This is a genomic window from Streptomyces sp. NPDC023723 (assembly GCF_040639815.1).
Lineage (GTDB): Bacteria > Actinomycetota > Actinomycetes > Streptomycetales > Streptomycetaceae > Streptomyces.
Window position 1 is genome coordinate 133,938 of record NZ_JBFAAP010000001.1, and the last position, 56,435, is coordinate 190,372.

The following is a 56,435-nucleotide window of genomic DNA, read 5'->3' on the forward strand; positions in this document are numbered from 1 at the left end:
GTCGATCGCCGGCAGTGACCAGGGTGACCATCTCAACTACGAGTTGCATCCGGCGAGTGTGCAGATCGAGCCGGGGCGGGCGGTGTTCGTCAAGGGCACGCTGCGGCCCAAGCAGGTCACCTGGTTCGGTTCGAAGGAGGACCGGCCGTACTCGCTCGCTCTCCAGCGTTCCGGGGTCGAACCGCTCGCCGTGCCGGGTACGTTCGTGCAGCGCGGTTTCCTGCCCCGCTGGCTGGCCACCTTCCTGAGCATCTTCCTGGCGCTGGCGCTCGCGTTCGTGCTGATCTGGATCGCCTACAAGCCCCAGGTGCGCACCGCCGCCACCGAGCAGGTCGACGAGGCCGGCAGCGTACTGGCCCCCAGCCCGAGCGCCACCCAGGAACTGACCGCCCCCAGCGCGGCCGAGACCGAGGCCCAGCAGCCCGCCACCGAGGAGTCGGAGGACTCCGGCGAAGGCGGCGGCGGCGGGGGCGGCGCCTCGCCGACCGCCACCAAGAAGGCGGTGCAGGACGTCGTACCGGCCACGAACGTGATGCTGCACAACACCGCCACCGACCTGTGCGCCGACATCCTCGGCACGGGCAAGGGCCAGAAGGACGGCAGGGTGCAGCAGGAGAACTGCATCCCGGGCGACGCGGACAACCAGATGTGGAACCTGGAGGTGAAGTACCCCAAGGGCGGTCCCGGCGGGGCGAAGCTCTTCCAGATCCGCAACGTCAAGGACCAGTACTGCATGGACATGGGTGACCACGGGGCGCACCCGGTCGGCACCCCGGTCACCGAGGCCCCCTGCGACAGCACCACCGCCACCGACAACCAGATGTGGTGGGTCGACAAGCAGGAGAGCGGCGACTACTGGATCCGCAACTTCGCCAGCAACCAGCTGTGCCTTCAGGTGGACGGGCTGAAGCAGAAGGTGACCGACGTCAAGCTGACCATCCACAACTGCTCGAACGCCGACGACCAGGAGTGGAAGATCGTGCACCCGGATCAGGGCTGAGCCGGCCGAGTCACCAGGAACCCTCGCCGGGCACCAGGCGCCCCGCCTTGCGGTACTCGCGGCGGGCGCCGTCCAGCAGGTCGGCCGCCGTCACCGCGCTGCCGCGCCCGGCGGCCAGGTAGGCGGCGGTCACCACGGCGCTGCGGATCGAACCGCCCGCCAGCTCGAACTCCTTGGCCAGCGGCGCCACGTCGATGTTCTCGACGGTCGGCACGTGCTTCAGCCCGTGCCGCCACAGTGCCAGCCGCTGCTCGGGGTCCGGGAACGGGAAGTCGACCACCAGGTCGAGCCGGCGGGTGAACGCCTCGTCGATGTTGGCCCGCAGGTTGGTGGTGAGCAGCGCGATCCCGTCGAACGCCTCCAGGCGCTGGAGCAGATAGGCGCTCTCCATGTTGGCGTACTTGTCGTGCGCGTCCTTGACCTCGCCGCGCTTGCCGAACACCGCGTCGGCCTCGTCGAACAGCAGCACCGCGTCGGTGCGGTCGGCCTCGGAGAAGATCCGCTCCAGGTTCTTCTCGGTCTCACCGACGTACTTGTCGACGATCGAGGAGAGCTGGACGACGTAGAGGTCCAGGCCCAGATCGGCCGCGACGACCTCGGCGGAGAGCGTCTTGCCGGTGCCGGACTCGCCCGCGAACAGGCCGAGCACGCCGCGGCCGCGGCCGCCGCCGGCGCTCAGCCGCCAGTCGCCCAGCACCTGGTCGCGGTGGCGGGCGCGCAGCGCCAGTTCGCGCAGCTGGGTCAGGGGACCATCGGGCAGCACCAGGTCCCGCCAGTCCACGTCCGGGCGGATGCGCCGGGCGTGCCGTTCCAGGCCGGAGGCGGACTGCTGGCGGGCGGCCAGCCGCAGATGGCCCGCGGTGACCGGGGTGCCGTCGAAGGCGGCGAGGCCGCGCGCGGCCAGCGCGGCGCGCACCACGCGCTCCCCGCCGAGGTGGTACGGGGCGACGGTGGCCGCCAGGTCGAGCCCGGTGTCGGTGTCGCCGCCGAGCGCCGCCGCCCAGGTGTCCACCGCGCCCGAGCGCCGTCCGGGCGCCTCCAGGACCAGCGGGTCGTGCTCGCTCCACTGGGGGTCGTACGGGCCCTGCGAGGTGATCAGGACCGGTACGTCCGCGGCGCCGGTCAGGGCGCGGACGAGCGTCTCCGGCTTGTCCGGGAGCCCGGTCAGGACGACCGCCCGGCCGGTCAGCCGGACCTCGCGCAGCAGGTCGGGGACGCGTTCCTCGGGGCCGGTGAAGTGCAGGGCCGGCAGGCCGGCGGCGTGCAGCGCGGCGGTGACGCAGGCCAGCCCGTCGCCCTCGCGGCGCTCGCGGACGTAGACGGTCAGCGGAGCGGCGGCGAGCAGCGCGGCCAGCCGGCGCACGAACCGGGTGTCCGGGGCCTCCTCGCCGTCGCCGGCGCCATTGTCGTCGTATGCCGTGACCGGCGCCGACAGCGCCCGGATGTGCCCGGCGAGTGCCGCGTCCGGGGTGTCGTCGCCCAGCAGATGGGCCGCCAGCCGGTCGGGGACCCGCAGCGCGCGGCTGAGGAAGGGACGCTCGGGCTCCTCCACGACCAGCAGCCCGAGCGCGGTCAGCGGCGCCGAGGGGTGGAACCGGGCCCGGGCCGCCGCGTCGTGCACCGGCAGCCCGCACAGGTCCAGGGTGAGCGCCACGGTGGCCCGGCGGCGGCTCACGTCGTCGTTGAGGTAGCCGTACAGCGGCTCGAAGCCGCGGTCCAGGTCCGGGGCGAGGGCGACGAGCAGGACGGCGGTGTCCACGTCGGTCAGGCCCAGCCGGGCGGCCAGCGCGTCCAGCGGGTCCGAGGGGTTCGGGGGGCCGAGGGGCTCCAGCGGGTCGCCGGGCTCCAGCGGGTCGCCGGGCGCCGCCGGGGCGTGCGGGGCGGGGCCGTCGGAGCGGTGCAGCAGGTGCCGTACCGCGTCCTCGGAGAGGTACAGGCCGCGCAACGGGTCGTCGGCCGTGGGGTCGGTCGCCGCGCGGTGCTCGACCAGCGCGGCGACCCGCTCCCGCAGCCGGGCGAGCCGGGCCGGCAGGGCGGACGGGCTGGGGGACGTCATGACTGTTCGTCGTCCTGTTCGGCCGGTGGTTCCAGAATGTTCCCGGCCCGCCAAGCGCGTTTGGCCATCGCCACCTGCCGCGGCCGGTGGGCCCGTTCGTCCCGGACCCGTTCGGTACGGTCGGTCCAGTCGGTGTCCGCGCCGTCCGCCGCGCCGTCGTAGGCCCGGACCCGGACCGCCGCGCCCTCGGTGACCGGCGGTCCGGCGGGGAGCTCGCGGAAGGCCGGGAAGGGCGCGGTGATCACGACGTCCAGGGACGGCTTCAGCTCACCGCCGAGCGCGGACCAGATCTCCGCCAGGGAACGCGCCTCGGTGTGGTGCCCGGCCATCACCACGTGCACCGACAGGCCCAGCTCCTTGAGCGAGCCGGGCAAGAGGGCCGGCGGCACCCACTCGTTGGTCAGCAGCGTGGCCATCACCGCGGACAGCAGCCGGTGTTCGTCGCGCGGCTGCTTGGTCCAGGCGGTGACCAGATAGGCGAGCCGGAACCAGCGCACCGGCTGCCGGCGCTTGACGACGATGCCCTCCTCGTCGTGCACGGAGATCTGGCCGCGGGCCCGGCGGGAGAGTTCCTCGCGGATGTCGTACAGGTAGGCGTTGATGCCCGGCCCGTTGCGGCGGGCCGCCCAGTCGCGGGTCGGGGCGTCGAAGGAGACGTCGACACCCGAGCCGGCCAGCGTCCCGTTGTTGAGCAGGTCCTTGAGGACCTCGTCCACCTCGTGGATCACTGCCGTGCTCCCGCCTCACACCCGCTCGCCGTGCTGTTCCGCCCGCCGGTCACCGCGTTCGATGGTGCCCGGTGGGCCGTCCGCCCCGCACGCGCGGCGGGGACGGGGACCGGGCAGCGACGCTGCCCGGGAGTCCGCCTTCGATTGCCCGTTCGGTCAGATGTAGCCTTCCCTGAGGGCATAGGCCACGGCGTGCGCCCGGTTGCGCAGGTGCAGGCGCGTCGTCAGGCCGTGCATCACGTTCTTGACCGTGCGTTCGGAGTAGGACAACTTGCTGGCGATCTCCCCGGTGTCGAGTCCTTCGGCCACCAGCCGCAGGACGTCGACCTCGCGCGCCGCCAGACCCAGCGACGGCGAGCCGGGCCGGCCCGCCGCGCCCCGGTGCAGCGTGCCCACCTGGTTGATGAGCCGGCCGAGCAGATCCGAGGGCAGATCACCGTCGCCCCGGGAGGCGGCCAGCACTGCCTGTACGAGCCGGTGGTCGGTGGCCTCCCGGCGCCAGACGATGGCCCCGACGCCGCACTCGATGACGTCGAGCAGCTCGTTCTCGCGGATCGTGCCCACCACGAGCACGGCGCGGGCGCCCTCGCTGCGCACCAGCCGGCGCAGCCGGGTCAGCCCGGCCTCGTCCAGGGCGTCCTCGATCAGCAGGGCGACCGTGCCGGGGCCGGTGGCCTCGCGCAGCTCGATCTCCGGGTGCCGGCGCAGCTGGCTGATCGCGCCCTCGCGGCTGATCGGGTCCGGGGCGGTGACCGACACGGGTGTCCTGCGCCCGGGGCCGGCCGCGCGGCCGGTGTCTGTGGTCCGGGGTGAGTTGAGCAACCGTTTCCCCCAAGTTCACGTGTCCGCGCGTCCGGTGAGGGGCGGAGGCGGATGAGCTTGTTCCACACTTCTGGGACTGCCGTGACACCCGCAATCGTGGAGCACCACGAGGTACACCACGAGACCAGTGCGAAAACTCCCGGCGAGGCCGCGGAATCCGGCCGTCGCCGCAGGTCAGACGGTGCCTGGAGGCGCTTTCGCGTCCTCCGGGCCGCCGGGTGGGCGCCGTGGTGAGCCTCGCCACAGCCACGCCACCGCCACGCAACCCCGTCCGCCCCACCCCGTCCTACAGGCCGAGGCGCACCGTCCACCCCGGGAGGCAGCCATGACCGGACCGCTGTGCGAACGCGACGACACACACGCGCTGCTCGCGGCCGAGACCGAGCGCGTCCGCGCCGGCACCGGTCGCCTCGTGCTGCTGCGCGGCGCCACCGGCACCGGCCGCACCGCCGTCCTGGAGGCCGCCGCCGAGCACGCCGCGGCCCGTGGACTGAAGGTGCTGCGAGTGCACTGTTCCCCGCAGGACAGCGACGTACCCTTCTCGGCGGTCCGCGAATGCCTGAGCCGGGTACCGCGGTTCGCGCACCAGGGCCCGGACTCCGTTCTCGGTGACGGCGGCGACGACCGGGACACCGCCGTCCGGCTGTGGCGGTGCCTGTGCGCCTACGCCGCCGACTCCCCGGTGATGGTCACCGTCGACGACGTCCACCTGGCCGACTCCGCCTCCCGCCGCTGGCTGGTCGAGGCGGCCCGCCGGGTCGGCCGGTTACCGGTCCTGCTGGTCGCCACCGAGCGCAGCCAGTACGACGTGGCGCCCGGGCCCCCCGGACTCACCCACGCGCTGCCCCCCTCCCTGGTCACCGTCCACACCCTGGCCCCGCTCGGCCACGCCGCCGCGGCGGCGCTGGCGCGTGCCGCGTTCCCGGCGGCCGGCCCCGACTGGACGGCGCAGTGCGTACGCGCCGGCGCGGGCAGCCCGCTGCTGCTGCGCGCCCTGCTGGACGACCTGGGCGCGGCGCTGCCCGGGCCGCCGGCGGCGGCGCCGGGCGACGGGGGCGGCGTCGGCATGGGCGATGCCGGTGGGTGCGGTGCCGGTGGGGGCCGGGGCCCGCGACTCCCGCAACCCGTCCCGGAGACCTGCGCCGCGCTGTACCCGGGCGCCTACCCGGCCGCCGTCTCCTGGTGGCTGGAGAACGCCGGACCGGCCACCGCCGAGGTGGCCCGCGCACTGGCCGCGCTGGAACAGGCGTGGACGGCTCCGACCCGGACCCGGACCACCGCGGGCCCCGCCGCCTCTCCGGGCCTGGGCATCGGTGCGGGCCCGGGCATCGGTGCGGGTCGCACCGCCCCGGACGCCGGCGCGGGCCGCACCGCCCCGACCCAGGCGTTTGACGCGACCGGCGGGCCGTTGGCCGCCGCCCTGCCGGCCGAGGCGACCGGTACCGAGCCGGCCCCGGCGCCGGACGCGGCCGGCGGTCCGCTGGACGCGGCGCTGCTCGCGGAGGCGACCGGCGCGGCTCCGGCCTGGGCGCTGGACGCGGCTGGCGGCCCGTTGGACTCCGCCGGTGGCCCGCTGGACGCCGCGCTGCTAGCGGAGGCGACCGGCGCGGCTCCGGCCTGGGCGCTGGACGCGGCCGGTGGCCCGTTGGACTCCGCCGGCGGTCCGCTGGACGCGGCGCTGCTCGCGGAGGCGACCGGTACCGACCCGGCCCGGGTCGAGGGCTGGCTGACCGCGATGACCCGGCTCGGCCTGCTGCGCCCCGACCCGGCCGGCCGCCCCCGCTACGCCCACCCCCTGCTGCGCGACGCCGTGCTCACCGGCTGGCCCACCGCCCGGCGGGAGCGCGCCCACCGCGTCGCCGCCGAGGCGCTGCTGCGCCGCGGCGGCCGGGTCGAGGCGGTCGCCCGGCACCTGGCGCGCACCCCGGCCGTCGGCCTGCCCTGGGCGCTGCGGGTGCTGCGCGACGCGGTGACCGCCGCCGTCGACGAGGCCCGCCCCGCGGACGCCGTCGCCTATCTGCGCCGTGCCCTGGCCGAACCGGTCCCCGACGACCTCAGACAGCGCATGCTGACCCAGCTCGGCTCCCTGGAGTACGCCGCCGCCGACACCCCCGCCGCCATCGCCCGCCTCGGCGAGGCCCTGCACCTGCCGGCCGCGCCCCGCGACCGGGTCCGTACCGCCATCGCCCTGGGCACCGCCCTGGCCGGCCGCGGCGAGGTCCGTACCGCGATCGGCGTACTGCGCCGCACCGAGGGCCACCTGCGCCAGGAACCCGGCCTGGCCCGCACCGCCCGGACCGCCGCCGCGCTGCTCTCCGACCACGACCAGGGCCAGCGGCAGGAGGCGTACCGGCGGCTGGCCGAGGCCGCCGACCGCGCCCCGGAGACGGTCGGCACCGCCGGGCGGGCCCTGCTGGTCCGGTTCGAGGCGTCGGCCGGGACGCTGTCCGCGCAGGCGGCGATGAAGCGGGTGCGGGCGCTGCTCGCCGAGCCCGGCGACCCGCTGGCCGAGCCGTTCCTGCTGGGCACCGCCGCCGCGCTCGCCCAGTGGGCCGACGAACTCGACGAGGCCGAACGGCTGGTGGAACGCGGCCTGGCCGGCCAGCACCCGACGCTGCTGCACCCGATGCGGCACGCGCTGCTCAACACCCGCGCCGACGTCGCCGCCGCCCGCGGCGACCACCCGGCGCTCCTCGCCCACCTCGACGACGCCACCGTCCGGCGCACGCCGTGGGCCCGCAGCGCCCCCTTCAACACCGACGCCCACGCCCTGCTGGCGCTGGTGCACACCGGCCGGCTGGACGAGGCCCGGCGCTTCGCCGGCGGCTTCGACCTGCGGCAGGCCCCGGACTCCTGGGAACTGAACCGGTTCCTGTACGCGCGCGGCGCGCTGCGGGCCGCCGTCGGCGACCACGCGGGCGCGCTGCACGACTTCCTGGAGTGCGGCCGCCGGCAGGCCGCCCGCGAGGTGCTCAGCCCCGTCGTCACCCCGTGGCGCACGGCGGTCGCCGAATGCCGGCTCGCGCTCGGCGGCCGCACCCGCGAGGCACTCGACCTGGCGGCCGAGGAACTGCGCCTCGCCCGGGTGTGGAACACCCCCCGCACGGTGGGCCGGGCGCTGCGCGTGCTGGGCACCGCGACCGGCGGCCGGCACGGCCTGGACCTGACCGAGCAGGCGGTACGGGTGCTGCGGGACGCGCCGGTCGACACCGACATGGAGCTGATCGAGGCGCTGCTCGCCCGGGGCCGCCAGCTGATCGCGGCCGGCGAACGGGCCCGCGCCCGGGTCTGTCTGCGCGAGGCCGCCGAACGCGCCGAGGACAAGGGCGCGCTGCGGCTGCGCGGGCTGGCCCGGGACGCGCTGCGCGACGGCGGCGCCCGCCGGCCCGGCACCGACCGCACCGGCAGCGACGCGCTGACCGGCAGCGAGCGCCGGATAGCGGAACTGGCGGCGGACGGCCGGACCAACGCCGAGATAGCCGACCTGCTGCACCTGGCCCGGCGCACCGTGGAGACCCACCTCACCAGCACCTACCGCAAGTTGCGGATACGGCGCCGGATGGAACTGCGGGCGGTGCTGGGGCCGGCGGCGCGGGACTGAACCGGCGCCGGGCGCCTCCCCGGTCAGGCCAGGGCCCGGCCCTTGCCCTTGACGCCCTTCCTCCTGACGTCGTTCTCCGCCGGTCCCCGCAGTTCCGAACCGAACCCGTTGTCCGGGCCGATCATCCGCTCGACCTCCGGCGCCGGCATCCGGATCACCACCGGCATGGGCAGCGTCATGTCCCGGGCGGCCTTCTTGACCCGGTGCGTGCCCCGGTCGGTGACCTCGGCCACCACCCGCAGGTCCACCGTGAACTGCACCAGCGTCGAACGCGCCTTGGGCTTGAGCACCGGCAGCGAACCGGAACCGCTCGCCGACATGTCGGCCGACCCGTCGGTGCTGTCGTAGTTGAGCGTGCCCTGGTTGATCCGGGCCTCCGGGCTGACCAGGGTCGGGCCGAGCACCCCCCGCAGCGTCGACGACTGGTCGCCGGCGTGCTGCTCGTCGGACTGGGTGTGCCGCATCTCCCCGGGCCCGCTCGGCGCGATGCTCTCGAAGGTGAACTCCTCCTTGGCGTCACTGGTGCCCAGTACCCGTCCGGCCCGCAGCCGCGCGTGCACCCAGGCCCGCAGATCCTGCCCCTGCGCCCCGCTGGCGTGCACCGGCGGCAGCTCCGCGCCGGAGGCGGCGAGCAGCGGCAGCGCCGAGGCCAGCCACTCGGTGGAGACCGCTTCCTGAAGGGTGTACGCGGCGTTCTGCCCCTTGTCCCGGTACCGGTCGCCGCCGCCGGCCGCCTTGACCGCGTTGAGCACCAGCTGCCGGGCCTGCGGCGCCCCCTTGAACCCGTTGACCTGCGCGGCCAGCGGCAGCCGGACGCCGCGCGCGTGCCAGCTCTCCTGCGCGGTGTCCACCGAGTCGTCCCGCTCCAGCACGAAGCTGACCCGTTCGACCTTGCGCATCGCCTCCAGATCGGCGGCCGGGGCGCGGAACTCCATCTCGTGGTAGCCCAGCGGCGCCGTGGTCAGCGGCGCCGCCGCCCCGGCCGGGAAGATCTCCAGCTTGGCGTCGATCGGCAGCACCATCTTCACCATCCGGCTGGACCCGTGGCCGACCACCTTCATCCCGGCCTGCGAGCGGGACGACGTACCGTCGCGCCGCTGGCCGGCCGAGGCGACGCCGGGGCCGGTGGCCGGACCGACGCTGCGCACCGGCCCGGCGCCGTCCTCGGGCTTGGCCGAACCGGCGAAGACGCCCTCCGCGGCGTACCCCTTGCTCTCCTCGTGCGCGTCCGAGTCCTGGGCGACGGCGGAGCTGATGTGCTCCATGTCCCGTCCGTCCCCGGCCAGTCCGGCGGACCGGCCGTCGCCCTTGCGGTGCACCGAGAACACCGCCCAGTACGGCGTCTTGCGGCCGTTGTACAGCGGCACGGTGACCCCGCCGTCCATGGCGCTGGACATCAGCCCGGCGGCGCCGTCCCGGCCCAGCACCTGGGCCAGCCGCAGCACGTTGTCGAAGGGGTCCTTCAGCAGCTGGGTGGGCAGCAGTTCCTCGGCGAGGTCCTGGTCGATCCGGGACAGTCTGCCGCGCACGTCGTCCAGCAGCGGCAGGAAGTCCGGCACGTTGCCGAACATGCCGAGGCCGAGCGGCAGGTCCCGGGCGAGGGTGTGATCGGTGGGCGGGGTGAAGCCGGACGCCCGCGCCCCGGCGTCCCCGGAGCTCTCCCCGGCCCGCTGCTTGCCGGTCCGCTTCAGCCTGGCCCCCGTGCCGCCGGTGCCGTCCTTGTCGCCCCCGGCGGAGCCGGCCGGCAGCTTCAGTTCCGCCCGGGCGGACGCCGGCAGTTCGATGCCGGCCGTGCGCAACTGCTGGGCCGTCATCCACACCAGCGCCTCACCGGGCAGCGTCCGCCCGGCCGAGGAGACGTAGGGACCGCCGAACGTCACCTTCACCTCGGCCACCATGTTGACCAGCAGGTCGGCCCGGACCAGGTACAGCTGCTGGTCGCGGGAGGTGTGGGAGTTGCGCTCGATGGTGCCGGACACCGTCCGGGCGCCGCTGTCGCCCTGGCTGGTGGTGCGGGAGCCGGAGACGCCCTGCGCCAGCCGCCAGTCGGTGCCCTGCTCCACGCCGGTCACCCCGCCCTGGTACATCGTGGACGTGCCCTTGCCCTGCTGCCCGGTGGCCTGGTGACCGCCCATGACGAACGTCTCGGTGCCCGCGCCCTTGCCCTCGTGCACCACCTTGGCGTTGGCCAGCCCCAGCCGGGTGCCCACCGCGCCCTGGAGGTCGGCCAGCCGCCGGGCGTGATGCAGGTCCTGGACCACCCACCCGGAGGACACGGCCTGGCGCAGCGCCGCGCTGATCGAGTTCGCGCTGAACCGGTCCTCGATGGTGCGCCGGGGCGCCAGGCCCTCCGCCGCCAGGGCGGTGTCCTTGCGGTCCGTCTTCGCCCCGCTCGCGTCCCGGGTCTTCTCGTTGCGGGCGGCGGCCTTGGCCAGCAGGTCGAAGGCGAGGTCGCGGACGGCGGCGCCGTCGCCGACGCTCTCCACCAGCGTCCACTCCTTAACCCCGCCCCCGCCGGCCGGCTCCGGGGCCAGCCGGACCAGGTCGCCGATGCCGCCGGCCGTCAGGTCCCGGTGCACCGGCGCCGGCCGCTCGCCCGCGCCGGCCGCGTCGAACGCCTGCTTCTGCTCGTCGTCCATGGTGAACGCCCGGGGCGTGTACAGCCGTACGTCCTGCTGGTCCAGGGAGAACCCGGGCAGTTCCTCGGTGTCGGGGTCGTCCCGGCCGAAGGAGCCGAATGAGGTGGCCCGGCCGTACTTGTTCTGGAGAGTCGCCGTCCTGATCCGCACCGACAGGGTCAGCGGCGCGGTGAAGGCGCTGGCCGCCTCGGTCTTCTCGTTGCCGTTGGTGAGGACGTCGGTGCGGGTGACGGGGCCGGCCTGGTTGCGCCGGGAGCTGATGTGCTGCTTGTCGCGGCGGGCCCCGAGGGTCAGTACGGCGGGGACCACCCGGAGCTGGCCGACCAGTGAGTAGCCGATCGTCCGGGAACTGCTGCGGCCGCTCAGCCCGCTGCCGCTCACCCCGGAGTGCGAGCGCACCAGCCAGTCGTCGATGTCACCGTCGTAGGAGGTCTTCCCGACCGAGCCGGTGACCTGCACCTCCACGTCGTAGTCGTGCAGGGTGCCCTTGCGGCGCATCGGCACCCGGATGCCGGAGGACAGCAACTGCTCCTTGTTGGCCGACAGGTTCTCCTGGGACAGCTTCTCGACCAGGTCCCGGTAGTTCTGCCGCTGGAGTTCGGCCTCCTCCTTGGTCGCGTACGCCGCCTTCTTGTCGTCGCCGAAGGCCGGCAGATAGCCCTTGAGCCGGCCCTCGGCGAACTCGCTCTGCAGCCTGGTCAGCAGCGGCCCGGTGTCCAGGCCGGTGAGGACCACGTTGGCGCCGGCCGCGCCGTGCACGAGGTGCCGCTCGGCCCGCGCCTCCTCCTCGGTCTGCCCCTCTTCGGGGGCGTAGTCGAGGAGTTCCTCCTCCTCCGGGACGGTCGTCAGGGCGGCCTTGCCCTTCCCCTTGCCCCGCGCCTGCTCGGCGGCCTTCCTCTTCGCGGCCTGCTTCGCGTCCCTCGGGAACGGCTTCTTGACCTCGACGTCGGGCGGCAGTTCCAGCCCGAGGGCGGCGGCCTCGTCGGCCCGCAGGGTCAGCCACATGTACATCTTGTGGGTGGCGACCCGGCTCTTCTTGGCGAGGATCATGTCGGCGGTGCGGGTGCCGGTGCCCTCGGCGGTCAGGTTCACCGCCGCCAGGTAGAGCACCTTCTGGCCCTTGATCTCCGCGCCCCGCCGGGTGGCGGCGGTCTGCTCGTGTCCGCTGAAGTGCTGTTTTCGCAGCCCGGCCAGGAGCATCGCGGTGGTGCGCAGCACAGCCACCTGGCCGGTCGGGCCGAGCCCCAGGGCGGGGCCGACACCGCCGGACAGGTTCCGGCCCTTGCTCTGGTTGGAGGTGGCCGAGTCCTGGGTGTGGTCGAAGGCGCGCAGCGCGGTCTTGCCGCCCGCCCAGGCGGGGGCCAGCTGGGTGATCTCGGCCCGCATCCGGTACGCGCCGGTGGTGTGCGGGTCCTTGGAGGGCATGTCCTCGCTGAACACGCCGTCCCCCAGCATCCGCGGCAGGTCCTCGGCGACGGTGGCCGGGGCGGTCGCGGAGTACAGCGCCGCCCGGCCCGGGCTGCCGGGCGCGGTGATCGCCGGGTGCAGCACCGAGGCGACCTTGTCGAACAGCCCGCCGCCGCCCTCGTGCGACTCGGCGGGGTCCACCGCGGCGACCGCCGCCAGCGAGTCGGCGGCCTTCACCCGCCCGGCGGCCCGGGTGCCGAGCGCCTTCGGCCGCGGGTTCGGCGCGGCGCCCGGCGGCACCAGCTGCTCGGTCGGCACCTTCTGGTCCAGTTCGCCGTCGCAGCGGTCGTACGTCGGCCCGTCGCCGTCGTGCGCCGCGACCCGCACCGCGAACCGCACCAGCCGCGGTACGTGCACGGACCCGCTGTCGCTCCGCAGCACCCGGCCCTTGGTGGTGGTCTTCAGCCGGCGGTACTCCTTGGACGACTGCCACAGCTGGGTGCCGCCGGACACGGCGAACCCGGCCCACAGCGGTCCGGCGGCCGGGAACAGCACGAACACCATGCCGCCGACGCCGGCGCTGCGGGAGTCGCCGGTGCCGCTGCCGGTGGCCCGGTTGGACAGCCGGTGGGCGTCCATCTTGGTGGCCTTGCCGAGATCCGCCCCGTCCGCCGGCAGCTCCGCGTGGATGGCCTGCTCATCGGGGTGCGGGCCGATGGAGACGGTGACGTCGTAGGACTTCTTGCTGCCCTTGACGCCCTCCACGGTGAACGAGCGGCCCGGCCCGAAGAACGAGTCCGGCCGCCCGGTCAGCTCCTTCACGATGGCGGCGACCGTGCCGCCCTCGTGACCGACCCGGTCCTTGATGACCTGGCGGACCGAGTCCTGCCCGGACCGCAGCAGGGTGGTGGACAGCCCCGGCGCCTCCAGGTTCAGCAGATAGGGCGGCAGCGTGACGGGCGTCAGCGCGGTGTCGGTCCCCCCACCGCCCCCACCCGAGACATCGGCCGTGTTCGCCACCGCCGTACTGCTGCTGCTACTGCTGCTCCCCGAGTGCAGGGCCTGCACGACGGCCGCGTTGCCCGCGCTGCGCTGGAGCGCGAGCAGCGAGCCCGGCCCGGGGCCGCCGCCGCCCGCCGGGCGCGGGCGTGGCGCCGGAGCCGCCGAAGGGGTCCGCTGCCGGGTGTCGGCCTGGTGGTCGTCCGCCGTCCGTTGTCCTCGCACGCGCGTCAGCGTATGAACGACGGAAGCGGCGCAGGGGGCCTGAACGGCGCCTGGAAAAGATCGTCGACGGACCCTCAGCCGACGTTCAACTACCGTGCATCCTGCCGCCCTTGACAGCGCCGGTACGCCGCAGCAGCCGGCCGGTCTCCAGCCGGGCACCGTCCGGCGGACGGCCGTCCTGGACGTCCCACAGGGTGCTCTCCAGCACCCGGCCCAGCGTCCAGGCCCGGGCCCGCTCCCGGTCCAGCCCGAGGACGTCGGCCAGCGCGTCGAACCGCCACCGGACCTCGCCGGGAGCGTAGCGGTTGACCAGCGCGGGCAGCAGCTCGAAGCCGGGGTCGCCGGCCAGCGGCTTGGGATCGATGGCCAGCCAGCGGGCCCGCTCGCCGGGTTCGCCGGGCTCGCCGCGTTCGCCGCGTTCGCCGCCGAGGACGTTCCCGAAGTGCAGATCCCAGTGCAGCAGCCGGTCGCCGGGCTCGTCCACGACCTCGCGTACGGCGGCGGCGCAGTCGCCGGCCAGCCGGCGCACCTCGGGATCGGGGATGCGGGCCAGGGCGGCGGGCGTCCGGTCCAGCAGGTCCCGGGCGAGATCGCCGAGCCGCCGCAGCCCGGCCGGCGCGGGTACGGCGGTGAGCCGGGCCAGCAGCCGGGCGACGACGCGGACGGCGGCCCGGGAGTCCGAGACGCCGGCCAGGGTCCGGGCCGCGTCCAGCCGCTCCAGCAACAGCGCGCCGCTGTCCGGATCGTGGTCGAGCAGCCGCACCGCCGCACCGCCGCCTCACACCCGCAGGGCGACCGGCTCCCCAGCGGTCTCCTCGTCCACCGGCTGCACCTTCAGCACGGCCGCCCGCCCGTCCCGCTCCCGCAGCACGGGCACCACGAGCGCGGCCGCGCCGTGCCGCACCGGCCCGTCCACCCGCAGCCCCCACCCCGCCAGCCGCCCGGCCACGATCGAGGGCACCGCGGCGACGAAGTCCCGCCCCGCGGCGCCGCGCCACCGCACCTGCGAGGCGACGAAAGCGGCCGGGACGGAGATCATGGCGGGAACGCTATCGAGACGCCGTCGAACCCGGAACGGAGAAAGTCCCCGACGCGCCGGCGCCAGGTGGACCCCGCTGCCGGACGTCGCCGTCACCCCACCCCCGCCGCCACCCCCCGCTTGGGGGCCCGCGCCGTCACCATCACCCCCGCGATCAGGCCCGCCAGCAGCATCACACCGGCCGCCACCCAGATGGCCACCGTGTAGCCGTGCACGATGCCCTCGCGCAGTACCGGTCCGCGCCGGGCGGGGTCGGTCAGGTGGGCCTTGACGTATGCCGTACTGCTGGTCGTGGCGATGGTGTTGAGCAGTGCCGTGCCGATCGAACCGCCCACCTGCTGCGAGGTGTTGACCGTCGCCGACGTCACCCCGGAGTCCCGCGCGGCGACCCCCGCCGTGGCGGTCGCGAACACCGGCATGAAGGTCAGGCCCATGCCGAGCCCCATCAGCACCAGGGCCGGCAGGATCTCGCTGACGTACTCCGAGTGCACGGTCATCCGGGTCAGGATCACCATGCCGGCCGCCGCCAGGATCATCCCCGGCACCATCAGCGCCCGCGGCGGCACGTGCTGGAGCAGCCGTGCCGAGATCTGCGTCGACCCGATGATGATCGCCACGGTCAGCGGCAGGAACGCCAGCCCGGTCCGCACCGGCGAGTAGCCGAGGATGACCTGGAGGTAGTACGTCATGAAGAGGAACAGGCCGAACATGCCGATGACCGCCAGCATCATCGTCAGGAAGCAGCCCGCGCGGTCCCGGTCCCGGACGATGTGCAGCGGCAGCAGCGGGCTCGGCGCCCGGGTCTGCCACAGCACGAAGGCCACCAGGAGTACGACGGCGGCGGCGAAGAACGCGAGCACCAGTGCGTCGGTCCAGCCCCGTGACTCGGCCTCGCTGAACCCGTAGACCAGGGCCACCAGGCCCCCGCAGCCCAGCACCACCCCGGGCACGTCGAGGCGGGCGCCGGGGTGGCCGGGCCGGTCGTGCAGGAGAACGAGCGCGCCGATCACGGCCACCGCGGCGATGGGGATGTTGACGTACAGGCACCAGCGCCAGTTCAGGTACTCGGTGAGCACCCCGCCGACGATGAAGCCGATCGCCGACCCGCTGCCGGCCAGCGCGCCGTAGATGCCGAACGCCTTGCCGCGCTCCTTGGGATCGGTGAACGTCGTCGTCAGCAGCGACAGGGCGGAGGGGGCCAGGACGGCGGCGAAGACCCCCTGGAGGGCGCGGGCCGCGAACAGCATCCCGGCGCCGCCCGCCGCGCCGCCGAGCGCGGAGGCCACCGCGAAGCCGACCAGGCCGATCAGGAAGCTCCGCTTGCGGCCGATGAGATCGGAGATCCGGCCGCCGAGCAGCAGCAGTCCGCCGAAGGCCAGGGTGTACGCGGTGATCACCCACTGCCGGTTGCCGTCCGAGATGCCCAGGTCGCGCTGGGCGGAGGGCAGCGCGATGTTCACGATGGTCGCGTCCAGGACGACCATCAGCTGGGCCAGCGCGATCACCACCAGGGCCCACCAGCGCCGGGGGTCGGTGTCCGAAGTCACTCGGACAGAACACCACGGATCGTCATGTTCCGCACCCACGGGGGCCGGGAGCGGTTCGGGGTCAGGGTTCCAGTACCACCTTTCCGATCGTCCGCCGGGTCTTCAGTGCCCGGTGCGCGGCGGCGGCCTCGGCCAGCGGGAACCGCTGGACGGCGGGCCGCAGCCGTCCCGCGGCGGCCTCGGCGAGGGCGCGCAGTTCGAGGGTGCGCAGCGGATCGGGGCCGCCGGTCCGGGCCAGCATCGCCGGGCCGAGGACCTGCTCGGACACCCCCTCCACGAGGTAGGGCCGGCCACCGCGGATGCCCGCCCCGGACCAGCCGAAGACCAGGTGCCGGCCGCCCGGCCCGAGCAGTGCGACCGCCGCGCGGGCCACGGCGCCGCCGACCCCGTCGAAGACCACCGTCGCGGCCCGGCCGCCGAGGTGCGAGCGGACCTGGTCCGGCCAGCCCGGCAGCCGGTAGTCCACGGCGAGGTCCGCGCCGTTCGCCGCCACCCGGGCGGTCTTCTCCGGGCCGCCCGCGAGGCCGATCACCGTGGCACCGCGGTGCTGCGCGTACTGCGTCAGCAGCGTGCCGATGCCGCCCGCGGCGGCCGGGATCACGGCCACCGAGTCCGGGCCGAGTACGGCGAACCGCGCGATCCCCAGCGCCGTACGGCCGGTGCCGATCATGGCGACGGCGGCGGCGAAGTCCAGTCCGGCCGGGATCTCGTGCAGGCGGCTCGCGGCCACCACGGTCAGCTCGGCGTAGCCGCCGGGCGCGAACCCGAGATGCGCGACGACCCGCTCGCCGAGCCGGCCGGCCGGCACCCCGTCCCCCACCGCGTCGATCACGCCCGCCACCTCGCGGCCGGGGACGGTGGGCAGTTCGGGCCGGGCGGGCGCCGGGCCCCGCTCGCCCTCGCGCAGGGCGGTGTCCAGCAGGTGGACGCCCGCGGCGCGGACGGCGATCCGGACCTGACCGGGACCGGGCACGGGGTCCGCGGTCTCCTCGTAGCGGAGGTGGTCGGCCGGACCGAAGGCGTGCAGACGGATGGCGTGCATGGCGGGGCCCCCTCGAAGGTGCGCTGGTCTGCCCGCCAGCCAACGGCCTCAAGCGCGCTTGAGGTCAAGCGCGCTCGAGATCGCCCGTGTTCCTGCGGTCAGACCCGCTTGGGCGCGAGCTCCCGTCGGCCCAGCGCCAGCGACACCGCCGTCAGCGCGCTGGTGAAGGACACCTCCGACAGCACTCCCGGCGCCGCGACCTGGTCGCCGGCCAGGTACACGCCGGTGCCCCGGTCGACGGCGGGCCGGTCCCGCCAGGTGCTGCCGGGCGGGTCGACGGCGCCGGTCCGGCCCTGTGCGACGGACTCCCGCCGCCAGGTGACCCGCTGCCGCCAGCCCGGGAACCCGAGGTCGAGCAGTTCCTCGGCGCGCGCCACCCCCGCCGCCCGCGACTCCCGCGGCCCGATCGGGAACTGCCCCTGGATCAGCTGCTCGCCGGCCGGTGCCAGCGTCCGGTCCTGGGCGGTGAACCGCTCGATCCACCCCGGCGCGTCCAGGTCGGACACCGCGAACGCGTCCCCGCGCCGGGTCCGCACCGCCAGGTCGACCAGCGCGGTGCGCCCGCTCGGCCAGGTCAGCGCCGGGTCCTTCAGCAGCCGGCGGGCGGCGTCCAGCGAGGTGGCGACGACGACCGGCTGGTCGACCGGCAGCGCGTCGACCCGGGAGCAGGTCTCCACCCGCACCCCGAGGTCCCAGGCGCGGGCCGCCATCCGGTCGATCAGCGCGGACCAGCCGCCGCGCGGATAGTGCGCCTCGGGCGGCAGCCGGGCGGCCCGCCGCAGCCGTTCGTGCACGAACGCGGCGGACAGCGAGCCCGGATCGTGGTGGAAGAGCGCGACCGCGCAGTAGTGCGCGGCGGCCCGCGCCCCCTCCGCCCCCGCCACCCCGCCGGCCCAGGTCAGGAAGTCCACGTCCACGGGTGCCGGACCCGCGCCCCGGCGCGACAGCCGCAGCAGGGCGAACGGCGGGGTACGGCGCAGCGCGCCCCGGTGCCGGAACCGCAGCCGGGCGCCCGCCGACGGCGGGACGGGCGCGAGCGGGCCGATGAGGTCGCGCTCGCGCAGCCAGCTCCAGTGCGGGCCGCCGTTGTAGAGGGCGTGCGGGCCCTCGTTGGTCCGGTACGGCCCCTCGGCGGTGCGGGCCCGGCCGCCGAGGGCGTGATGGGCCTCGTACAAGGTGACCCGGGCGCCCGCCTCGGCGGCGGCGACCGCGGCGGTCAGGCCGGCGAAACCGCCGCCGACGACGGTGATGCGGTGCATGCGGTACTCCCTCCTCGTCCTTCCGGTTTCCCTTCCCCCTCTACGACGTCCGGGGCGCCCGCGCTGTGACAGGGCGTTGTCAGTGGCGGGGTGCAGCATGGGGGCATGACGGCTACGAAGGTGAAGGCGGCCCGGCGCCCGGAGCTGCGGCTGCCGCCGCTGACGGCGTACGCCGGCGGGGGACTGGCACCGGACGGGGACTACGACGGACTGGACGTCCGGGACGCCGACCTGACCGGGCAGGACGGCGCGGGCGCCCGTTTCATGGACTGCGCGCTGACCGGCTGCGCGCTGACGGAGACGTCCCTGCGCAACGCCCGGCTGCTCGACTCGGTCCTCACCGGCGTACGCGGGGTGGGCACCGATCTGTCCGGGGCCACCCTGCGCGACGTGGAGCTGCTCGACGCGCGGCTCGGCGGCACGCAGTTGTCCGGGGCGGTGCTGGAGCGGGTGGTGATCCGCGGCGGCAAGATCGACTTCCTGAATCTGCGCCAGGCCCGGCTCAAGGACGTCGTCTTCGAGAGCTGCGTGCTGGTCGAGCCCGACTTCGGCGGCGCCCGGCTGGAGCGGGTGGAGTTCGTGGACTGCGCGCTGCGGGAGGCGGACTTCAGCGCCGCCGTCCTGGCCGACGTCGACCTGCGCGGCGCGGCGCCGCTGGAGATCGCCCGGGGCGTGGACCGGCTGGCCGGCGCGGTGATCAGCCCGGGGCAGTTGCTGGACCTGGCCCCGGTGCTGGCGGCGGCGCTGGGGCTGCGGGTGGTGGCGTGAGCGGATGAGATCAGTCGGCGGCGGCCGGGACGGCGGCCGCGCCCCGTTCCGGCCGCCCGCCCAGCACCGCGAGGGCCAGCGTCACGGTGACCGACCCGGCCGCCATCAGGGTGATCGCCGTGGCCGGGGAGGTCAGCTGGGCCACCGTGCCCGCGAGCACGGCGCCGATCCCCTGCATGGCCGCCATGCCGGTGCCGTGCAGGCCGAGGGCCTGGCCCGCGAGGTCGTCGGGGGTGTGGGACATCAGGCGTTCCTGGAGGACCAGGCTCGCGGCGAAGCCGACGGAGGCGACGGTGACCGCCGCGGCCGACAGCGCCACGCCCGGCCGCAGGAAGAAGCACAGATAGGGCGCCGCCAGCAGCAGCCGCAACGGCGTCGCGAGCCGGCCCACCGCCAGATCACCCGCGAACATGCCCAGCGCCCCGCACGCGTACAGCGTGCCGGCGGCCTCGGGAGCGTAGGGGACGTAGAGCGAATCGCCGCCCACCACCAGGCCGTTGGGCACCCACAGCCCCAGGTAGGCCAGGCGGCGCGGAGGCGAGGACCACAGCAGGGCGTTGGTGCGCCAGGTCGCCGCGACGGACGGCCGCCCCTTGGCGCGGGCCGGCCGGCCGGTCAGCCCCAGCCGGGTGACGACGGCCGCCAGCAGGTACAGCGCCGCCGCGAGCAGCAGACAGCGCCGCGGGGACAGCAGTGCCAGCAGCGCGCCGCCGGCCGCGAACCCGGCCAGCTGCGTCAGACCCCAGAGCATGTTGTACACGGACCGCCCGAGGACGTACCCGTCCTTGGGCAGGATCTCGTTCAGCAGCCCGCCCCGCACCCCACCGCCCAGCGCGGCGACCAGCCCCTGGAGCAGCACCACCACGAACACCGCCCCGACCGGCAGCCCGGGCAGCGCCAGCACCGCCGTACCGGCCGCGAAGGCCAGCGACAGTCCGGTCAGCACCGCACGCGGCGGCAGCCGATCCGCCCCCGACAGCAGAACCGCGCCCCCGAGCAGTTGCGCGAGCTGCGGCCCGAACGTACTCACCGCCGACAGGAACGGCGACCCGGTGGCCCGGAACACCAGCGTGCCCAGCGCCAGCCCGCCGATGGTCTGCGCGGCGGCGGAGGCGGCGAAGGAGAGCAGGAACGGGGTGAACTCCGGGGTCCGGACGAGGGAGCGGTAGCTGCGCATGCGCGGAAGTATCGGAGCGGCCCCGGAGCCGTGTTGAGTGTTTCGCCGACACGCGAAAGGTCGTGAGCGTCGTATGGGGTTGTGGCAGATCGACACCGACATCCTCGCCCGCAGCCGGTTCGTGCTCTCGCCGTTCGCCGAGACCTTCGCGAGCCTGAAGCTGCTGTACGCGGCCACCGGTGCGCATCCGGGCGAGGCCGCCTGGCTGCGCGCGCACCTGCCCGGGTACCGGGCCCGCCTCGCGGCCGACCCGGTGACCGGGCCGCTGGTGCGGGCGGCGCTCGGCACGAACTGGATCGCCGACTTCTGCTGCCCCACCTCGTGCGTCGGGGAGCGCTTCGAGCAGACCGTGGCCCGGGTGCGGGCCGCCGCACCCGAGACGGCCCGGGCCGACCTCCGGGTGTCCCTCGGCGGCCCGCTGCCCGCCGTACTGGACCGGGACGACCTGCCCGAGCGGGCGACCGCGCTGCTCACCTGGGTCTGGGAGGAGACCGTACGGCCGTACTGGGAGCGCCGGCGCAGGGTCCTGGAGGCGGACGTGGTCGCGCGGACCGCGCGGGTCAGCCAGGGCGGCTGGGCGGCCGTACTGGACTCGCTGCGGCCGGGGACGACCAGATGGCTGGGGGAGAGCCGGTTCCAGGTCAACCTGAACGCGTATCCGCCGCGGCAGATCGCGGCCGGCGCCGACCTGCTGTTCATGCCGGTCACCCCGCGGACCGGGTGGGTGTCGTGGGAGGGCCGGGAACGGTACGCCGTCGTCTACGCCTGCCTGGGCGTGCTCGCCGAGGACCACGAACGGCGCCCCGTCCCGACCGGCCTCGCGGCGCTCGTCGGGACCGCGCGGGCCGGACTGCTGACGCTGCTCGGCACCCCGATGAACACGACCCAACTGGTCGCCGTGACCGGGCAGGCGCTGGGTTCGGTGGGCCGGCACCTGCGCGTGCTGCTCGACGCGGGGCTGGTGGAGCGGTGGCGGGCCGGCCGGTCGGTGCTGTAGGTCCGGACGGCGGCCGGTGAGGTGCTGATGAAGGCGGCGGGGAGCGACAGGCGCTAGACGCGGGGGAACTTGGCCTGGAGTGTCCAGATCGCCGGATTGTCCCCCAGGTCCTCGTGCAGGTCGGTCAGGTCGGCCAGCAGGTCGTGCAGGAAGTCGCGGGCCTCCCGGCGCAGGGCGGTGTGGGAGAAGGAGAGCGGGGGTTCGTCGGCGGGCAGCCACTCCGCGTCGATGTCCACCCAGCCGAACCGGCGCTCGAACAGCAGCCGGTCGGTGGACTCGGTGAAGTCCAGCTCCGCGCGCTGCGGCCGGGCCGCCCGGGAGCCCGCCGGGTCCCGGTCGAGCCGTTCCACGATGTCGCACAGCGCCCAGGCGAAGTCCAGCACCGGCACCCATCCCCAGGCGGTGGAGAGCTCCCGGTCGGCCTTGGTGTCGGCGAGGTACACGTCCCCGCAGAACAGGTCGTGCCGCAGCGCCCGCACGTCCGCCCGCCGGTAGTCGGTCTGCGGCGGGTCGGGGAAGCGGTTGGAGAGGGCGTAGCCGATGTCGAGCACGGGGTCGATGGTGTCATGCGGGGGCGGCGCGCCGGTCAGGGCCGGTCCGGCTGCCCGTCCCCGCGCAGCCAGTCCTCCCACACCGCCGTGAAGTCCTCGTCCGGCAGCCGTTTCTCCACGTACGCGGTGAAGTCGTCGGTGTCCGCGGTGCCGTGCCGGTGCGCCGCCGCCCAGCCGCGCAGCAGGGCGCGGAAGGCGGTGTCGCCGGCCTGCTGCCGGATCTTGTGCAGGACCATCGCGCCGCGCTGGTACACCGGCGCGGCGGAGATGTGCGCCGCGTCCGGCGGATCGGCGGGCGGGAACGCCCACACCACGTCCTGCCCGTAGGTGGCTTCGAAGATCTCCTGGGCGCCGGCGCCGCCGTGGTCCTCCTGCCAGAGCCATTCCGCGTACGTCGCGAAGCCCTCGTTCAGCCACATGTCCCGCCAGGTCTTCGGCGTGACGGAGTCGCCGTACCACTGGTGGGCGAGTTCGTGCACGAGCAGCACGATGTCGGGGGCGCCGGGGAAGACCGGCCGGTTCTGGGTCTCCAGCGCGTAGCCGATGTCGGACGGCCGGTCGACGATCGCCCCGACGGAGGAGAACGGATACCGGCCGAAGAGACCCTCGGCCCAGTCGACGACCTCGGGAATCCGCTTCAGCACGGCCGCGCTCGCCGCCGCCTGGGTCGGGTCGACGGCCGTGTACACCGGGAGCCCGTCCCGGGTACGGGAGCGGTCCGTGCGCCAGTCGCCGATGGCCACCGTGGCGAGGTAACTGGCCATCGGCTCGGCGGTGCGCCAGAGGTAGGTGGTGCGCCCGGCCGGGGCGGTCCGCTCGCCGGCCGGCTCGCCGTTGGAGACGGCGCGCAGTCCCTTCGGCACGGTGACCGCGACGGCGTAGGTCGCCTTGTCACCGGGGTGGTGGTTGCCCGGGAACCAGGCCATCGACCCCACCGGCTGGCCCAGCGCCAGCGCGCCGTCGGCGGTGCGCAGCCAGCCCTCCCGCGAACCGTCGGGGTCGGTGATCGTCTCGGGTGCGCCGCCGTAGCGCACGGTCACCCGGAACCTGTCGCCCCGGTCGAGGCCGTCCGGCGGCCGGACGGTCAGTTCCTGTCCGGCGCGGTGGTACCGGGCGTCCCGGCCGTCGACCGTGACGTCGTCGACGCGCATGCCCTTCAGGTCGAGGTCGAACGCCGGCAGGTCCTCGGTGGCCCGCGCGGTGAGCGTCGCCGTACCGGTGAGGCGGTGGCCGTCGGGCTCGTAGGACAGGTCGAGGTCGTAGTGCGTGACGTCGTAGCCGTCGTTGCCCGCCTTCGGGAAGTACGGGTCGCCGGCCCCGGAACCGCCGGGCCCGCCGCGCACCCCGCCGCACGCGGTGAGTCCCAGGACGGCGGCGGTGACCACGACGAGCGGGCGGGGGGTGCGCACGCCGCGATCCTACGATCGGGACGGACTCCTGGTGTGGAGCACCTCGCGGCCCTGTTCCGCGGCGCGGGTGATGCTCTCGCCGACGAAGTCGAGGAAGCGGGCGATGTTCTCCAGGCGGTCCGCGGCCGGGGTGCCGGGGCCGAGGACGCCGACGCCCTGTCGTGAGACGTCGATGACCTGGACCAGCGACCGGGCGCTGGCGACCATCGCCTGGTACCAGATGTCGTCGTCGACGACGTACCGGTCGCGGCGCCGCTCGTCGCGCTCCCGGCGGACCAGCCCCTGGCTCTCCAGGAACGTGATCGCCTTCGAGATCGACGCCGGGCTGACGTCGAGCCGCTGGACCAGCTCGGCCGCGGTGAGGCTGCCGGTGTCGGTCATGTAGAGGGCGGCCTGCACCCGGGCCATCATCTTGGGCGTGCCCGCCTGCATGAGGACGGTGGTGAACATCTCCTCGTACTCGCGCACCGCCTCGGCGTCGCGTCCGTGCGGCTGCGGGGACACCGCCGGTCCCTGGGCCGCGGTCTGCCGGCGCCGCTGGGTGCGGCGCTCGGTGGCGCGGTGGGCGAGGTCGGCGCGGTAGGCGGTGGGGCCGCCGTTGCGCGTCACCTCGCGGGTGACGGTCGAGGTCGGCCGGTCGAGCCGCCGGGCGATCTCGGCGTAGGCGAGCCCGTCGGCCAGCCCCAGCGCGATCTGCTGACGTTCCTGCTGAGTGAGCCTGCCGCCCGGCATCGGGGTCTCCTTCATGGTCCGTGGTGCTCCCACCATAGCGTTCGATTCATTCCATTGCAACGAACGCGGGAGTCGTCGTTGCGTTAGATCCCTTTCCATTGCAATGATTTAACTGCGCTGACCTGCTAGGAATCCATCTACGTGCAACAAGGACGTTGCCAGAACATCGAACGCAACGTAGCTTTTCCAATGTCGGAAACAAGGAACGCATGCGCCGAGGAGCACCCCATGCAGAAGTTCGCCACCCCCGCCCCCGTCTCCGCCGTCCTGGACATCCCCGCCGGGCGCGTCCGGTTCATCGCCGCCGACCGGGCCGACACCACGGTCGAGGTGCGGCCGGCCGACGCCTCGAAGGGCCGCGACGTGAAGGCGGCGGAGCAGATCACCGTCGAGTACGGCGACGACGGCGTCCTGCGCATCGCGGCCGCCCCGGCGAAGAACCGGATCCTCGGCCCCTCCGGCGCCGTGGAGGTGACCGTCCAGCTCCCCGCCGGCTCGCACGTCGCGGCGAAGGCGGCCGCCGCCGAGTTCCGGGGCGTCGGACGGCTCGGCGACGTCACGATCAAGGGCGCGCAGGGCCCGGTCAAGCTCGACGAGACCGCGACCGCCCGCCTCACCGCCCTCGACGGCGACATCACGGTCGGCCGGCTGGGCGGCTCCGCCGAGATCAGCACCCAGCGCGGCGATGTCCAGGTCACCGAGGCACTGGGCGGCACGGTCACCCTGCGCACCGGGGCCGGCGGCATCTCGGTCGGCGCCGCCCGCGGGGTGTCCGCCGCGCTGGACGCCGGCACCGGCCACGGCCGGATCCACAACGCGCTCCAGAACACCGCCGGCGCCACCGCCGGCCTCAGCATCCACGCCACCACCGGCTACGGCGACATCACCGCCCGCAGCCTGTAAATCCACCACGTACTCAGGGGGGACCCCACATGACCAGCCCGGCCATCGCGGCACACGGACTGCGCAAGTCCTACGGCGACAAGACCGTCCTGGACGGCATCGACCTGACCGTCCCCGAAGGCACGGTCTTCGCCCTGCTCGGCCCGAACGGCGCCGGCAAGACCACCGCCGTCAAGATCCTGTCCACCCTCGTCTCCGCCGACGCCGGCGACCTGCGCGTCGCCGGGCACGACCTGGCCACCGCCCCGCAGGCGGTGCGCGCCGCGATCGGTGTCACCGGCCAGTTCTCCGCCGTGGACGGGCTGATCACCGGCGAGGAGAACATGCTCCTGATGGCCGACCTGCACCACCTGCCGAAGGCGGAAGGCCGCCGGGTCACCGCCGAACTGCTGGCCCGGTTCGACCTGGTGGAGGCGGCGAAGAAGCCGGCGTCCACCTACTCCGGCGGTATGAAGCGCCGTCTGGACATCGCGATGACCCTGGTCGGCAGCCCGCGGATCATCTTCCTGGACGAGCCGACCACCGGCCTGGACCCGCGGGCCCGGCACGGCATGTGGCAGATCATCCGGGAGCTGGTGGCCGGCGGTGTCACCGTCTTCCTGACCACCCAGTACCTGGAGGAGGCGGACCAGCTCGCCGACCGTATCGCGGTCCTGCACGACGGCCGGATCGCCGCCGAGGGCACCGCCGACGAACTGAAGCGACAGATCCCCGGCGGCCACGTACGGCTCCGCTTCGCCGACCCGGTGGCCTACGGCCGGGCCGCCGACGCCCTGCCCGGAACCACCCGCGACGACGAGTCCCTCACCCTGCGCATCCCCAGCGACGGCACCCAGCGCGAACTGCGCGCGATCCTCGACCGGCTGGACGCGCTGGGCACCGAGGCCGACGAGCTCACCGTGCACACCCCCGACCTCGACGACGTCTTCTTCGCCCTGACCGACAGCAACGCACCTGCCCAGGCCAAGGAGGCCGTCCGATGAGCACCCTCTCCCTCGCCGTCCGCGACTCGTCCACCATGCTCCGCCGCAACCTGCTGCACGCCCGCCGCTACCCCTCCCTCACCCTCAACCTCCTGCTCACCCCGATCATGCTGCTCCTGCTCTTCGTCTACGTCTTCGGCGACGTGATGAGCGCGGGCATCGGCGGCGGGAACGCCGACCGCTCCGCCTACATCGCCTACCTGGTCCCCGGGCTGCTGCTGATGACCATCGGCTCGACCACGATCGGCACGGCGGTCTCCGTCTCCAACGACATGACCGAGGGCATCATCGCCCGGTTCCGCACCATGGCCATCCACCGCGGCTCGGTGCTCATCGGGCACGTCATCGGCAGCGTGCTCCAGTCGGTCGCCAGCGTGCTATTGGTCGGCGGCGTCGCCGTGGCCATCGGCTTCCGCTCCACCGACGCCACCGCCCTGGAGTGGCTGGCCGCCTTCGGACTCCTCGTCCTCTTCGCCCTGGCCCTCACCTGGATCGCCGTCGGCATGGGCCTGGTCAGCCCGAACGCCGAGGCGGCCAGCAACAACGCGATGCCGCTGATCCTCCTTCCCCTGCTGTCCAGCGCCTTCGTCCCGCTCGACTCGATGCCCGGCTGGTTCCGCCCGATCGCCGAGTACCAGCCCTTCACCCCGGCCATCGAAACCCTGCGCGGCCTGCTCCTCGGCACGGAGATCGGCCACCACGGCTGGCTGGCGCTGGGCTGGTGCGTCGGCCTGGCGGTCCTCGGCTACTTCTGGTCGGCGGCGAAGTTCAACGCCGACCCGAAGTGACGGGTCACCGCACCGAACACGCCCCGGGCGGGTGTCAGCGGCTCAGCGCCGCGGCACCCGCCCGGGCCCGCGACCGGCGCGTTCCTCGCGGTGACCGGGACCCGCGCGGCCGCGCTCAGGCGATCTTGTCCAGCTCGGCGAGATCGTCGTCGGACAGGACGAGCCCCGCGCCCGCGACGTTCTCCCGCAGGTGCGCCACCGACGAGGTGCCGGGGATCAGCAGGATGTTCGGCGACCGCCGCAGCAGCCAGGCCAGCGCCACCGCCATCGGCGTCGCCGCCAGCCGGGCGGCCACGGCCGTCAGCGCCGCGGACTGGAGCGGGCTGAAGCCGCCCAGCGGGAAGAAGGGCACATAGGCGATGTTGTCCGCGGCCAGTTCGTCGATCAGCTCGTCGTCCTGGCGGTGGGCGAGGTTGTACAGGTTCTGCACGCACACCACCGGCGCGATCGTCCGCGCCTCGGCGACCTGTTCGGCCGTCGCGTTGCTGACGCCGAGGTGCCGGATCAGGCCCTCCTGCCGCAGTGCGGCGAGCGTCTCGAACGCCTCCGCGAGCGAACCGGGCCGGGGCCCGTGCGCGTCCCCGAGCCGCAGGTTGACCACGTCCAGCGTGTCGACGCCGAGGTTCTCCAGGTTCGCGCGGACGGACCGGCGCAGCTCCTCGGGCCGCCGCGCCGGGGGCCAGCCGCCCTGCTCGTCGCGGACCGCGCCGACCTTGGTCGCGATGGTCAGCGAACCGGCGTAGGGGTGCAGCGCCGTACGGATCAACTGGTTGGTGACGTGCGGCCCGTAGACGTCGGCGGTGTCGAGGTGGGTGATGCCGAGGGCGACGGCCTCGCGCAGCACGGCGAGGGCGCCGGCGCGGTCGGCGGGCGGGCCCAGCACGCCGGGGCCGGCCAGCTGCATGGCGCCGTAGCCGAACCGGGTGACGGTCCGGTCGCCCAGGGTCCAGGTGCCGCCGGGAAGGGAAGCGGGGGACGTGCTCATCGTCTGCCTCTCGTCGCGGGCCGGGCGCTGGTGCCCGGCGGTGCTCTGCCCCATCCTTGGTGCGTAGCTTCCTGTCGGGAAGAAGGCACTTCGGAGTGCGTAAGGCACCCCAGGCACCACAGGCACCCACGGGTGAGAGGAGCGGCCCATGGCCACGCGGACGGCGGCCCAGCAGCGAGCACAGGCCAAGGCGGAGTACAACGCCTTCCTGGCGGCCTGCCCCAGCCGCACACTGCTCGACCGGATCTCGGACAAGTGGGTCGCGCTGATCCTGGCCGCGCTCGGCAGCGACAGCTGGCGCCGGCCGGGCACGGAGTGCGTGGGCGAGCCCCGGGCGATGCGCTACTCGGAACTGCTGCGCACGCTGGCCGGCGTCAGCCAGAAGATGCTCACCCAGACACTGCGCGCCCTGGAGCGCGACGGCCTGGTGACCCGTACCGTCACTCCGACCGTGCCGGTCACCGTCACCTACGAGCTGACCGGCCTCGGCCTGTCGCTGTTCGAGATGATGCGCGGCCTCAAGTCCTGGGCCGAGGACCACATGGACGACGTGCTCGCCCACCGCGAGACCTACGACACCGGCGTCAACTGACCGAGCCCCACCGACCGGCGAACCGCGCGCGGCCAACGGTTCGACGACCAGGCCGACGTGGTCCAGGAGCAGCAGCAAGTCGTCCAGGACGGCCGCGACGGGGAACCAGCTGGCCACCCCGCCGGCGATGGTGTCGGCCGTGCCTGTGTCCACCTCGCGGTCAGGAGCCCCGACTCGACCGGGAACAGCGCGAAACACTGGACCAGGTGAGGGAAGCTGGCCACCTCACCGCGGTCCAGCAGTAACAGCCACGGGATCAGATGTCGACCGGTGGTGCCCGGGATCGGCTTCTCTCAGACCGCGATGACCTGCTGGGCCAGCAGGAGTGCCAGCGGCCCCCCTTGAAGCAGGAAGCGTGCCTCGGTAGCGGCCCGGATCGCGTCCGGCATCGGCCACCACATGAGCTGAAAACCTTCCTCGCTCGGCGTGAGCTGCTGCGGGCCGCAGGTGAGACCCTCGGCCAGGAAAAGGTGGATGCGGGCCGTTGAGTCGAGGGCGATGGCGTACGAGCCGAGGGGCTGCCAGGCCAGGGCGGTGACGCCGGCTTCCTCACGCAGTTCGCGCCGCGCGCACTCCTCCGGTGTCTCGCCGTCCTCGCGGCGTCCTCCGGGCAGGAACACGTACTCGCCGCCGTGCTGGGGGAACTCGGCGGTCAGGATGGCGACCATACCGGCCGCGTCTCGGGCCACGATGACGGAGGCGTCGCGCATCGACCCTCGTCGAGGTGAGTCGGTCATGGCCGGGGAGCGTAGCCGCCGACTCTGACAGCCAGGCCGCGAACGGCACGTTCAGCTCCTGCTGGTGAGCCCGTCGACCAGGCGCCCCAGATGTTTGTCCGCGTCCGCGAGCGCGGCGGCCTGGGACTGCATGAGTCGCCGCTGTCTTCGGTGTAGTGGCCGCGGGGGGACATGGGTGGCGGAGACGTTGATGAACAGGAACAGCGGCCGGTCGGAATACTGATACCTGTCGGCGACGGTCAGGGCGTGGTCGGCCTGCCAACGGGTGGAGTCGGGCTTCGGCGAACAGAACTCGGACCGCCAGTGCCAGCACCCGAACAGGCAAGCCACTACTGACGTTCAGCAGATCGCCTCCGCGCTCGGCGTGGAGTCCGAGCAGGCCGCTCAGGGCCGCTACCGCCTCATCTCAGCGGCAGGGACTTCGGCGCCGACGGCGCACCTTCAAGGACGCCGGTCAAGCGGCAGACTCACCGTCAGCTGGGGTAGTGGGTGTCTGTCCGCTCACCCAACGCACGGCGTCCGCGAGGTTCGCGGCCGTGCCCACGGGTTCGTACGAGAATCCGCTCCACTCCTCCAGTGCCCTCGGCTCCTGGGGACGGAGGTGCCCGCCGCCACCGTGCAGCGGGCGGTGCCGACGGGTGACGCCGAGTGGCGGACGGCGTCGCTTGTCGTACGCGGCGAGCCGGTCGTCAGCGTCCAGACTGGGGACGGCTCGGGATGGCTGGTTCGGCGGTCCGGGTCGGGAGTGCTTGCCCATGGGCTCAATGGTCTCAGGCCGCGAAGGCGGTCGGGTGGGCTGTGGCGAGATCGGCGGCGCGAGTGCGGACCTCGTCCGCCGTGGCGGTTCTGTAGGGGCGGGCGGCGTCCAGCAGCGTGTTGAGCCGGGAGGCGACAAGCATCGAGTCCACCCGAGCGGCTTCGTCGAGGGCCCGCTGAGCGGCCTGGGCGGCCTGCTCGGGCTCGCCCTCGTCGAAGAGCGCGGCAGCGAGGCCGACGCGGTCCATGACCTTTACCCGGTCGAAGCCGGGTCTGCGCATGGCGAGCGCTTCGGTGAAGTGGACGCTGGCGCGTCTGCGCCGGTCGCCGATGCCGTTGAGGTCGCGGGCGGAGACCGCGCGAGCGCCGGCGTGTTCGGCGGCGTCGAAGTAGTCCACCCACGCAGGAACGTCGTCACCCAAACCTTCGGCCAGCAACTCGTCGGCGGCGCCGAGGTGCTGATCGGCCTGGCGCTCGTCACCGAGGGCCGCGTGTACCCGCCCGGTTTGGGATGCCACCAGGGCTCTGGTAGCGGGCAGGCTGGCCTTCGCCGCGGCGACACCGAGCAGCCCCAGGGCGTCGCCGGGGTGGCCCAGGTAGATCATCTGGTGGGACATACGGGTGACGATCTCCACCCCGCGATCCGGCTGTCCGGCCTCGGAGGCAGCGTAAATGCCGTAGGACCAGTACCGCTGGGCGGCGGCGTACCGGCCGCAGTCGTGGCTGGCCCACCCGGCCAGCGCGGCAAGGTCGGAGGTCACCGCGAACACCCGCGCTTTCAGCTTGGGAGGGACACCGTCCTGGACGCGGCGGGCGACTTCGGCGAGCTGGGCGACGATCGCGGACCGGTACAGGCCGCCGCCCTTGGAGGTGTCTGCCTTCGTGAAGAACTCGGTGACCTGCTCCAGTGCGGCGGTGGTGTCGGGGTCGAAGCCCTTGGTGCCGGGGCCCAGAAGGCGAGCGGTTCCGCCCAGCATTCGCTCGGCGGCCAGGATCAGTGGGGCGCCGAGAGCGAGCTTGAGGGTGTCTCGACGGTCGAGGAAGAGGTCCAACTGGGTCCATCCGGCCAGAGTCCGGGCGGCTGCCTCGGTCAGCAGCGGAAGCTGGATGCTGTCCAACATGGGCCCAGCGGCCGTCAGACCGAGATCACCCGGGGTGAGCGGCTGGCCGACCGCGTCGGATATGACCACGGCGAGCAGAGCGGGCACCGGCGGGCGGGGTCGCTCGCCGTCGATCCACCGCCGTAACCGGGTGGCATCGGGGGAGATCTGCCGATGACCTTGCCGGATTGCCTCTGCGGCGACGCGGCGGGCGATCTCCCCGTGGGACAACCCGGTGGCGACGATCCACAGCGCGAGATGCGCGTTGCCTGTTCTGCCGGTCATCGAGTCTTTTACCCTCCCGACTTCTGTCACGCAGCGTGGCGAATTCGCCACGGTTCGCGGCACCCACGGTACTGGTCAGGGTGGGTGCGGGAGGTCGATTCTGCTCACGTGGCAGCCGCCCGGCCGCCGCTTTAGCGCAAGGGAAAGGACTTTCACCATGGCGACGCTTGTACCCCAGGTTCCGTGGGCGATGCGGTTGGTCACCGATCGGCTTCCGGTCGGCCCGCCGTCGTACGTGGCGGTCGAGCTGGACATGGCCACGCAGACCGCCCGGTACACCGACGCCGCCGGCCAGGTGGTGGAGATGGGCAAGCACGGCACCAGCAGGACGACCGGGACCGCGTCGATGTCCGGCGGCGGTGACGGGCAGAACCCGCAACCGCAGACTCAGGACGACAACACCACCGACTACGAGTCGGACTGATCCGATGACGGCTCCCCTCGTTCTGGTCATCACGTCCCTGGAGGACGTCACGGCAGACCGTGTGATCTCCGCGCTGAACGAGCGTAAGGTGCCCGTCGCCCGCGTCGACCCGGTTGACATCGGGCCCGGTCTGGTCTTTGGCGCCCGTATCGGCGGCGGGGCGCCGACGTGGGGCGGGCAGTTGCGTACGGCCAGCCGCGAGGTGGAGCTCGGGGAGGTGGCGGCGGTGTACTACCGCCGCCCCACCCCGTACCTCTCGCGCTTCGCGCACCTGCCCGCCCAGCAGCGCGACTTCGCCGCTGCCGAGGCCCGGCACGGTCTCGGCGGAGTGCTCAGTCACCTGCATGGTGCGACGTACGTCAACCACCCCTCGGCGGTCACAGCTGCGGACTTCAAGCCCGCGCAGCTCCTGCGGGCGGCCCAGCTCGGCCTGACTGTTCCGCCGACCCTGGTCACCAACGACGTCGAGGAGACCCGGAAGTTCGCCGCCGAGCGCAGCCCGGTGATCTACAAACCGTTCCGTGGCCTGCCGCGTTCCGAGGAGGACGGGCACACCGGCGCGATCTGGGCCCAGCGCGTCGAGGCCGACACTTTTGACGACTCCCTTACGGTGACCGCCCATCTGTTCCAGGCCGAGATTCCCAAGAGCGGCGACGTCCGGATAACCGTGGTCGGCCCCCGCGTGTTCGCCCAGCGAATCGCCGCGCCGGACGGTGCGCTGGACTGGCGCCGCGGCGACTGGGACCAGCTCCTGCACGCCCCTATCACCGTCCCGGCCCCGATCGAGGCGGCACTGTTCAGCTACCTGAGCGCGTTCGGCCTGGTCTTCGGCTGCTTCGACTTCGCCCTTACCGGCGATGGCGACGCACCGGAGGACTGGGTGTTCATCGAGTGCAACCCCAACGGCCAGTGGGGCTGGCTTCCCGACGCCGACGACATCACCGAGGCGTTCGCCGACATCCTGAGCATGGAAGGAGGCGGAGCCCGATGACGCCCGCCGACTATGAGACCGACGCCGTCCGGCTGCGCGAGGCGCTGGCCAGGGCCCTCGCCGACGACGGCGTCCTTGCCGATCCCGGCTGGCGGGCGGCGGTGGAGAAGGTGCCCCGGCACGCTTTCGTGCCCGGGTTCTACCTGCCCGCCGACCAGCGCGACGAGCAGGGCCTGACGATGTGGGAGCCGGTCACCGCCGAGTCCGACCATGGCCGGTGGCTGGCCGCCGCGTACTCCGACACCACGCTGATCACCCAGTTCGATGGCGACGAGCCGGACTGGAAGGCCCTGCGGGTGCGGCACGGTGGGGCGCCGACCTCGTCGTCCACGCTGCCGTCGTTGGTGGTGCGGATGTGGGCGGACGCGGACGTGCAGGAAGGGCACACGGTGTTGGAGATCGGCACCGGTACCGGCTATTCCACCGCGCTCGCTTGCGAACGCCTCGGCTCCGCCGACGTCACGTCCATCGAAGTCGACCCACATCGGCTCCACCGGGCCGCTGCCGCGCTGTACTCGCGGGGGTACACTCCGACGCTGGCCGTGGCGGACGGGCTGTACGGGTATTGGCCCGAGGCATCGTTCGACCGGATCGTGGCCGCCTGCTCCTTCCGCGCCGTGCCCCCGGCGCTGCTGGCCCAAGTTCGGCCGGGCGGGAAGATCCTGCTCACCCTGTCCGGCTGGCTCTACGGCTATGCCCGCGTCCTGCTCACCGTCGGCGCGGACGGCACCGCCGAGGGACAGTTGCTCGATGGCACGGTGTCGTTCATGTCCGCCCGTACGCACGCGGCGCCGGCGTTCGGCAATCCCGCCCACTGGGCCGCAGGGCTACCGGAGACCGGCCGGCTGGCCCGGCACAGCCCGGAGCGGATCACAGCCGCGACCGAGGAGGCGTTCCACCTGCGGTTCCTCGCCCAGTGCGCCGTGCCTGACGCACAACTGACGACCGTCGGCGAGGTCGCGCACCTGGTCGACGTCGTGACCGGCTCAGCCGCCACCCTCACCCCGCACGAGGACAGGTGGGAGGTCCGCGAAGGCGGCCCGGTGAAGCTGTGGGAGCGGGTCGAGGCCGTGCTGTCCGCGTACGACGAGGCGGACCGCCCGGGGCCGGAGACGTTTACGCTGCACGTGTACGACGGCGGACAGCACCTGCGGCACCCGCACCTGCCCGGCCTGCCGCTGCCCCGCCCCTGACCACCACGGGACGCCGGGCGCCCGGGGCGGGAGCACGTGACGGGCCTCCACCCCGGGTCGGCTGCGCCGGAACCGGGTGTTGCTGCCGGGACCAGCCGGACAGCGCGAACTCTGCCAAGACCAACGGTGCGTCGGCGCGCAACAGTGCGGCAAGCACTCAGGCAGCCTCTCGCACGTGCGACAGGAAGTCCTCCCAAACGGTGCAGGAGAAGGCGAGGTCGGCCTGTGTGGTGGTCTTGGAATCCCGGACCAGGATCGTGTTTCGGTCGACGGCTGTCTCGACACAGTTGGAACTGTCGCCGCTGTAAGAGGACTTCCGCCACTGGGGAGTCGTCATCGTGATCCCTTTTCACAGGTCTTGTACGAGGTTGTGGATGAAGTCGCGTGACACGGCACCGCTGAGAGTGCAGGACTCCATGTGATCCAGAACGGCACGGTACTTGACCAACTGCGCCTCGGCGTCGAGGAATCCGCAGCCACCATGGTGAGTGTCCAGTTGCACGGTGTCGAGCTGGGGCACGGTTCCCTGGACGTAGTCGAAGGATTGTCCAGTACTTGGGTAGTGCTCCGCCCCGAACGGGACCACACGGATCGTGACGTTGGGCAGTTCACTCATCTCCAGCAGGTGTCCGAGCTGTCCACGCGCGACGGCTGGACCGCCGAAGCCCATGCGAAGGGCCGACTCATGGATGATTGCCGAGTACGGAAGCGGAGTGTCCCTGTGAAGGATGCCCTGACGCTTTATGCGATGAGTGAGTCGGTGCTCGATCTCGTACTGGCGCAGGGGCGGGACCACGGCTCGGAAGAGGGCGCGCGCGTGGGCAGTGGTCTGTAGAAGCGCGGGGATGTGTATCGCGAGGGCTACGCGCAGCCCGGTGCTGTGGTGTTCCAGTTCGGCGAGGTCGACAAGGGCCGTCGGGAGGTGCTCGCGGTACTCCTCCCACCAACCGCGAACCCGACGGCCGGTCATCGCTGACAGGGCCGTGACCAGATTCTCGTCGGCACAGTCGTAGGCGGAAGCCATCGCCCGGACGCGGTCGGCGCTGAGTGAACTCCGACCGGTTTCGACCATGCTGACCCGGCCCTGGTTGACGCCCAAGTGCGCGGCGGCCTGGGTAACCGTGAACCCAGCTCGTTCACGGAGTTTGCGCAGTTCGGCGCCAAGGCGCCGCTGACGCAGAGTCGGATTGTTGACGGGGGGCAAGACACCTCTCCTCAGCCGCTGGGCGGCGCGCTTGTCACCCACACGAGGCAAATGCAGGTGCATCTCTCCGATATGGGGGATGTATCTCCCCTGTGGCGTCTACGGTAGTCCCCGTACCGCCCAACTCGCCGCGTCTTCCAGCCGGAAGCGCACCTCCCCAGGCACTGCCACCGCCATGCGCGGCCGTTGGGAAACCGCCTTCTCCCTCACCTCCCGGAGACCCCCATGCGCACCGTATCCCTGTCCGACACCTGGGCGTACGCCCTCCGCCTCCCCCATGACCCCAGAGCCGCACGCGTCGCACGTATGACCGTGCGGGCCGCTCTCGGCGGGCACGGGCGGCATGATGTCGTCGACGACGTCGAACTGTTGGTGTCCGAGCTGGTCACCAACGCCTACCGGCACGCGGGCGGGCCCTGCTCGCTGCGGATCAGCGCGCTCGGTGACGGGCGGCTCCGGGTCGGAGTGTGGGACGGCCACCCGTACGTGCCCCGCTCTTCGCCGAGCCGGGATCGGGATCACCCCTGGCCCGGGTCGCCCCCGGCGCGAGCGGCGGACACGGGCTGCACCTCGTGCGGGAGTACGCCGAGAAATGGGGCGCCTGGTCGCTGGGCGAGGGGCTGCCGGGGCGGCGCGGCGCCGGAAAGCTGCTCTGGTTCGAGGTGGGGGAGCCCCGGCCCGGACCGGCCCCGGTGTGAAGAGGGCCGCACCGACCGCGCGGACCGGCGGCTCAGTCACCCGGGCCCGGGTCGGAGAACTCGCGTGCCAGGCCGTGATGCCGGTCCGCGACCAGTTTTCCCTGGGCGGGGGTGATGACCGATCCCGGCATGCGGCTCAGGCGCTCCACCTCCCGCGCGAACCGGAGGTGCGCGCGGCCGGCGTGCTCACGGCAGGGCAGGCAGGTGACCCGGTCCGGACGCGGAGAGGTCATCGCGTACGGCACTCGCGACCCGCAGCCCGTGGTGACGAGACGCGGCAGGTCACCGGCCAGACCGAACGTGGCCGCCAGCGTGTTCCGGACGGCGGCGTTTCCGTGCACGGCCTCCGACCGGACGTGGATGTGCGGGTCGTTCCCGCTCACGGAAACCTCCCGGCTGCAGAACCTCCCGGCTGCCCGACAAGCCCTCGGCCCCGCCGAACCGAAGCTCAGACGGGGCCGGAGAGAGACAGGCGACGTCAGACGTTCACGCCGAAGTCCTGGGCGATGCCCACCAGGCCCGACGCGTAGCCCTGGCCCACTGCGCGGAACTTCCACTCCGCGCCGTTGCGGTACAGCTCGCCGAAGACCATGGCGGTCTCGGTGGCCGCGTCCTCCGACAGGTCGTAGCGGGCGATCTCCGCGCCGCCGGCCTGGTTGACGATGCGGATGTAGGCGTTGCGGACCTGGCCGAAGTTCTGCGAGCGGTTCTCCGCGTCGTAGATCGAGACCGGGAAGACGATCTTCTCGATGTCGGCCGGGAGGCCGGCCAGGTTGACGTTGATCGCCTCGTCGTCGCCCGCGCCCTCACCCGTGCGGTTGTCGCCGGTGTGGACGATGGTCTGGTCCGGCGTCTCCTTGTTGTTGAAGAAGACGAAGTGGGCGTCCGAGAAGACCTTGCCCTGGGTGTTGACCGCGATCGCGGACGCGTCCAGGTCGAAGTCGGTGCCGGTGGTGGTACGGACGTCCCAGCCGAGGCCCACGGTGACGGCGGTCAGGCCCGGAGCCTCCTTGGTGAGCGAGACGTTGCCACCCTTGGACAGGCTTACAGCCATTGTTGGGAGTCCCTTCCCTCGTGTACGTACGGCAAGAAAGCTACAGCTACCCCCAAGAACGAAGAGGGGGGTACGCAAGGTTCCAGCTCCCTTTACTTTCTTTACCTCGGATATTCGGGTGACGTGGACCGGACCGGGACGGGAACATGGACCCCATGTCCCCCTCGTCCGCCCCGCATGTCATCCGAGGCTCCGTCTCCCTCCCGGAGGCCGAGCTGATCTGGCGTTTCTCGCGGTCGTCCGGGCCCGGCGGACAGCACGTCAACACCACCGACACCCAGGTGGAACTCCGCTTCGACCTCGCCCGCACCGAAGCGCTCCCCGAGGTGTGGAAGCGGCGGGCGCTGGAGCGGCTGGCCGGCCGGCTGACCGACGGCGTCGTCACCGTACGCGCCTCCGAGCACCGCTCCCAGTGGCGCAATCGCGAGGCCGCCGCCGTCCGCCTCGCGGCGCTGCTGGCCGAGGCCACCGCACCACCGCCCAAGCCGCGCCGCCCGACCCGTATCCCGCGCGGCATCAACGAGCGCCGGCTGCGGGAGAAGAAACAGCGCGCCCAGACCAAGCGCGGACGTACCGGCAAGGGCTGGGACTGAGGAATGAGGACTGAGGACTGAGGACCGGGACCTCACTCCCCGTCCGTGTTCGCGTTCGCGGACAGGTCCAGCACAGCCACCCGTTCCCCCTCCACCGTCTCCCCGTTTGGCCGGAAGCCGAGCTTCAGGTAGAACGGCTCGGGACCCGCCGGGCCGAGGTGCCAGGAGACGTAGAACTCCTTCGTCTGGCGGCGGCGCAGTTCCGCCGCCACCGACTCCACCGCGAACCGGCCGTAGCCCCGGCCCTGCTCGTCCGCCGCGATGTTCAGCCGCCACAGCCCGGAGCGGCGGACGCTGCCGTCCTCGAACCAGTCGATGTCGAAGAAGGCCATCAGGAAACCGACCGGGCGGCCGGCGTCGACGATCAGGCGCGGCCACGCGACATCGGGATGGACGTATGCCTCGGCCAGGGACTTCACCACGGGGGAGACCGCGAACTCCTGGTCCGGGCGGACCCGCACACCGAGCGCGGCGGCCAGGTTGCGCGGGCTGATCTCTTCGAGCTGCGGTCCGGGCGTCGTCATGTGCGGACGGTAGGCGGAGAACTCCCCGCGCCGCCACGGATTTCCGCTCAGCCCAACTGCCGGTACCGCCCCCGGAAGTAGGTCAGCGGGCCGCCCTCCGCGCTCGGCACCCGCGCGGTCAGCACCCGGCCGATCACCAGGGTGTGGTCGCCGGCCGGGACCCGCTGCTCGGTGCGGCACTCCAGGGTGGCCAGCGCCCCGCCGACCAGCGGGGCGTCCGACTTCTCGCCGCGTGCGTACGGGATGTCCTCGAAGAGCAGCCGGTCGCTGAGCCGGCCCTTCATCGCGAACCGGCCGGCGATGTGCCGCTGGCTCTCCGACAGGACCGAGACCGCCCACAGGGGCTGGTCGTCCAGCAGGTCGTCCATCCGGGAGCCCTCGCGCAGGCTCACCAGGACCAGGGGCGGGTCGAGGGAGACCGACAGGAAGGCCGTCGCCGTCATGCCCACGTCCTCCCCGAGCGGGGCGGTGGGGTCGTCCGGGTCCAGGGACGCCTCCCGCGCGGTCACCAGGACCACGCCCGAGGCCAGCCGGGACATGGCGGCACGGAACTCGTCGTTGCTCACTCCCTCAGCATGCACGGCCGCTGCGGAAGGAAAGGACACGGTGGCGGGGCTGGAGGCGGACACCCGGTCACGCTAACGGCCGCGCCCCGGCACCCGCATCGGCCCCCGGTCCCGGACCGGAGACGGACCGGGGACCTAGGACCAGCACAGGACCAGCACAGGACCAGCAAGGACAAAATTTGCGTTCAGGAAACGCGCTGGGAAAGCGCGGAAACGCCGTCCAATTGTTCATCTTTCGCTGTGACTTGAGTCACAAGGGGTAGGAATTGTTGACCCTGTGTACCGAGTGGGCAGCGCGCTGTGATTCAGTGGCGGGGAAGCTGCAAGAGCATCATCGTGCACGATCCGGCAAAGGCGCCGAAGAGAACCCTTGATTCGCGCGAGGTCTCGGGGGGAGGGCGAGCATGGAGACCGAGTCGGAGCCGTACGTCCGCCTTGCGTCCCTTCGGCAACTGCACCAGGCCATGGCCGACATGAACACGGCCCGCAGCCTGGCGGACACCCTGCAGACCGTCGCGGACGGCGTGGTGCAAGCCCTCGGCTACGAGATGGCGTGCGTCAACCTCGCCCGCCCCGACGGCGACCTCGTCGTCGCCGCCTTCGCCGGGAACTCGGCCGCCGAGGCCCTCATCACCGGCCGCGTCGGCCCCCGCGCCTCCTGGGAGCGCCGGCTGAACATGGGCGAGCGCTGGGGCGACCTGATCTTCATACCGCACACCGAGGGCTGGATCCTCGACGACGACGACGTACCGCAGTGGTACACCGACGGGCCCGCGCCCCGCTTCGAGGACGAGTGGCACCCCTCGGACCGCCTCTTCGCCCCCATGTACGCCCCCGGCCCGCAGGGTGGCGGCACCAGCGGCGAGCTGATCGGGGTGCTCTCGGTGGACCGCCCGCGCAACGGCCGCCGGCCCGGCGCCTGGGGCCGCGAGGCTTTGCAGATGTACGCGTTCCAGGCGGCCATCGCGATCAGCAACGCCCGGCTGCGCTCCAACATGCAGCGCGCCCTGGTCCGGCTGGAGCGCGAGCAGCAGGCCCTGCGCGCCAGCGAGGAGAGCTTCCGGCAGGCGTTCGAGTACGCCCCCTCCGGCATGGCCATCGCCGAGATGGGCGGCGACCAGCACGGCCGCATCCTGCGCACCAACGACGCGCTGTGCCGCCTGCTGGGCCGCCCCGCCTCCGCGATGCGCCGCTACTCCTTCTCCGACCTGGTCCACCCCGAGGACATCGGCACCCTGCTGCGCACCTCCGCCGAGGGCGGCCGGGCCGAGCTGCGGCTGCGCCGCCGGGACGGTTCCTACGTCTGGGTCTCGCTGCGCAACAGCGTCGTCGCCGACGCCGCCGACGGACCCCGCTTCCTGCTCACCCACGTCGAGGACATCGAGGAGCGCAAGCGCCGCGAACTGGCGCTGGCCCACCGCGCCTCCCACGACTCCCTCACCGGCCTGCCGAACTCGGCCGAACTGCGCTCCCGCCTCGCCGCCCGGCTGTGCACCCGCCCCCAGTCCGCGCACCCGGCGGTCGACGCCATGGACGCCGCCTACGGGGACGTCCCGCACAAGGACCTCGTCCTCGACTCCGGCGGGCACCGCTTCGACTTCGACTTCCCGCCGCCGCACCCCGGCCCCGGCCCGTACGACGGGCACGACCACCACGTGCACGCCATCACTCCTGAGGGTGACCGGGACGACGGCACCAAGGGGCTCGCGGTGCTCTTCTGCGACCTCGACGGCTTCAAGTCGATCAACGACCGGTTCGGGCACAACGCGGGCGACGCCGTGCTCATCGAGGTGGCCCGCAGGCTCTCCGGGGGCGTCCGGGACGGCGACACGGTGGCCCGGCTCGGCGGCGACGAGTTCGTCATCCTCGCCGACGGGCTCGGCCGGGCCGACGCCGCCGACCTCGCCGTACGGCTGCGCAACGAGATCATCCAGCCGATTCGGGCCGAGGGCCGGGCGGTCCGGGTGGGCGCCAGCTTCGGCATCGGCTGGGCGCACTGCGGCATGACCGCCGACGAGGTGCTGAAGTCCGCCGACGAGCGGATGTACATCGAGAAACGATCTCGTCCCAAACAACATCGGCGGGCGGGATGACCCCCAGGTCAGCGAGTTGATGCGGTCCGGGTCACCCGTTCGGGTCACCGACACCGGGTAGGCTCGGCCTCTCACCACACGCACCGCACCCGCACCGCACCTGGTTAGGAGACCTAGGGATGACGCCCGGCAACAACGGCGCGAGCACGCCCGAGGACGACGACCCCTTCGGCTATCTGTACGCCGACGGGCAGGCCAACGGGGCCCAGCCGCCGTCCGGCGGCTACGGCTACCCGGGCTCGGTCAACCGCGTGCGCCCGGTCGGTACCCGCCAGTACGGCGGCCAGTCCGCCGCCCCCCAGGCCGCCCCGCAGCAGCAGGGCGCCTACGGCCGGCCGAACGCGCCGTACGGCGCCCAGACCCCGCCGCACGGCGCGCAGAACCAGCCCTACGGCGCCCAGAACCCGCACTACGCGGCCCCGGAGACACTTCCCGGCGGCGGCGCCCCCACCGCCCCGCACCAGCAGCCCGGACACGGCGGCGGACGCGGCGGCGGGCGGCGCGGCCCCAACACCAAGGGCCTGCTGATCGGCGCCATCGCGGTGGTCGCCGCCGTCGTCATCGGCATCGGCGTGGCCATGACCAGCAGCGGTTCGGACGACGACAAGAGCGAGGACCAGGCCGGCGGCGCCACCCCGACCCAGTCCCAGACCGGCGAGTCGTCCCCGTCCGCCAGCAGCAGCGCGCAGGACGACGCGGAACTGCCCACCACCGACGCCGCGGGCCTCCAGCTCAGCGGCGCCGCCACCGCCTCCGACGTAGAGGGCGCCGAGTCCGAGGGCGGCACCTACGTGACCGGCCTCAACCAGACCGGTGCCTCGGCCACCTGGACCGTCGACGGCATCCCGAAGGACGGCGTCTACACCCTCTTCGCCCGCTACAGCACCGCCGACGCGGACCAGTCGATGACGCTGACGATCAACGGCAAGGCGTTCGGCAGCAAGCTCAACCTGGGCAACTTCGCCGGGGCCAAGGACGGCGACTACACCAAGGGCTGGACCCAGACCTACGCCTACCCGTCGCTCAACAAGGGCACCAACACCATCTCCGTCTCCTGCCAGGACGGCGACAAGTGCGACATCCTGCTGGACCAGCTCTGGCTTAAGGAAGGCCAGGTCAAGAGCTGAGGCCGGGCTGAGTCCGGAGCTGATACCGAGCTGATCCCGGGTTGAGCCCGGCGACCGTGCCCGGTCAGGCCGCGCCGGCCTCCGGGAGCACGGTCACCCGGCCGAGCAGTTCCTCGTAGGCGGCGCGGTCGTACTCGCCCGCCACCGGCGCCAGCACCGTCGCCGCCGACAGGGCGACCGCGCGGGCCAGCCGGTCCGGCCAGGGCAGCCGCTCGGCCAGCCCCGACAGCAGCCCCGCCACCGCCGAGTCGCCGGCGCCGGTCGGGTTGCCGCGCACCCGGGCGGGCGGCGCGGCCCGCCAGCGGCCCTCCCCGGTCACCGCCAGCAGCCCGTCGGCGCCCAGCGAGGCGACCACCGCGCGGGCACCGCGCCGCCGGGCGTCCTGGGTGGCCCGCAGCGGCTCGTACGAACCGGTCAGCTCGGCCAGCTCGTCGGCGTTCGGCTTGATCAGGTCGGGGCGGGCGGCGACCGCCCGGCGCAGCGGCTCCCCGCTGGTGTCCAGCAGCACCGGCACGCCGGCCGCCCGCGCGGTGCGCACCAGGGCGGCGTACGCGCCCACCGGGACGCCCGGCGGCAGGCTGCCGCACAGCGCCACCGCCGAGACCCCGGCGAGCAGATCCCCGTACGCCTCCTGGAACGTGTTCCACTCGGCGGGAGTGATCAGCGGGCCGGGTTCGTTCAGCTGGGTGGTGTCGCCGGTGCGCTCGTCGACGACGGCGATGGTGCGCCGGGTGGCGCCCGCGACCGGCAGCAGCGCGTCGACCACCCGGTCCCGGCCGGCGAGGCCGTCCCGCACGGCGCGGCCGGTGGCGCCGCCGGTGAAGCCCGTGACCGTCACCTCGTGCCCGAGGGACGCCAGCACCCGGGCCACGTTGACGCCCTTGCCGCCGGGGCGTTCGGTCACCTCGGTGACCCGGTGGGAGGCGTGCGGGGTCAGGCCCCGGACGCGGTAGGTGATGTCGAGAGCGGTGTTCAGCGTGACCGTGAGGATCACCGAGCCGGCCCCCCGATTTCCCGAGTGCGTGCGAATGCTGTTGTTTCGGCGCTTGCTTCGATCATGCCAAACGGACGGCGGCCGGCCCAGCCCCCCGCACGGATCAGCTCGGTCGGGGATCGACCACCCACCGGCCCCGGCGCATCACGCCCACCACGTCGAACGCCGCGTCCAGCACCACCAGGTCGGCGTCCTTGCCCGGCTCCAGCGAACCCACCCGGTCGGCCAGGCCGAGCAGCCGCGCCGGGTTGGCGGAGATCGCCGCGACCACGTCACCGACCGGCAGCCCGTCCACCGTCACCGCCCGCTTGAAGGCCCGGTCCAGGGTGAGCGTGGACCCGGCGATCGAGTCGCCCTGCACCAGCCGGGCCACCCCCTCGCGCACCTCCACCTCCAGCGGGCCGAGCAGATAGCGCCCGTCGCCGAAACCGGCCGCGTCCATCGCGTCGGTGATGAAGGCGACGCGGGCCGCCCCCGCGTGGTGGAAGGCGAGCCGGAGCGCGGCCGGGTGCAGGTGCACGCCGTCGTTGATCAGCTCGACGGTGACCCGCTCGTCCTCCAGCAGGGCGGTGATCGGGCCCGGCGCGCGGTGGCCGATCGGCGGCATCGCGTTGAACAGGTGGGTGGCGACGGTGGCGCCCGCGTCGATCGCCTGGAGCGTCTGCTCGTACGTGGCGTCCGTGTGCCCGACGGCCGCGAGCACGCCGTGCTCGACGAGCAGCCGTACGGAGTCCAGACCGCCGGGCAGCTCGGTGGCCAGCGTCATCATCCTGGCGTGGCCGTGCGCGGCGTCGATCAGCTTGCGGACCTCGGCCGGGTCGGGGGCGCGCAGCAACTGCTCGTCGTGCGCGCCCTTGCGGCACGGGGAGATGAACGGGCCCTCGAAGTGGATGCCGGCGATGTCGCCCTGCTGGGCCAGCTCGGCGAGCATCCCGGCGTGCAGGGCGAGGAAGTCCAGGTCACCGGTGACGGCGGAGGCGACGACGGTGGTCGTGCCGTGCCGGCGGTGCGTGGCGACGCCCTTCAGCACGTCCTCGGCGGTGCCGCCGGCGAAGGAGGCGCCGCCGCCGCCGTGGTTGTGCAGGTCCACGAAGCCGGGGACGATCCAGTGCGCCGTCAGGTCGATGACGCGGGCGTGCTCCGGGGCGGTGGCGGCGATGCGGGTGCCGTCGACGGTCACTTGACCGCCCTGGACGGTTCCCGTCGGAAGGACAACGTTGGCGCCGGAAAGGATCAGGGGGGACTTGTCCGTTGCGGGGAGCGGGTTCGTGGTGGTTGCTCGCGCAGTTCCCCGCGCCCCTGAGGGCATGTCCGTCACGTTGTTTCCTCCGTACGGTCCGTTGCGTCGAGTAGATCCCAGGCCAGGAGACCGGCGCCGAGACATCCCGCCGTGTCGCCCAGGGCCGCCGGGACGATGGACGGCTGGGTCTGGAAGGTGAGCCGGCGGGTCACGGCCGCCCGCAGCGGTGTGAACAAGGTTTCCCCCGCTTCCGCCAGACCGCCACCGATGATCAGGGCCCGGGGGTCCAGCAGGGTGAGGGCGGTGACCAGGCCGTCGGCCAGGGCGTCCACCGCCTCCTGCCAGACCCGCAGCGCCCGTACGTCCCCGGCGTCGACGGCCTTGGCGCAGTCCGCGGCGTCCGCCGCCGGGTCGCTCGAGGCCGCCGCCCACGCCTGGCCGACCGCGCTCGCGGACGCGTACCGCTCCAGACAGCCGCGCTGCCCGCACGGGCAGGGGACGCCGTCGGGACGTACGACGACATGGCCGATCTCGCCCGCGAAGCCGTGCGCGCCGCCCTCCACCCGGCCGTCGATGCCGATGGCGCCCGCGATGCCGGTGCCGAGCGGGACGAAGAGGAACCGGTCGGCGCCCCGGCCCGCGCCGATGCGGCCCTCGGCGAGGCCGCCGGTGCGCACGTCGTGGCCGAGGGCGACCGGGACGCCGCCGAGCCGGTCGCTGAGCAGGGTGCGCAGCGGGACGTCCCGCCAGCCGAGGTTGGCGGCGTAGACGGCGAGGCCGCGGGCGTCGTCCACGATGCCGGGGACGGCGACACCGGCCGCCGCGGGCGGTGTGCCGAACCGCCGCGTCCCGAGGGCGCCCAGGTCGGCGGCGAACTCCAGGATGGACTCGACGACCGCCTCGGGCCCGCGGTCGCGGCCGGTGGGCCGGCGGGCCTGGTGCAGCAGTTCGCCGCCAGGCCCGGCCAGCGCGGCCTTCATTCCGGTGCCGCCCACGTCCAGGGCGATGACATGTCTCACGGGGACAGTGTGACCCGATGACCCACGAGAGGTCTAGTCCACTCGCGTGGTGTAGACCTTGATCCGGTAAACGGACAACGATCGGCGGTAACCGGTCGGCGAAGCGGGGAGCGAACAGTGCGGCGGCGTGGAAAAGGGACGATCGCGGTGGTGTCCGCGCTGGGTCTGACGGCACTCCTCGGCGGCTGCGGCGCGGGCGGGCCGGACGAGGTGACGCTGCGGCTGGTCGCCGCCGACTACGGCTCCGGCAAGTCCAACGGCTCCCAGCGGTACTGGGACGAACTGGCCGCGTCGTACGAGTCCAGCCACCCCGACGTGCACGTCGACGTCACCGTCTACTCCTGGAACGACGTCGACCGGAAGGTCCGGGAACTGGTCGACGCCGGCAAGGCGCCCGACCTGGCACAGATCGGCGCCTACGCCGACTACGCCGACGAGGACCTGCTCTACCGGGCCGACGACCTGCTCTCGATCCCCACGCAGGCCAACTTCGTCTCCCAGCTCGCCACCGCGGGGCAGGTCAACGGGGTGCAGTACGGGATGCCGTTCGCGGCGTCCACGCGGGTGCTGTTCTACAACAAGACCCTCTTCGCCGAGGCGGGCCTGAGCGCGCCCAGGAGCTGGGCCGACCTGGCCGCCGCCGCCGAGGCGCTGAAGGCCGAGGGGGTGACGTACCCCTACGCGCTGCCGCTCGGGTCCGAGGAGGCGCAGGCGGAGACGATGCAGTGGATGCTCAGCGGCGGGGGCGGCTACACCGACACGGTCGGCACCTACGGCATCGACTCCGCGCAGAACATCGACACCTTCACCTGGCTCAAGGACGAACTGGTCGACAAGGACCTGACCGGCCCGGTCGCGCCCGGCAAGCTGAACCGCGCGGACGCCTTCGCCGCGTTCGCCAACGGGGAGGTCGGCATGCTCAACGGCCACCCGTCGCTGATGGCGATGGCCGAGAAGAAGGGCGTGCGGTTCGGCATGGTGACGACGCCCGGCGTGGACGGACCGAGCCAGAGCACGCTGGGTGTCACCGACTGGATGACGGCCTTCAAGCAGAACGGCCACCAGGAGCAGGTCGGCGACTTCCTCGACTTCGTCTACAGCGACGCCAACGTCCTCGACTTCTCCTGCCGCTACGACCTGCTGCCGGTCACCGGCTCGGCCTCCGAGACGATGGCGGCGGCGGACGAGGACCAGGACCTCAAGCCGTTCCTCGACGAACTGGTCTCCTCCGAGCTGTATCCGGTGGGCGAGACCTCCTGGGCCACGGTCAGCGCGGCGATCAAGAAGAACATCGGCAAGGCGGTCGCCGCCGGCCAGGACCCGAAGTCGGTCCTCGAACTGCTCCAGACGACGGCGACGCAGGCCGACTAGCGCCGTCCCGGTGTCAGTGGCCGGCGTTACGGTGCGGTCATGGACGAAGGCGAAGGCGGGCGGCGGTCGCTGGGGGAGCGGGAGCGGGGCATCCTCGCGCTGGAGCGCCGCGGGTTTTCCGGCCCCGGCGCGAAGGAGCGCGCGATCCGCGAGGAACTGGGCCTGGTCCCGGTCCGCTACTACCAACTCCTCAACGCCCTCCTGGACGACCCCCGCGCCCTGCGCGAGGACCCGGTGACGGTGAACCGGCTGCGCCGGGTACGGGATGCCCGGCGGGCGGAACGGTGAGGGGGCCGTGCGGCCGGCTGGACCGGGGGCGCGGGCTCTAGTCCGCCGACGGGTGACGGTGAACCGGCTGCGGCGGGTACGGGATGCCCGGCGGGCGGAACGGTGAAGGGGCCGTGCGGCCGGCTGGACCGGGGCGTGGGCCCGCCGGCCGGTGCCGCTGGGTGCGCTGTATGTCTCTGCGGGGCGGATGCCGGCCGGGAGGTAGCTGTTGCGGGCGGTGGGCCGGCCCGAGGGGGTCTGTCGGCCGGGTCGCTGCGTCGGCGGGCGGGGTAGCCGGGAGGTGCCGGCCGGAGCTGCTGGGTGCGCTGTATGTCTCTGCGGGGCGGATGCCGGCCGGGGAGGTGGCTGTTGCGGGTGGTCGGCCGGCCCGACGAGGTCAGTGGGCCGGGTCGCCGGGCCGCCGAGTCGCCGGGGCGCTGAGCCGCCGAGCCGCCGAGCTGCCGAGCCGCCGAGTCGCCGGGGCGCTGAGCCGCCGAGCCGCCGGGCCGCCGGGCCGCCGGGCCGCCGAGCCGCCGGGGCGCTGAGCCGCCGGGTCGCCGAGTCGCCGGGCCGCTGAGCCGCCGAGCTGCCGGGCCAGGCAGGCCGGACCGGCGAGGCGTGGTACCCGCCCCCGCGGGATAGGTTCGCCGTATGGGCAGCCACACGAGTCATCCGGACGTCACCCCCGACCCGCCGGCCCCCCTGCCGGCGCCCGCCACCGAGGCCGGGCGGGCCGGGCTGGACGGAATCCTCGCCGACCCCCGCCGGACGGTGATCGCGCTCGACTTCGACGGCACACTCGCCGAGATCGTGCCCGACCCCGACCGGGCCCGCGCCCACCCCGCCGCGGTGCCCGCGCTGGCCGCGCTCGCCCCCCGGGTCGGCTCCGTCGCGGTGATCACCGGCCGCCCGGCCGAGGTCGCCGTCCGGCACGGCGGCTTCGCGGACGTACCCGGCCTGGAACACCTCGTCGTCCTCGGCCACTACGGCGCCGAACGCTGGGACGCCGGCACCGGCGCCGTCACCGCCCCGCCCCCGCACCCCGGGGTCGCCGCGGTCCGCGCCGAACTGCCCGCACTGCTGGCGCACAGCGGCACGGAGGGCACCTGGACCGAGGACAAGGGCCGCTCCGTCGCGGTCCACACCCGCCGGGCCGCCGACCCGGGGGCCGCCTTCGAGCGGCTGCGCGGCCCGCTCACCGACCTCGCCGCCCGGCACGGACTGATCGTCGAGCCCGGCCGCATGGTGCTGGAACTGCGCCCGCCCGGCATGGACAAGGGCGCCGCCCTGCTGGATCACGTCCGCGCCACCGGCGCCGGTTCGGTCCTCTACGCCGGCGACGACCTCGGCGACCTGCCCGCCTACTCCGCCGTCGACCGGCTGCGCACCGAGGGCGTCCCCGGCCTGCTGGTGTGCAGCGGCAGCGACGAGGTGACGGAGCTCAGGAAGCGCGCCGACGTGGAGGTGGCCGGCCCGGCCGGGGTGGTCGCCCTGCTGGGCGCGCTCGCCCGGCGGCTGGCCCAGGACGACTGAGACAACGTCACAGCGGGTTTCCCCGACTGTCACAGGACGGTCCGGACGTCCCGCCCGGGGCAACGGGCCGCCGCGCCCCGCCCTCCTCGCTTACGACAGGCCCGCGCAGTGCCGGGCCCGCAACCGAGGAGGAAACCCCATGTCCGCTCGCAAGACCCCGATCCTCGCCCTCGTCGCCCTCGTGGCCGGCCTGACGCTCACGGCCTGCGACAACGGCGGCGGCACCGACGCCGCCGCCCCCGCCACCACGAGCGCCACCCAGCCGTCCACCCCGGCGGAGACCGCGACCACGGCCGAGACCACGACGGAAACCGGCACGGACACCGGCACGGACACCACGGCGGGCACGGACAGCGCGGGAACCGGCACCGGCAGCACGTCCGAGTCCGCAGCCGCCGTGGACACCAGCCGGTGCACCAACCAGCTCGACTACGCCGGCGACCCGCGCTCGAACGCCGAGATCAACTCGATCGGCTCCGACACCGGCACCTGCCCGGCCCCGCTGACCGGCACCTCCGCGAAGGGCGACACCAAGTGCACGGACCTGATCGACTACGCCGGCGACTCCCGCTCCAACGCCGAGATCAACTCGATCGGCAACGACACCGGCTACTGCCCGGCCGTCCAGACCAAGTAGCCGCCCCTCAGCCCCGCAACGCCTCCAGCTGGTCCAGGAACCACCGGGCCGGCGGCAGCGCGGTCGCCGCCGCCGCCAGCCGCTTCGACCGCTCGGCCCGCTCGCCCGCCGGCAGGCCGAGCGCCGTGTGCAGCGCCTCGGCCGTCCCCGTCACGTCGTACGGGTTGACGACCACCGCGTCCTCGCCCAGCTCCTCGTACGCCCCCGCCTCCCGGGACAGCACCAGCGCGCACCCCTCGTCGGAGACCACCGGCACCTCCTTGGCGACCAGGTTCATCCCGTCCCGGATGGGGTTGACCAGCGCCACGTCCGCCAGCCGGTACGCCGCCAGCGACCGCGCGAAGTCGTCCTTGACGTGCAGCACGACCGGCGTCCAGCCCGCCGTACCGAACTCCTCGTTGATCGCTTCCGCGACCCGCCGCACCTCGGCCGTGTACTCCTGGTAGACGGCGAGGTCCTGCCGGGACGGGTAGGCGAACGCGACGTGCACCACCCGCTCGCGCCACTCGGGCCGGTCCGCCAGCAGCCGCCGGTAGGCCAGCAGCCCGCGCACGATGTTCTTCGACAGCTCGGTCCGGTCCACCCGCACGACCGTCCGGCGCGGACCGCCGTCCGGCCCGGTCCCGATCTGCTCCCGCAGCGCCGCCATCCGCTCGTCCACATCGGCCTGGTGCGACCGCTTCCGCAGGAAGTCCGCGTCCGCGCCCAGCCCGTGCACACCGATCACCGTCTCCCCGAGCCCGCCCACCAGCGCCTCGCAGCACCCGGTGAACGCGTCCGCCCAGCGCCGGGTGAGGAAGCCCAGCCGGTCCGCGCCCAGCATCCCGCGCAGCACCTGGGCGGCGATGTCGTCGGGCAGCATCCGGAAGTACTCCACCGGCGCCCACGGCGTGTGCGAGAAGTGGCTGATCCTGACGTCCGGGCGCAGCTCGCGCAGCATCCCCGGCACCAGCGTCAGGTGGTAGTCCTGCACCAGCACGGCCGCGCCCTCGGCGGCCTCCTCGGCCAGCGCCTGCGCGAACGCCCGGTTGAACGCCTCGTAGGACGCCCACTGCCGCCGGAACTCCGCGTCGAAGACCGGCTCCAGCGGCGTCTGGTACAGCATGTGGTGCACGAACCACAGCACCGAGTTGGCGATCCCGTTGTACGCGTCCGCGTGCACCTCGGCCGGGACGTCCAGCATCCGCACGCCGTCCTCGCCGGCCCCGCGCCGCACCGCCTCGCGGTCGCCGTCGGACAGCGCCGAGCACACCCACAGCGCCCCCGCGTCCGGCCCGATCGCCGACAGCCCGGAGACCAGTCCGCCGCCGCCGCGTTTCGACCGCAGCGAACCGTCCTCCTGGATCTCGTACGAGACGGGGCCCCGGTTGGAGGCCACCAGCACCTGAGCAGCACCGAAGGATGACGAAGAGGTGGAAGCCATACGCCTCAACCTAGCCCGGCCGCGAACAGCTCAAACGTACGTTCACGCGACCTTGCGCCGGGCGTACTCGGCGATCTCCAGCATCGGCGGCCGTTCCTCGGTGTCCACCGAGAAGGTGCGTGGCTCGAATCCGTCCGCGCCGCGCTCGAACTGGGTCAGCGACGGCCGGATCAGATGGCCCCGGGCCAGCCTGAGCTGCGCGGTGCGGTAGATGGCGGCGGCCATCCGGCCCAGCGCCTGCCCGTCCTGGTGCCGGTGCCTGCGCACCCCGACGTCCACCTGGGCCAGCGCGTCCAGGCCCACCAGGTGCAGCGCGTCCACCAGCATGCCCAGCTCCACGCCGTACCCGACCGGGAACGGCAGCTGCTCGAGCAGCGACCGGCGGGCCGCGTACTCGCCGCCCAGCGGCTGCACGAACCCGGCCAGCCGCGGCCAGTGCATGTTCAGCAGCGGGCGGGCCATGAGTTCCGTCACCCGGCCGCCCTGGCCCGCGGCGGCGCCCAGCGGACGGTCGTACATGGCCTTGACCAGGTGCACGTCCGGGTCGGTGAGCAGCGGGCCGACGATGCCGGTGACGAAGTCGGACGAGAACTCCTTCAGGTCCGCGTCGACGAACGCCACGATGTCGCCGCCGGTCACCAGCAGTGACCGCCACAGCACCTCGCCCTTGCCGGGCACGGGCGGCACCCGCGGGAGTATGCCGTCGCGGTGCACGACCCGCGCGCCGGCCGCCGTGGCCACCTTCGAGGTGGCGTCCGTCGACCCGGAGTCGACCACCACGATCTCGTCGACCAGCGGCACCTGGCACATCAGGTCGTGCCGGATCGCCGCGACGATGTCACCGACCGTCTCCTCCTCGTTCAGCGCCGGCAGCACCACACTGACCGACTGCCCCGTGCGCTGCTTGGCGGCCAGGATCTGGTGCAGCGGACGGTCGGACACGGACCAGGAGCGCGCGTTCAGCCACCGCTCGACTTCTTCCAGCACGGTCCCGGCTCCTCCCTGTACGGACCACGTGTCGCGGGTGTGATCCATCTCGCGCATCGGACGACTATCTCAACTGTCCTGGCCTTCGGTTACAGTCTTGAACAACGCGGATGACCATCGCATGTCGGGGGTGGCCGCCGCTGACAACCACATACAGCTCATCCAGAGGGGCAGAGGGACACGGCCCGATGAAGCCCCGGCAACCCTCCAGCCGGCACTCGTGAAGATGCGAGGCTCCCGGCTCGGGAAGGTGCCAAATCCGTCTCACGGCGAGATGCGTCGTGAGGAAGATGAGGAAGGGCCTCGCCTCCATGGCTGTGCAGACCGCCGAAAACACCACCTCCGCTGCCGCTGTCGATCTCGGCCCCGCCGCGGCGCTCTCCTGCCGTGAATGCGGACACCGGGTACCCCTCGGTCCGGTCTTCGCCTGCGAGGAGTGTTTCGGCCCGCTGGAGATCGCTTACGACTTCTCCGGGTACGACACCGAGAAGCTCCGTGCGCGCATCGAGGCGGGCCCCGCGAACATCTGGCGCTACGCGCCGCTGCTCCCCGTACCGGCCGACGTGGCCGACAAGCCCAACATCAACCCGGGCTGGACCAAGCTGGTCAAGGCCGACCGCCTCGCCGCCGAGCTCGGCGTCACCGGCGGCCTGTACGTCAAGGACGACTCGGGCAACCCGACGCACTCCTTCAAGGACCGCGTCGTCGCCCAGGCCCTGGAAGCGGCCCGCGCCTTCGGCTTCACCACCCTGTCCTGCTCCTCCACCGGCAACCTGGCCGGCGCGGTCGGCGCCGCCGCCGCCCGGGCCGGCCTGCGCTCGTGCGTGTTCATCCCGCACGACCTGGAGCAGGGCAAGGTCGTCATGGCCGCGATCTACGGCGGCGAGCTGGTCGGCATCGAGGGCAACTACGACGACGTCAACCGCTTCTGCTCGGAACTGATCGGCGACTCGGCCGGCGAGGGCTGGGGCTTCGTCAACGTCAACCTGCGGCCGTACTACGCCGAGGGCTCCAAGACCCTGGCGTACGAGATCTGCGAGCAGCTCGGCTGGCGGCTGCCCGACCAGCTCGTCGTGCCGATCGCCTCCGGCTCCCAGCTCACGAAGATCGACAAGGGGCTGAAGGAACTGATCGAGCTGGGGCTCGTCGAGGACAAGCCCTACAAGATCTTCGGCGCGCAGGCCGAGGGCTGCTCGCCGGTGTCCACGGCGTTCAAGGCGGGCCACGACGTGGTCCGCCCGCAGAAGCCGGACACCATCGCCAAGTCGCTGGCCATCGGCAACCCGGCGGACGGCCCGTACGTCCTCGACATCGCGCGCCGCACCGGCGGCGCGGTGGAGGACGTGACCGACGAGCAGGTGGTCGCGGCGATCAAGCTCCTGGCGCGCACGGAGGGGATCTTCGCGGAGACGGCGGGCGGGGTCACCGTGGGCGTGACGCAGAAGCTCGTCGAGGCGGGTCTGCTGGACCCGAGCCTGACGACTGTCGTGCTGAACACCGGGGACGGTCTCAAGACGCTGGACGCCGTCGCCGGGACCGGGCTCACGGCGACGATCCGGCCGAACCTCGAATCGTTCCGTGCGGCGGGGCTGGCGTGACGCGCAGTTCCCCGCGTTCCCCGCGCCCCTGCGTACATCCCCTGACCGGAGGTCTGAAGTGAGCGTTTCTGTCCGCATCCCCACCATCCTGCGTACCTACACCGGCGGGCAGGCCGAAGTGAGCGCCGAGGGGGCCACCCTCGGCGAGGTCATCGCCGACCTGGAGAAGAACCACACCGGCATCGCCGCCCGGGTCCTGGACGACCAGGGCAAGCTGCGCCGGTTCGTCAACGTGTACGTCAACGACGACGACGTCCGCTTCGAGCAGGGCCTGGAGACCGCGACCCCCGACGGGGCCGGCGTCTCGATCATTCCCGCCGTCGCCGGCGGCTGACCCGGCCGGTCACGCACCGTTCCCCTGAATTGCCCCCTCCGCAATAGAAGCGGAGGGGGCAATTCCATGTGGTTGAGCGCGGTACAGTTGGGGAACGCGCTGCTGATCACCGAAGCGCGAGCTCCGAATTTCTGCCGCCCGCCCGACTAGATGTAGCCAAACTGTGGGCATTCTTTGCGGCTTTTGTGGCTTTCATGTGGCCCGACTTGCCCTGGAATCGGACGAATTCTCACCATATTCCGGACCGCTCCCGTCCGGATTTCTCGTCCAATTGACCTGTTGCAGAGGGCAGTTGGACAGATACATTCGGCCGCGGTCGACGCGTTCCGGCGCACGCCTCCGCAACCTTGGGGGCGAGGTCTGACCCGGATTCGCGAAGTGCGGATCTGTGCAAGGGCCAGTAATAGGGGAGTTAGGCATGGCTCAGGGCACCGTCAAGTGGTTCAACGCGGAGAAGGGGTACGGCTTCATCGCGGTCGACGGTGGTGCGGATGTTTTCGTCCACTACAGCGCGATCCAGATGGACGGTTACCGCACCCTTGAAGAAGGCCAGCGGGTCGAGTTCGAGATCTCGCAGGGTCAGAAGGGCCCGCAGGCCGACATGGTCCGCGTCTCTGCCTGATACGCGCGACCACCGCAGCGAACGGTTCTTCTCCGGAGGGCCCGTACCTCGTCGAGGTACGGGCCCTCCGGCATGTTCGCCGGGGGCTGAGCGCCGCCCCCGATCCGGGGGAGGCGCTTGCACTCGCAGGGGTCGAGTGCTAATCATTGCGTTAGCACTCTGAAGGTGAGAGTGACAACGAAGGACCGGGTCGGTGAGGCCCGCAGGCCGGGTGGGGAAGGAACCCACGAGGCCGGCGAGCCGTCCGTCGCGGGCGCGGGCGCGGTCCGAAGGAATCACCCCCAGTCCTGGAGGGACCACTTCACATGGCCAAGATCATCGCGTTCGACGAGGAGGCGCGGCGCGGCCTCGAGCGCGGCATGAACCAGCTCGCGGACGCCGTCAAGGTGACGCTCGGCCCCAAGGGCCGCAACGTCGTCCTCGAGAAGAAGTGGGGCGCGCCCACGATCACCAACGACGGCGTCTCCATCGCCAAGGAGATCGAGCTCGAGGACCCGTACGAGAAGATCGGCGCCGAGCTGGTCAAGGAAGTCGCCAAGAAGACGGACGACGTCGCCGGCGACGGTACGACCACCGCCACCGTGCTCGCCCAGGCCCTGGTCAAGGAGGGCCTGCGCAACGTAGCCGCGGGCGCCAACCCGATGGCCCTCAAGCGCGGTATCGAGAAGGCCGTCGAGGCCGTCTCCGCCGCCCTGCTCGAGCAGGCGAAGGACGTCGAGACCAAGGAGCAGATCGCCTCCACGGCCTCCATCTCCGCCGCCGACACCCAGATCGGCGAGCTCATCGCCGAGGCGATGGACAAGGTCGGCAAGGAAGGCGTCATCACCGTCGAGGAGTCCCAGACCTTCGGTCTGGAGCTGGAGCTCACCGAGGGTATGCGCTTCGACAAGGGCTACATCTCGGCGTACTTCGCCACCGACATGGAGCGGATGGAGGCCGTCCTCGACGACCCGTACATCCTGATCGCCAACTCCAAGATCGCCAACGTCAAGGACCTGCTCCCGCTCCTGGAGAAGGTCATGCAGGGCGGCAAGCCGCTGCTGATCATCGCCGAGGACGTCGAGGGCGAGGCCCTGTCGACCCTGGTCGTCAACAAGATCCGCGGCACCTTCAAGTCCGTCGCCGTCAAGGCCCCGGGCTTCGGTGACCGCCGCAAGGCCATGCTCGGCGACATCGCCATCCTCACGGGCGGCGAGGTCATCTCCGAGGAGGTCGGCCTCAAGCTGGAGAACGCGACCCTGGACCTCCTGGGCCGCGCCCGCAAGGTCGTCATCACCAAGGACGAGACCACCATCGTCGACGGCTCCGGCTCCGCCGACCAGGTCGCCGGCCGGGTCAACCAGATCCGCGCCGAGATCGAGAACAGCGACTCGGACTACGACCGCGAGAAGCTCCAGGAGCGCCTGGCCAAGCTCGCGGGCGGCGTCGCGGTCATCAAGGCCGGTGCCGCCACCGAGGTGGAGCTCAAGGAGCGCAAGCACCGCATCGAGGACGCCGTGCGCAACGCCAAGGCGGCCGTCGAGGAGGGCATCGTCGCCGGTGGTGGCGTGGCCCTGCTCCAGGCCTCCCAGGTCTTCGAGAAGCTGGAGCTGGACGGCGACGAGGCGACCGGCGCCAACGCCGTGAAGCTCGCGCTGGAGGCCCCGCTGAAGCAGATCGCCGTCAACGGTGGTCTCGAGGGCGGCGTCGTGGTGGAGAAGGTCCGCAACCTCACCGTCGGCCACGGCCTCAACGCCGCGACCGGTGAGTACGTGGACATGATCGCCGAGGGCATCATCGACCCGGCGAAGGTGACCCGCTCCGCGCTGCAGAACGCGGCCTCCATCGCCGCGCTGTTCCTCACCACCGAGGCCGTCATCGCCGACAAGCCGGAGAAGGCGGGCGCTGCCCCGGCCGGCGGCGGCATGCCGGGCGGTGACATGGACTTCTGATCCTCCCGAGGGTCGGATCCGTCCGTAGCGTGACCGAGGGCGGCATCCCCTGTTCCGACAGGGGGTGCCGCCCTTCGGCGTTCCGCCGCCGCGGTGGGGTGTGAGCCCGGTCATGCGGCCGGGACGGACGGAATGACGCGGGCGGGGCGTCGGTTGTGCGGAGCGCAGGACGTATGCGCGTGCACATACTGACCGGTTGACGCAGATCGGACGACGCGGACCAGACGACGCGGATCGGATGACGCCGACCAGATCTACGCAGGTCAGATCTACGCAGACCAGATCTCCGCAGACCAGAGGAGCCCCCACGTGACCACCTCCCCCGACGTCGCCGCCCGAGCCGCCGAGATCCTCGCCCGCCCGGCCGTCATCAACGGCCTGACCGTGCCCAACCGCATCGCGATGGCCCCGATGACCCGGATGTTCTCGCCGGGCGGCGTCCCCGGACCGGACGTGCGGTCGTACTACGCGCGCCGCGCCGCCGCCGGGGTCGGACTGATCGTCACGGAGGGGACGTACGTCGGTCATCCCTCCGCCGGGCTGAGCGACCGGGTGCCCCGGTTCCACGGCGCGGAGCAGCTCGCGGGCTGGGCGAAGGTCGCCGAGGCGGTGCACGCCGCCGGCGGCACCATCGTGCCGCAGCTCTGGCACATCGGCACGGTCCGCAAGGAGGGACAGGCTCCCCATCCCGACGCCCCGTCCCACGGCCCCTCCGGCCTGCGCATCGGCGAGGACGAGCCGACCGCCACGGCGATGACCCAGCAGGACGTCGACGACGTGGTCGCCGCGTTCGCCCAGGCCGCCGCCGACGCCGAACGCATCGGCTTCGACGGCGTCGAGATCCACGGTGCCCACGGCTACCTCGTCGACCAGTTCCTGTGGTCC

50 protein-coding genes, 2 pseudogenes and 1 riboswitch (1 of these 53 only partly in view) are annotated in these 56,435 nt (G+C 73.0%); of the genes and pseudogenes, 25 read left to right on the forward strand and 27 right to left on the reverse strand.

Annotated elements, in window-relative coordinates; translation table 11 throughout:
• Positions 1–1,000: RICIN domain-containing protein (locus AB0G32_RS00700; protein WP_361156177.1), on the forward strand; the 1,000-nt coding region annotated here is incomplete at its 5' end.
• Between the two features lie 10 nt (positions 1,001–1,010).
• Here the strand turns inward: AB0G32_RS00700 and AB0G32_RS00705 are convergent.
• The 3 genes from AB0G32_RS00705 to AB0G32_RS00715 form a co-directional block, all read right to left on the reverse strand.
• A complete protein-coding gene (locus AB0G32_RS00705; RefSeq protein ID WP_361156180.1) occupies positions 1,011–3,056 on the reverse strand; it encodes an ATP-binding protein in 2,046 nt (681 codons plus the stop codon).
• Positions 3,053–3,784, reverse strand: a complete 732-nt coding sequence (locus AB0G32_RS00710; RefSeq protein ID WP_361156183.1) for a DUF4255 domain-containing protein — start codon at positions 3,782–3,784, stop codon at positions 3,053–3,055. Before AB0G32_RS00710 ends, AB0G32_RS00705 begins: the two co-directional genes overlap by 4 nt.
• 156 nt (positions 3,785–3,940) lie before the next feature.
• Positions 3,941–4,606, reverse strand: a complete 666-nt coding sequence (locus AB0G32_RS00715) for a response regulator transcription factor (protein ID WP_361156186.1) — start codon at positions 4,604–4,606, stop codon at positions 3,941–3,943.
• Positions 4,607–4,931: 325 nt separating this feature from the next.
• On the opposite strand from AB0G32_RS00715, the gene AB0G32_RS00720 reads away from it, so the two are divergent.
• Complete coding sequence (locus AB0G32_RS00720; protein WP_361156189.1) at positions 4,932–8,207, forward strand: AAA family ATPase; 3,276 nt, start codon at positions 4,932–4,934, stop codon at positions 8,205–8,207.
• Between the two features lie 23 nt (positions 8,208–8,230).
• Here the strand turns inward: AB0G32_RS00720 and AB0G32_RS00725 are convergent, their stop codons facing one another.
• From AB0G32_RS00725 to AB0G32_RS00745, 5 genes and pseudogenes are all read right to left on the reverse strand, one after another.
• Positions 8,231–13,477 carry a hypothetical protein gene (locus AB0G32_RS00725; protein ID WP_361156192.1) on the reverse strand — a complete coding sequence of 1,749 codons (5,247 nt, stop codon included), beginning with the start codon at positions 13,475–13,477 and terminating at the stop codon, positions 8,231–8,233.
• An 85-nt stretch (positions 13,478–13,562) separates the two neighbouring features.
• Positions 13,563–14,516, reverse strand: a pseudogene (locus AB0G32_RS00730) (aminoglycoside phosphotransferase family protein).
• Positions 14,517–14,608: 92 nt separating this feature from the next.
• Positions 14,609–16,063: an MFS transporter gene (locus AB0G32_RS00735; RefSeq protein WP_361156195.1), complete on the reverse strand. Its 1,455-nt coding sequence runs from the start codon at positions 16,061–16,063 to the stop codon at positions 14,609–14,611.
• Between the two features lie 61 nt (positions 16,064–16,124).
• Entirely contained in the window at positions 16,125–17,105 is a 981-nt protein-coding gene (locus AB0G32_RS00740; protein WP_361156197.1) for a zinc-binding dehydrogenase, read from the reverse strand.
• 98 nt (positions 17,106–17,203) lie between these two features.
• The gene (locus AB0G32_RS00745) at positions 17,204–18,364 is read right to left on the reverse strand and encodes an NAD(P)-binding protein (protein WP_361156200.1); all 1,161 of its coding nucleotides are present in this window, start codon (positions 18,362–18,364) and stop codon (positions 17,204–17,206) included.
• 105 nt (positions 18,365–18,469) lie between these two features.
• On the opposite strand from AB0G32_RS00745, the gene AB0G32_RS00750 reads away from it, so the two are divergent.
• Positions 18,470–19,132, forward strand: a complete 663-nt coding sequence (locus AB0G32_RS00750; RefSeq protein ID WP_361156203.1) for a pentapeptide repeat-containing protein — start codon at positions 18,470–18,472, stop codon at positions 19,130–19,132.
• 10 nt (positions 19,133–19,142) lie between these two features.
• Here the strand turns inward: AB0G32_RS00750 and AB0G32_RS00755 are convergent, their stop codons facing one another.
• Positions 19,143–20,309 (reverse strand): MFS transporter, encoded by a 1,167-nt coding sequence (locus AB0G32_RS00755; RefSeq protein WP_361156206.1) that lies wholly within the window; start codon positions 20,307–20,309, stop codon positions 19,143–19,145.
• 73 nt (positions 20,310–20,382) lie between these two features.
• Here AB0G32_RS00755 and AB0G32_RS00760 point away from each other — a divergent pair, with 73 nt between their 5' ends.
• Positions 20,383–21,306: a helix-turn-helix domain-containing protein gene (locus AB0G32_RS00760; protein WP_361156209.1), complete on the forward strand. Its 924-nt coding sequence runs from the start codon at positions 20,383–20,385 to the stop codon at positions 21,304–21,306.
• Between the two features lie 53 nt (positions 21,307–21,359).
• On the opposite strand, the gene AB0G32_RS00765 is transcribed toward AB0G32_RS00760, so the two are convergent.
• The 3 genes from AB0G32_RS00765 to AB0G32_RS00775 are packed head-to-tail and all read right to left on the reverse strand — an operon-like array spanning position 21,360 to position 23,998.
• Positions 21,360–21,857, reverse strand: a complete 498-nt coding sequence (locus tag AB0G32_RS00765) for a hypothetical protein (protein ID WP_361156211.1) — start codon at positions 21,855–21,857, stop codon at positions 21,360–21,362.
• 35 nt (positions 21,858–21,892) lie between these two features.
• On the reverse strand, positions 21,893–23,266 hold the full coding sequence (locus AB0G32_RS00770) for a M1 family metallopeptidase (protein WP_361156214.1): 1,374 nt from the start codon (positions 23,264–23,266) through the stop codon (positions 21,893–21,895).
• A gap of 9 nt (positions 23,267–23,275) precedes the next feature.
• On the reverse strand, positions 23,276–23,998 hold the full coding sequence (locus tag AB0G32_RS00775) for a helix-turn-helix domain-containing protein (RefSeq protein WP_361157118.1): 723 nt from the start codon (positions 23,996–23,998) through the stop codon (positions 23,276–23,278).
• Between the two features lie 228 nt (positions 23,999–24,226).
• On the opposite strand from AB0G32_RS00775, the gene AB0G32_RS00780 reads away from it, so the two are divergent.
• The 3 genes from AB0G32_RS00780 to AB0G32_RS00790 are packed head-to-tail and all read left to right on the forward strand — an operon-like array spanning position 24,227 to position 26,672.
• Positions 24,227–24,901: a DUF4097 family beta strand repeat-containing protein gene (locus AB0G32_RS00780; protein WP_361156216.1), complete on the forward strand. Its 675-nt coding sequence runs from the start codon at positions 24,227–24,229 to the stop codon at positions 24,899–24,901.
• Positions 24,902–24,930: 29 nt separating this feature from the next.
• Positions 24,931–25,884 carry an ATP-binding cassette domain-containing protein gene (locus AB0G32_RS00785; RefSeq protein ID WP_361156219.1) on the forward strand — a complete coding sequence of 318 codons (954 nt, stop codon included), beginning with the start codon at positions 24,931–24,933 and terminating at the stop codon, positions 25,882–25,884.
• Positions 25,881–26,672, forward strand: coding sequence for an ABC transporter permease (locus AB0G32_RS00790; protein ID WP_361156222.1), 792 nt, complete (start codon positions 25,881–25,883; stop codon positions 26,670–26,672). Before AB0G32_RS00785 ends, AB0G32_RS00790 begins: the two co-directional genes overlap by 4 nt.
• Before the next feature lie 115 nt (positions 26,673–26,787).
• Here the strand turns inward: AB0G32_RS00790 and AB0G32_RS00795 are convergent, their stop codons facing one another.
• Positions 26,788–27,657: an aldo/keto reductase family oxidoreductase gene (locus AB0G32_RS00795; protein ID WP_361157119.1), complete on the reverse strand. Its 870-nt coding sequence runs from the start codon at positions 27,655–27,657 to the stop codon at positions 26,788–26,790.
• Between the two features lie 148 nt (positions 27,658–27,805).
• On the opposite strand from AB0G32_RS00795, the gene AB0G32_RS00800 reads away from it, so the two are divergent.
• Positions 27,806–28,249 (forward strand): helix-turn-helix domain-containing protein, encoded by a 444-nt coding sequence (locus AB0G32_RS00800; RefSeq protein WP_361156225.1) that lies wholly within the window; start codon positions 27,806–27,808, stop codon positions 28,247–28,249.
• Positions 28,250–28,542: 293 nt separating this feature from the next.
• On the opposite strand, the gene AB0G32_RS00805 is transcribed toward AB0G32_RS00800, so the two are convergent.
• The 3 genes from AB0G32_RS00805 to AB0G32_RS00815 all read right to left on the reverse strand — a co-directional run bounded on the left by AB0G32_RS00805 (position 28,543) and on the right by AB0G32_RS00815 (position 31,127).
• A complete protein-coding gene (locus AB0G32_RS00805) occupies positions 28,543–28,986 on the reverse strand; it encodes an NUDIX hydrolase (RefSeq protein WP_361156228.1) in 444 nt (147 codons plus the stop codon).
• Positions 28,987–29,440: 454 nt separating this feature from the next.
• Positions 29,441–29,743 carry a DUF6087 family protein gene (locus tag AB0G32_RS00810; RefSeq protein WP_361156231.1) on the reverse strand — a complete coding sequence of 101 codons (303 nt, stop codon included), beginning with the start codon at positions 29,741–29,743 and terminating at the stop codon, positions 29,441–29,443.
• A gap of 13 nt (positions 29,744–29,756) precedes the next feature.
• Complete coding sequence (locus AB0G32_RS00815; RefSeq protein ID WP_361156233.1) at positions 29,757–31,127, reverse strand: Tat pathway signal protein; 1,371 nt, start codon at positions 31,125–31,127, stop codon at positions 29,757–29,759.
• Between the two features lie 157 nt (positions 31,128–31,284).
• On the opposite strand from AB0G32_RS00815, the gene AB0G32_RS00820 reads away from it, so the two are divergent.
• From AB0G32_RS00820 to tgmC, 3 genes are read left to right on the forward strand one after another with little or no spacing between them, the layout of a single operon-like run.
• On the forward strand, positions 31,285–31,551 hold the full coding sequence (locus tag AB0G32_RS00820; protein WP_361156236.1) for a putative ATP-grasp-modified RiPP: 267 nt from the start codon (positions 31,285–31,287) through the stop codon (positions 31,549–31,551).
• A 4-nt stretch (positions 31,552–31,555) separates the two neighbouring features.
• Entirely contained in the window at positions 31,556–32,542 is a 987-nt protein-coding gene (tgmB, locus tag AB0G32_RS00825) for an ATP-grasp ribosomal peptide maturase (RefSeq protein WP_361156238.1), read from the forward strand.
• Positions 32,539–33,735, forward strand: coding sequence for an ATP-grasp peptide maturase system methyltransferase (tgmC, locus tag AB0G32_RS00830; RefSeq protein WP_361156241.1), 1,197 nt, complete (start codon positions 32,539–32,541; stop codon positions 33,733–33,735). The genes tgmB and tgmC overlap by 4 nt, the downstream gene beginning before the upstream one ends.
• 157 nt (positions 33,736–33,892) lie before the next feature.
• On the opposite strand, the gene AB0G32_RS00835 is transcribed toward tgmC, so the two are convergent.
• Positions 33,893–34,072 (reverse strand): DUF397 domain-containing protein, encoded by a 180-nt coding sequence (locus AB0G32_RS00835; protein ID WP_361156244.1) that lies wholly within the window; start codon positions 34,070–34,072, stop codon positions 33,893–33,895.
• 12 nt (positions 34,073–34,084) lie between these two features.
• Positions 34,085–34,939 carry a helix-turn-helix transcriptional regulator gene (locus AB0G32_RS00840; RefSeq protein ID WP_361156246.1) on the reverse strand — a complete coding sequence of 285 codons (855 nt, stop codon included), beginning with the start codon at positions 34,937–34,939 and terminating at the stop codon, positions 34,085–34,087.
• Between the two features lie 306 nt (positions 34,940–35,245).
• Between AB0G32_RS00840 and AB0G32_RS00845 the strand changes: the two are divergent.
• Positions 35,246–35,395 (forward strand): annotated as a pseudogene (locus tag AB0G32_RS00845) (ATP-binding protein); the annotation flags it as partial.
• A gap of 11 nt (positions 35,396–35,406) precedes the next feature.
• Positions 35,407–35,637: a hypothetical protein gene (locus AB0G32_RS00850; RefSeq protein WP_361157185.1), complete on the forward strand. Its 231-nt coding sequence runs from the start codon at positions 35,407–35,409 to the stop codon at positions 35,635–35,637.
• A gap of 32 nt (positions 35,638–35,669) precedes the next feature.
• On the opposite strand, the gene AB0G32_RS00855 is transcribed toward AB0G32_RS00850, so the two are convergent.
• On the reverse strand, positions 35,670–36,020 hold the full coding sequence (locus tag AB0G32_RS00855) for a hypothetical protein (protein WP_361156249.1): 351 nt from the start codon (positions 36,018–36,020) through the stop codon (positions 35,670–35,672).
• A gap of 95 nt (positions 36,021–36,115) precedes the next feature.
• On the reverse strand, positions 36,116–36,691 hold the full coding sequence (locus AB0G32_RS00860; RefSeq protein ID WP_361156251.1) for a TerD family protein: 576 nt from the start codon (positions 36,689–36,691) through the stop codon (positions 36,116–36,118).
• 155 nt (positions 36,692–36,846) lie between these two features.
• Between AB0G32_RS00860 and arfB the strand changes: the two genes are divergently transcribed.
• A complete protein-coding gene (arfB, locus tag AB0G32_RS00865) occupies positions 36,847–37,284 on the forward strand; it encodes an alternative ribosome rescue aminoacyl-tRNA hydrolase ArfB (RefSeq protein ID WP_361156254.1) in 438 nt (145 codons plus the stop codon).
• 32 nt (positions 37,285–37,316) lie between these two features.
• Here arfB and AB0G32_RS00870 read toward each other — a convergent pair whose 3' ends face one another.
• Complete coding sequence (locus tag AB0G32_RS00870) at positions 37,317–37,808, reverse strand: GNAT family N-acetyltransferase (RefSeq protein ID WP_361156257.1); 492 nt, start codon at positions 37,806–37,808, stop codon at positions 37,317–37,319.
• Between the two features lie 47 nt (positions 37,809–37,855).
• Positions 37,856–38,347: a flavin reductase family protein gene (locus tag AB0G32_RS00875; RefSeq protein WP_361157121.1), complete on the reverse strand. Its 492-nt coding sequence runs from the start codon at positions 38,345–38,347 to the stop codon at positions 37,856–37,858.
• Positions 38,348–38,778: 431 nt separating this feature from the next.
• Here AB0G32_RS00875 and cdgB point away from each other — a divergent pair, with 431 nt between their 5' ends.
• Entirely contained in the window at positions 38,779–40,467 is a 1,689-nt protein-coding gene (gene cdgB / locus AB0G32_RS00880) for a diguanylate cyclase CdgB (protein WP_361156259.1), read from the forward strand.
• A gap of 119 nt (positions 40,468–40,586) precedes the next feature.
• Positions 40,587–41,594 (forward strand): carbohydrate-binding protein, encoded by a 1,008-nt coding sequence (locus AB0G32_RS00885; protein WP_361156261.1) that lies wholly within the window; start codon positions 40,587–40,589, stop codon positions 41,592–41,594.
• Between the two features lie 64 nt (positions 41,595–41,658).
• Here the strand turns inward: AB0G32_RS00885 and AB0G32_RS00890 are convergent, their stop codons facing one another.
• The 3 genes from AB0G32_RS00890 to AB0G32_RS00900 form a co-directional block, all read right to left on the reverse strand.
• A complete protein-coding gene (locus AB0G32_RS00890) occupies positions 41,659–42,588 on the reverse strand; it encodes a 1-phosphofructokinase family hexose kinase (RefSeq protein WP_361156262.1) in 930 nt (309 codons plus the stop codon).
• 103 nt (positions 42,589–42,691) lie between these two features.
• On the reverse strand, positions 42,692–43,897 hold the full coding sequence (nagA, locus tag AB0G32_RS00895) for an N-acetylglucosamine-6-phosphate deacetylase (RefSeq protein WP_361157124.1): 1,206 nt from the start codon (positions 43,895–43,897) through the stop codon (positions 42,692–42,694).
• Positions 43,898–43,902: 5 nt separating this feature from the next.
• The gene (locus AB0G32_RS00900) at positions 43,903–44,847 is read right to left on the reverse strand and encodes an ROK family protein (RefSeq protein ID WP_361156265.1); all 945 of its coding nucleotides are present in this window, start codon (positions 44,845–44,847) and stop codon (positions 43,903–43,905) included.
• 147 nt (positions 44,848–44,994) lie between these two features.
• On the opposite strand from AB0G32_RS00900, the gene AB0G32_RS00905 reads away from it, so the two are divergent.
• The 4 genes from AB0G32_RS00905 (at position 44,995) to AB0G32_RS00920 (ending at position 48,655) form a co-directional block, all read left to right on the forward strand.
• Positions 44,995–46,218: an extracellular solute-binding protein gene (locus AB0G32_RS00905; RefSeq protein WP_361156267.1), complete on the forward strand. Its 1,224-nt coding sequence runs from the start codon at positions 44,995–44,997 to the stop codon at positions 46,216–46,218.
• 39 nt (positions 46,219–46,257) lie between these two features.
• Positions 46,258–46,506, forward strand: a complete 249-nt coding sequence (locus AB0G32_RS00910) for a DUF3263 domain-containing protein (RefSeq protein WP_361156269.1) — start codon at positions 46,258–46,260, stop codon at positions 46,504–46,506.
• Between the two features lie 630 nt (positions 46,507–47,136).
• On the forward strand, positions 47,137–48,018 hold the full coding sequence (gene otsB / locus AB0G32_RS00915) for a trehalose-phosphatase (RefSeq protein ID WP_361156272.1): 882 nt from the start codon (positions 47,137–47,139) through the stop codon (positions 48,016–48,018).
• A 139-nt stretch (positions 48,019–48,157) separates the two neighbouring features.
• A complete protein-coding gene (locus tag AB0G32_RS00920; protein ID WP_361156275.1) occupies positions 48,158–48,655 on the forward strand; it encodes a hypothetical protein in 498 nt (165 codons plus the stop codon).
• A 7-nt stretch (positions 48,656–48,662) separates the two neighbouring features.
• On the opposite strand, the gene AB0G32_RS00925 is transcribed toward AB0G32_RS00920, so the two are convergent.
• Positions 48,663–50,078 carry a trehalose-6-phosphate synthase gene (locus AB0G32_RS00925; protein WP_361156277.1) on the reverse strand — a complete coding sequence of 472 codons (1,416 nt, stop codon included), beginning with the start codon at positions 50,076–50,078 and terminating at the stop codon, positions 48,663–48,665.
• A gap of 42 nt (positions 50,079–50,120) precedes the next feature.
• Positions 50,121–51,065, reverse strand: a complete 945-nt coding sequence (locus AB0G32_RS00930) for a glucosyl-3-phosphoglycerate synthase (RefSeq protein WP_361156280.1) — start codon at positions 51,063–51,065, stop codon at positions 50,121–50,123.
• A gap of 155 nt (positions 51,066–51,220) precedes the next feature.
• Positions 51,221–51,362, forward strand: a riboswitch (SAM riboswitch).
• A gap of 14 nt (positions 51,363–51,376) precedes the next feature.
• Here AB0G32_RS00930 and thrC point away from each other — a divergent pair.
• From thrC to AB0G32_RS00955, 5 genes are all read left to right on the forward strand, one after another.
• Positions 51,377–52,663 (forward strand): threonine synthase, encoded by a 1,287-nt coding sequence (gene thrC / locus AB0G32_RS00935; protein WP_361156283.1) that lies wholly within the window; start codon positions 51,377–51,379, stop codon positions 52,661–52,663.
• Between the two features lie 58 nt (positions 52,664–52,721).
• The gene (locus AB0G32_RS00940) at positions 52,722–52,997 is read left to right on the forward strand and encodes a ubiquitin-like small modifier protein 1 (RefSeq protein WP_361156285.1); all 276 of its coding nucleotides are present in this window, start codon (positions 52,722–52,724) and stop codon (positions 52,995–52,997) included.
• A 418-nt stretch (positions 52,998–53,415) separates the two neighbouring features.
• The gene (locus AB0G32_RS00945; protein WP_010035953.1) at positions 53,416–53,619 is read left to right on the forward strand and encodes a cold-shock protein; all 204 of its coding nucleotides are present in this window, start codon (positions 53,416–53,418) and stop codon (positions 53,617–53,619) included.
• 305 nt (positions 53,620–53,924) lie between these two features.
• On the forward strand, positions 53,925–55,550 hold the full coding sequence (gene groL, locus AB0G32_RS00950; protein WP_361156287.1) for a chaperonin GroEL: 1,626 nt from the start codon (positions 53,925–53,927) through the stop codon (positions 55,548–55,550).
• Positions 55,551–55,859: 309 nt separating this feature from the next.
• Positions 55,860–56,435, forward strand: partial view of an NADH:flavin oxidoreductase gene (locus tag AB0G32_RS00955; protein WP_361156290.1) — the 5' portion only. The gene runs 552 nt beyond the window's last position; the window shows 576 of its 1,128 coding nt (coding positions 1–576); it begins with the start codon at positions 55,860–55,862; its stop codon lies off the right edge, out of view.

Coding starts and splice junctions, on each gene's coding strand:
- AB0G32_RS00805 (WP_361156228.1), bottom strand. CDS start 28,986: ATGACCGACTCACCTCGACGAGGGTCGATGCGCGACGCCTCCGTCATC.
- AB0G32_RS00760 (WP_361156209.1), top strand. CDS start 20,383: ATGGGGTTGTGGCAGATCGACACCGACATCCTCGCCCGCAGCCGGTTC.
- AB0G32_RS00810 (WP_361156231.1), bottom strand. CDS start 29,743: ATGGGCAAGCACTCCCGACCCGGACCGCCGAACCAGCCATCCCGAGCC.
- thrC (WP_361156283.1), top strand. CDS start 51,377: ATGGCTGTGCAGACCGCCGAAAACACCACCTCCGCTGCCGCTGTCGAT.
- AB0G32_RS00785 (WP_361156219.1), top strand. CDS start 24,931: ATGACCAGCCCGGCCATCGCGGCACACGGACTGCGCAAGTCCTACGGC.
- AB0G32_RS00860 (WP_361156251.1), bottom strand. CDS start 36,691: ATGGCTGTAAGCCTGTCCAAGGGTGGCAACGTCTCGCTCACCAAGGAG.
- nagA (WP_361157124.1), bottom strand. CDS start 43,897: ATGCCCTCAGGGGCGCGGGGAACTGCGCGAGCAACCACCACGAACCCG.
- AB0G32_RS00815 (WP_361156233.1), bottom strand. CDS start 31,127: ATGACCGGCAGAACAGGCAACGCGCATCTCGCGCTGTGGATCGTCGCC.
- AB0G32_RS00910 (WP_361156269.1), top strand. CDS start 46,258: ATGGACGAAGGCGAAGGCGGGCGGCGGTCGCTGGGGGAGCGGGAGCGG.
- AB0G32_RS00795 (WP_361157119.1), bottom strand. CDS start 27,657: ATGAGCACGTCCCCCGCTTCCCTTCCCGGCGGCACCTGGACCCTGGGC.
- AB0G32_RS00945 (WP_010035953.1), top strand. CDS start 53,416: ATGGCTCAGGGCACCGTCAAGTGGTTCAACGCGGAGAAGGGGTACGGC.
- AB0G32_RS00745 (WP_361156200.1), bottom strand. CDS start 18,364: ATGCACCGCATCACCGTCGTCGGCGGCGGTTTCGCCGGCCTGACCGCC.
- AB0G32_RS00780 (WP_361156216.1), top strand. CDS start 24,227: ATGCAGAAGTTCGCCACCCCCGCCCCCGTCTCCGCCGTCCTGGACATC.
- AB0G32_RS00925 (WP_361156277.1), bottom strand. CDS start 50,078: ATGGCTTCCACCTCTTCGTCATCCTTCGGTGCTGCTCAGGTGCTGGTG.
- AB0G32_RS00790 (WP_361156222.1), top strand. CDS start 25,881: ATGAGCACCCTCTCCCTCGCCGTCCGCGACTCGTCCACCATGCTCCGC.
- AB0G32_RS00755 (WP_361156206.1), bottom strand. CDS start 20,309: ATGCGCAGCTACCGCTCCCTCGTCCGGACCCCGGAGTTCACCCCGTTC.
- groL (WP_361156287.1), top strand. CDS start 53,925: ATGGCCAAGATCATCGCGTTCGACGAGGAGGCGCGGCGCGGCCTCGAG.
- AB0G32_RS00720 (WP_361156189.1), top strand. CDS start 4,932: ATGACCGGACCGCTGTGCGAACGCGACGACACACACGCGCTGCTCGCG.
- AB0G32_RS00920 (WP_361156275.1), top strand. CDS start 48,158: ATGTCCGCTCGCAAGACCCCGATCCTCGCCCTCGTCGCCCTCGTGGCC.
- AB0G32_RS00740 (WP_361156197.1), bottom strand. CDS start 17,105: ATGCACGCCATCCGTCTGCACGCCTTCGGTCCGGCCGACCACCTCCGC.
- otsB (WP_361156272.1), top strand. CDS start 47,137: ATGGGCAGCCACACGAGTCATCCGGACGTCACCCCCGACCCGCCGGCC.
- AB0G32_RS00835 (WP_361156244.1), bottom strand. CDS start 34,072: ATGACGACTCCCCAGTGGCGGAAGTCCTCTTACAGCGGCGACAGTTCC.
- cdgB (WP_361156259.1), top strand. CDS start 38,779: ATGGAGACCGAGTCGGAGCCGTACGTCCGCCTTGCGTCCCTTCGGCAA.
- AB0G32_RS00750 (WP_361156203.1), top strand. CDS start 18,470: ATGACGGCTACGAAGGTGAAGGCGGCCCGGCGCCCGGAGCTGCGGCTG.
- tgmB (WP_361156238.1), top strand. CDS start 31,556: ATGACGGCTCCCCTCGTTCTGGTCATCACGTCCCTGGAGGACGTCACG.
- AB0G32_RS00870 (WP_361156257.1), bottom strand. CDS start 37,808: ATGACGACGCCCGGACCGCAGCTCGAAGAGATCAGCCCGCGCAACCTG.
- AB0G32_RS00885 (WP_361156261.1), top strand. CDS start 40,587: ATGACGCCCGGCAACAACGGCGCGAGCACGCCCGAGGACGACGACCCC.
- tgmC (WP_361156241.1), top strand. CDS start 32,539: ATGACGCCCGCCGACTATGAGACCGACGCCGTCCGGCTGCGCGAGGCG.
- AB0G32_RS00820 (WP_361156236.1), top strand. CDS start 31,285: ATGGCGACGCTTGTACCCCAGGTTCCGTGGGCGATGCGGTTGGTCACC.
- AB0G32_RS00705 (WP_361156180.1), bottom strand. CDS start 3,056: ATGACGTCCCCCAGCCCGTCCGCCCTGCCGGCCCGGCTCGCCCGGCTG.
- AB0G32_RS00800 (WP_361156225.1), top strand. CDS start 27,806: ATGGCCACGCGGACGGCGGCCCAGCAGCGAGCACAGGCCAAGGCGGAG.
- AB0G32_RS00875 (WP_361157121.1), bottom strand. CDS start 38,347: ATGTCCCGGCTGGCCTCGGGCGTGGTCCTGGTGACCGCGCGGGAGGCG.
- arfB (WP_361156254.1), top strand. CDS start 36,847: ATGTCCCCCTCGTCCGCCCCGCATGTCATCCGAGGCTCCGTCTCCCTC.
- AB0G32_RS00775 (WP_361157118.1), bottom strand. CDS start 23,998: ATGCCGGGCGGCAGGCTCACTCAGCAGGAACGTCAGCAGATCGCGCTG.